Source organism: Streptomyces sp. NPDC030809 (assembly GCF_055572195.1).
Window position 1 is genome coordinate 1 of sequence record NZ_JBVIDV010000026.1, and the last position, 56,661, is coordinate 56,661.

Here is a 56,661-nt window from a genome sequence, read left to right on the forward strand (position 1 = left end):
TTCTTGCGTTTCCGACTCTATCAGATCTTTCCGATCCGATTTCCTCGGCGCTTTCCGGTTCCGGCGCTTTCGCGCTTTCCCCTTCCGGCGATTCCGACTCTATCAGCGTTTTTCCGGGCTCCGGACCACATGGTTCCGCAGGCATGCGGATGAGGTTCGGATCTGGATCGTGCTGAAGAATGGGTGCCCGCCGACCTGGTTGTTCACATGAAGTTCACGTGCCCGGTCAGGCAGGACTTACGACACTACAGGCCCCGTGGTGCACGGGCAAATCGAGGAAGGCGTATGGTTCAGTAGTGGTCTAGTCCACTCGTCCGGGTGCCTCATCGCGCATGGAACACACCGGTCGGAACCCGGACATTCCATGACTTACCCTTCACACGAGTACGCCGTCCAGCGACAGGCAGGGGCGGCGACACGTCATAGCCCCACCCCCTGGGAGGCCATCCATGACCACCGTGACGTCCCCGCTTGCCGGGCGTGCCATCGGACTCGCGGCAGTGCCCGATCCGGTGTTCTCCGGCGCAATGGTGGGACCCGGTACCGCCATCGACCCCGTGCGTGAGCCTTCGGTGGCAGTGGCTCCGGTCGGCGGTGTGGTCGTCTCTCTGCACCCGCACGCCTACGTCGTCGTGGACGACGAGGGCCACGGGGTGCTGACGCACCTCGGGATCGACACCGTTCAGCTCAACGGCGAGGGCTTCGAGCTCCTCGTGAACAAGGGCGACAAGGTGGTGCGCGGCCAGGAGATGATCCGCTGGAACCCGCAGGCCGTCGAAGCTGCCGGCAAGTCCCCCATCTGCCCGATCGTGGCCCTGGAGGCCACTGCGGACGCCCTCCACGACCTCGTGGACACCGAGGTCAAGGCCGGCGACGCGCTCTTCGGCTGGGCCTGACGCTCTTGCCGCGGCCGAGCCGCGGCGGCAGATCGAACATCCACAGCGGCGCCGCAACCGCCGCACTATCGGAGACGGGTGAAATGGAGACAACGCTGCGAGGCGTCGGCGTGAGCCACGGGGTGGCGATCGGCGAGGTCCGGCACATGGGCACCGCGGTTCTGGAGCCGCCGGCCAAGCAGATCGCCGCGGAGGAGGCGGAGCGCGAACAGGGGCGCGCCCGCCAGGCCGTCAAGGCTGTGGCAGCCGACCTGATCGCGCGTGGCCAGCTGGCCGGCGGCGAGGCACAGCACGTGCTGGAGGCCCAGGCCATGATCGCCGAGGACCCCGAGCTGATGGCGGACGTGGACCGCCGGATCGTGGTCGGCAGCACGGCGGAGCGCGCCGTGTACGACGCCTTCGCCGCCTACCGCGAGCTGCTGGCCGGGGCCGGCGAGTACATGGCCGGCCGGGTGGCCGACCTGGACGACGTACGGAACCGCATCGTGGCCCGGCTGCTCGGCGTGCCGATGCCCGGCGTGCCGGACAGCGACGAGCCGTACGTGCTGATCGCGCGGGACCTGGCTCCCGCCGACACCGCGCTGCTGGACCCGGCGCTCGTGCTGGGCTTCGTGACCGAGGAGGGCGGGCCGACCAGCCACAGCGCCATCCTGGCGCGGGCTCTCGGGGTGCCGGCGGTCGTGGCCCTTCCGGGTGCCGGCGAACTGGCCGAGGGCACGGTCGTGGCCGTGGACGGCAGCACGGGTGAGATCTTCGTGGACCCGAGCGAGGAGAAGCGGTCGGAGCTGCTGGCCGCCGCGGCCGAGCGGAAGGCCGCGCTGGCTGCCTCCTCCGGTCCGGGTGCCACCTCCGATGGCCACAAGGTGCCGCTGCTCGCGAACGTGGGCGGTCCGGCGGACGTGCCCGCGGCGGTCGAGGCGGGTGCCGAGGGCGTGGGCCTGTTCCGCACCGAGTTCCTGTTCCTGGACGACAGCAAGAAGGCGCCGTCCGAGGAGAAGCAGGTCGAGGCGTACCGCAAGGTGCTGGAGGCCTTCCCCGAGGGCCGGGTGGTGGTGCGCGTGCTCGACGCGGGTGCCGACAAGCCGCTCGACTTCCTGACCCCCGGCGACGAGCCCAACCCAGCGCTGGGTGTCCGTGGTCTGCGCACCCTCCTGGACCACCCGGAGGTGCTGCGCACCCAGCTGACCGCCCTGGCCCGGGCGGCCGAGGGGCTGCCGGTGTACCTGGAGGTCATGGCCCCGATGGTGGCCGACCGTACGGACGCCAAGGCCTTCGCCGACGCGTGCCGGGCGGCCGGGCTCCAGGCGAAGTTCGGCGCGATGGTGGAGATCCCCTCCGCCGCGCTGCGGGCCCGCTCGATCCTCCAGGAGGTCGAGTTCCTCTCGCTGGGCACGAACGACCTGGCGCAGTACGCCTTCGCCGCCGACCGCCAGGTCGGTGCCGTTTCGCGGCTGCAGGACCCGTGGCAGCCGGCGCTGCTCGACCTGATCGCCATGTCGGCCGAGGCGGCCCGGGCCGAGGGCAAGAGCTGCGGCGTCTGCGGTGAGGCCGCTTCGGACCCGCTGCTGGCGTGTGTCCTGACGGGTCTGGGCGTGACCAGCCTGTCGATGGGTTCCGCCTCGATCCCCTACGTCCGCGCGACGCTGGCGAAGTACACCCTCGCCCAGTGCGAGCGCGCGGCTGCCGCGGCGCGGGCCGCGGACAGCGCGGAGGAGGCCCGGGTGGCTGCCCAGGCGGTGCTCTCCGGGGAGTGACGCGGGGACGGCCGGCAGCCGGTGCGGCCGCCGGTGGTCCCGGTCCCGAGGGGTCCTTCGCCTTCAGTGGCGGAGGGCCCCTCGGCCGTTCCCGCGGCGGACCGCCGGCCCGGTTCCCGGGGAGCCGGGTCCGGCCCGGTCAGTGGTGCGGGCCGGGTGCGTCGACCGGGTAGCCGGGGCAGTACTCCACCCCCGGCTCCGGGGGGAGCAGGTCGCCGGTATCGGCATCGGTGCAGTAGGCGTTGAAGACCTCGGCCGCGGAGATGGGCAGCAGGGTGCCGCCGTCCAGGCGCCAGCCGTGCAGGCGGTCCGGCTCTCCCTCCGTGCACCGGCGCAGCACCACTCCCCCGGTCCGCTGGAGTGCGATCCCGGCGGCGAGGACGGTGACGAAGTCGAGCCGGGCCCGCTCGGGGGCGCCGGTGTGCAGGGCGGCCACCAGCTGTTCCGCGTCGGCGGGAACGCTGACGACCAGGTGGTGTTCGCCGGGTCCGGCGCCTTCGAGGAGTCCGTCCAGGATGCGGCCGGCCCGTTCGAACGCGCTGTGGCCGATGTCCGCCCCGCAGTCGGCGCAGGGTCCGAGGCCGGCGAGGAGGAGGGTGGCGTACTCCCAGGTGGCCTGGCGGACGGACTCGTCCACGAGGAGCGGTACGAGGGTCTCCATGGGCTGGCCCTCGTACGCCACGGCGGTGCCGGAGGCGGCGAGCTCGGCGGTGAAGCGGGTGCGCGCGCCGGGTGTGTCGGGGTCGAGGGCGTGTTCGGCGCAGTAGTCGGTGTAGTCCTCGGGGTCGAAGAGGGCGACGGTGGTGTGGATGCCCCGGACGGCGAGGGAGCGGAGCAGTCCGTGCATCTGGCGGAGGTATCCGTCGTGGCCGTCGGGGCCGTCGAAGGGGAAGCTCGCGTATCGGGTCATGGCGGTGAAGTCGGCGGGGTCGGTGAGGAGTCCGACGGTGCCGGGCACTTCGCGGCGGAGCGAGCGCCGCAGGCTCGCGGTGGTGTGGACGGGTCGTGCGGTGTAGGCCATGGTGTCCCCCCGGTGGCGTGCTGAACGGAGTGCGATCATTGCTCACTCAGCGTAACCGCGGGGACTGACAACGGGCCGCGGGCCGGCCCCCTGCGGACCAGGCGGTCCTGGCCGAGGCAGGTGAGGGCGAAGGCGCCGCCGAGGAGCACCCAGGCGAACGGGCCGGCGGCGACGGCGGCGGTCGCGGCGAGGGGGCCGAGGCTGCGCTGTCCGGCGGCGGCGAGGCCGTGCACGCCGAGGTAGGCGCCCTGGGCCTCTTCGGGGGCGAGGGCGAGCGAGAGTTCCCATGAGGCGACCGCGTGGACCATTTCCGCGAGGGTCAGGGCGGCGGCGCCGAGGACGAGGCAGCCGACGGCGGTCCAGGGGCCGCAGAGCGCAGAGGCGGCGAAGGCGAGGCAGCCCACCGCGAAGGCGGCGGCGAGCGGCCGCAGCAGCCGGCGGGCCGCCTCGGTGGTGGTGCCGAAGCGGGCCAGGGGGACCTGGCAGAAGACGACGAGCACGTTGTTGAGGACCATCAGCAGCGGGGCGAGTCCGTGCGGGGCATCGGTGGCGTGGATGATCCACAGCGGGATGCCGACCTTGAAGATCGCGTCGTCGAGGAAGAGCACGGTCTCGGTCAGGGTGAAGAGCAGGTACGTGCGGTCGCGCCACGGCGTGCGGGCGGGCGCGGCGGGGGCTCCGGCGGGCGTCCCGGCCGCGGCGACCACCTTGGAGGGTCCGGCGGGCTCGCTGCAGCGCAGGGTGAGCAGGGCCATGGCGAGGTAGGAGAGGGCGTCGCCGAGGAGCAGCGCCCGGTAGGCGCCTGCGGTGCCGACGGCGAGGGCCCCGGCCGCGACGAGCCCGCCGAGGCCGAATCCGATGTTCATGACCGTGCGGTTGAGGGCCTGGAAGCGGACCCGGTCGGGGCCGGCGATGCGGGCGGCGTAGAGCTTGGTGGTCACGTTCGCCCCGCGGTCGCCGAGGCTGCCGATGGCCGAGTAGCCGAGCAGGAGCCAGAAGTCCTGGGTGGTGAGGAGGGCGAGCGCGGCGGCGGCGCGCAGGAGGTGCAGCCAGACGGTGAGCCGGGTGACCGGGAAGCGGTCGGCGGCCCGGCCGGCGAGCGGGGCGCCGGCGATCCCGATGCCGCAGGAGGCGGCGATGAGGAGGCCGACCTGGGCGAGGCCGAGGCCGGCCACGGTGGAGAAGTAGAGGACGGAGGTGCCGGCCCACAGGCCGGTGCCGGTCTTGTCGACGAGTGAGATGACGAGGACCCGGCGGCCGTCGGGGCCGCCGGGGATGCGGGCGTGCAGGGCGGCCCTGCGGGTGCTTGCTGCTGGGGTGGTGCTGCGGGTGCTGGTGCTCACGGAATCCCCCCGTTGACGTGCACTTTGTATCGGTACATAATCATGTACGTGACAACACAATATTCCTTCGCCGGTACGACCGCCAGGGAGATCGCCGCCTCGGTCGAGCGCGGGGTCGCCGAGGGCGCCCTCGTGCCGGGCACCGCCCTGCCCCCGGTGCGCCGGCTCGCGGACGGGCTCGGGGTCAGTCCGGGCACCGTGGCGACCGCGTACAAGGAGCTGCGGTCCCGCGGGATCGTGGTGACGCGCGGGCGCGGCGGGACCGTGGTGGCGCACGCACCCGCGGTCGGGTCCCGGCGGCCGCCGCGGGTCCCCCACGGCGTGCGCGATCTCGCCGGCGGGCATCCCGATCCCGCCCTGCTGCCGGTGCTCGCTCCCCCGGCGGAGGTCTCCCCCGTCCACGGGTCGCACCGGGGCAGCCCCCGGCTCCCGCACCTGGAGGAGGCGGCCCGGGCGTGGTTCGACCGCGACGGGGTGCCGGACGGGCCGGTGACCTTCGCGCACGGCGCGCTGGACTGCATCGCACGGCTGCTGTCCGCGGAGCTGAAGCCGGGTGACGCCGTGGCCGTGGAGGATCCGGGCTTCCACCACCTGCTGGACCTGGTGCCGGCCCTGGGGCTGCGGATGCTGCCGGTGGCGGTGGACCAGGAGGGGATGCGGCCGGAGGAGCTGGGGCGGGCGCTGCGCGCCGGGGCGCGGGCGGTGGTGTGCAGCCCGCGCGCCCAGTGCCCCACCGGGGGACGGTTCACGGCGGGCCGCCGGGACGCACTCGTGGCGGTGCTGGCGGGCTTCCCGGAGGTGCTGGTGATCGAGGACGATCACAATGCCGACGTGGCGGGGGTTCCGCTGCACTCCCTCACCGCCGGCGGGATGCCCCGCTGGGCGCACGTGCGCACGGTCTCCAAGCACCTGGGCATCGACCTGCGGTGGGCGGCCCTGGCCGGTGATCCGACCACGCTGGCCCGGCACGACGGCCGGCTGCTGCTGACCTCGGGCTGGGTCAGCCACATCCTGCAGGAGACGGTGGCCCGGGTGATGGCGGACCCGGCGGCGCAGCTGCTGGTCGCGCGGGCGGAGGCGGCGTACGCGGAGCGGCGGGCGGCGCTGATCGGTGCGCTCGGGAGGTACGGGATCGCGGCGGTCGGGGCCAGCGGGCTCAACGTGTGGGTGCCGGTGCGGGACGAGTCGGCGGTGGTGAACGGGCTGCGCACGCACGGCTGGTGGGTGGCGGCGGGCCAGCGGTTCCGCATCGCCGGCCCGCCCGCGGTGCGGATCACGACGGCGGCGCTGGAGCCGGCCGACGCGCAGCGGCTGGCCTCGGACTTCGCCGGGGTGCTGGGCGAGTCCGAGGCCACGTACGGGGGTTGAGGCTCCCCGCGGGTCCGGGGCCCGGGCCGGGGTCTCCCCCCGCCCGGGCGGGCCGGGTCACTTGCGGGTGCGGGCCAGCTCCTCGTAGAAGCGCAGGAGTCCGGCGTCGTCCACGGAGCCCGGGTTGACGGCCTTCTCCAGGGCGGTGCCCTGGAGGAGGCGCTTGACGGGGACCTCCAGGCGCTTGCCGGTGAGGGTGTGCGGGATGGCGGGGACCTCGATGACCTCGTCCGGGACGTGCCGCGGGGAGAGTTCCTCGCGGATGGTCCGGCGGATCCGGTCGATCAGGTCCTCGTCGAGGGCGGCGCCGGGGGTGAGGTGGACGAACAGGGGCATCCAGTAGCCGCCGTTCGGCTCCTCCAGGCCGATGACGAGGGATTCCCTGATCTCGGGGAGGCGTTCCACGGCCTCGTAGATGTCGGCGGAGCCCATCCGCACGCCCTGGCGGTTGAGGGTGGAGTCGGAGCGGCCGTGGATGACGACCGAGCCGTGGTCGGTGAGGGTGATCCAGTCCCCGTGCCGCCAGACCCCGGGGAACATCTCGAAGTAGCTGTCGCGGTAGCGGCTGCCGTCCGGGTCGTTCCAGAAGCGGATCGGCATCGAGGGCATGGGGTTGGTGACGACGAGCTCGCCCACCTCGCCGGTGAGCGGCTTGCCGGCCGGGTCCCAGGACTGGAGGTCGGTGCCGAGGCAGGGGGCCTGGAGCTCGCCGATGTGCACCGGGAGGGTCGGGACGGCGCCGGCGAAGCAGCTGCACACGTCCGTGCCGCCGCTGACGGAGGCGATCCACAGGTCCTCGGCGACCTCGTCGTGCAGCCAGCGGAAGCCGTCGGGGGGCAGCGGGGAGCCGGTGGTCGCCACGCACTTGACGGCGGACAGGTCGAAGTCCCGGCCGGGGTGCACCTCGGCCTTGCGGCAGGCCATCACGTAGGCGGCGGAGGTGCCGTAGAGGGTGGCGCGGGTGCGCTCGGCGATCCGCCACTGGGCGCCGGTGTCCGGGAAGCCGGGGCTGCCGTCGTACAGGACCACGGTGGTGCCGGTGAGCAGGCCGGAGACGAGGAAGTTCCACATCATCCAGCCGGTGGAGGTGTACCAGAAGAAGCGGTCCTCGGGGCCCAGGTCGCAGTGCAGGCCGAGCTGCTTGAGGTGTTCGAGGAGGATGCCGCCCTGGGACTGGACGATGGCCTTGGGCAGGCCGGTGGTGCCGGAGGAGTAGAGGACCCACAGCGGGTGGTCGAAGGGGACGTGCTCGAAGACCGGCTCGGTGTCGGCGGCGGTGAGCGCCGACCATTCCAGGGTGCCTTCCGGGGCGGCGGTGCCGAGCAGCGGGATGTGCACGACGGCGCGCAGGGTGGGCAGTTCGCGGCGCAGTTCGGCCACGGTGTCGGTGCGGTCGTGCTGCTTGCCGCCGTAGCGGTAGCCGTCGACGGTGAAGAGGACGACCGGCTCGACCTGCTGGAAGCGGTCCAGGACGCTGCGGGCGCCGAAGTCGGGGGCGCAGGAGGTCCACACGCCGCCGACGGCGGCGGTGGCCAGGAGGGCGACGACGGCTTCGGGGATGTTGGGCAGGTATCCGCTGACCCGGTCGCCGGGCTGCACGCCGAGGGCGCGGAGCTCCGCGGCGAGGGAGCCGACCTGGCGGCGCAGTTCCGCCCAGCTGACCGGCACCGGCTCGTGGGTCTCGTCCACGCAGAGCAGGGCCGGGGCCTCGGCGCGGGCCGGGTCCTCGGCGGCGCGCAGGGCGTGCTCGGCGTAGTTGAGGGTGGCGCCGGGGAACCAGCGGGCGCCGGGCATGGAGCGGTCGCCGAGGACCTCTTCGTACGGGGTGGCGAAGCGGACGTCGAACCATGCGGCCACGGCCTGCCAGAAGGTGTCGAGCTCGTCGACGGACCAGCGGTGCAGGGCGTGGTAGCCGCCCTCGGCGGGGGCTCCGTAGCGTTCTGCGGCCCATTCCTGGAAGCGGGTCACCGCGGCGGCGGCGATCCGCTCGGGGCCCGGCGACCACAAGGGCTGGGACGTGGCTGAGGTCATGGGGTCGGCTCCCGGGGTCTGCGGCTCTGCGCTTCGTGTGCGTACGGTGCCACCGCGCGGTGGGTGGCGCGTGGAGGCTCACAGGGACGATGCCATGTGATCGTCTCCCGCACCAGAGCCATCAGCCATGGCCACAAGCGGTCCGAATGTGGGTGAACGACAGTTGAACGGACCCTCCTGGCCTGGGTGCGGATGGCAGGGTGAGCGCCATGGACGGTCGTGATCTTCTGCGTGCGGTGAAAGACCTCGGATCGGTGCGCGGGCGGAGTGCCTGGGGTGCCGCCTGGCGCCACCGGCGGGCCGATGCGGCCGCGCTGCCGGCGCGGGGTGCGGAGCGGGCGAGGGTGCCGGGGCCGCTGACGGGGGCGGACCCGCGGCCGGGCGGCGGGGTGCTGCATTTCGCACGGTCGCGGCTGACCGTGCGGGTCGCGGTGGGCGGGGCGGTGTTCTGGGGCTGGGACGGGGCCGGGCCCACCCCCTCGTACGGGCTGGCCGGGGACGGTCCGGAGGCGGACGGGCGGGCGGAGCTGGAGCCGGACACCGAGGGCGGCTGGCGGGTGGTCTCGGAGCGGGTGACGGTGGCGATCTCCCGGAACGGGGCCGTGGAGGTGCGCACCCCCGGCGGGGCGGTGCTCCGCCGGGAGCTGCCGCCGCGCTGGTGGGAGCCGGTGTCCGGGGAGGGGCCGGCGCGCTGGGTGCAGCGGTCCGAGGTGGCGCCGGACGCGAGGTTCTTCGGGCTGGGCGGGAGGGCGGCCGGGCCGCGGCTGCGGGACGGCTCGTACCGGCTGTGGAACACCGATCCGCGGGGCGGTTTCGGGCCCGGCGACGATCCGCTGTACCTGACGATGCCGGTGCAGCTGGTGGTCGCGGACGCGGGGACGCACCTGGTGTTCCACGACAACACGTGGGACGGCCGGGTGACCCTGCACGAGGGCGAGGAGGGGGCGGGTTCGGGCCAGGACCGGCCGGGCGGCTGCGAGCTGCGCATGGACGGCGGCCCGCTGCGCACCTGGGTGCTGGTCGGCACCCCGGCGCGGGTGCTGCAGGGCTGGGCGGGGCTCACCGGCGGGGCGGCGGTGCCGCCGTCGTGGGCGCTGGGGCACCAGCACGCGCGCTGGGGGTTCGGCAGCGCGGAGGAGGTGCGGCGGGTGGTGGCCGACTACCGCTCGCGGGGGCTGCCGCTGGCGGCGCTGCACCTGGACATCGACCACTACGACGGGCACCGGGTGTTCACGGTGGACGAGGAGCGCTTCCCCCGGCTGCCGGAGCTGGCCGCGGAGCTGCGGGAGCAGGGGGTGCGGCTGGTGTCGATCGTGGATCCGGCGGTGCCGGCGGAGCCCGGGAACCCGCTGTACGAGTCGGGCCGGGCGGCCGGTGCGTTCGTACGGGACGCGGAGGGCCGGGAGGTGCGGGGGGTGGTGTGGCCCGGAGCGTGCGCGTATCCGGACTTCACGCATCCGCCGGTGCGGGCCTGGTGGGGGGACCAGTACGCGGAGCGGCTGGCGCAGGGGTTCGCGGGGGTGTGGCACGACATGAACGAGCCGGTGTCGTTCACGCCGTTCGGCGACATGACCCTGCCGCGGTCGGCGCAGCACGCGCTGGACGGGAGTCCCGGGGACCACCGGGCGGCGCACAACGTGTACGGGCTGGCCATGGCGCGGGCCGGGTACGAGGGCCTGGTCCGGCTGCGTCCGGCGGAGCGGCCGTTCCTGTTCTCCCGGTCGGGGTGGGCCGGGCTGCAGCGGTACGGGGGGACCTGGTCGGGGGACGTGGAGAGCAGCTGGCCGGGGCTGCGGGCCTCGCTGGCGCTCGTGCTGGGGCTGGGGCTGTGCGGGATCCCGTACTCGGGTCCGGACGTGGGCGGGTTCGGCGGCTCGCCCTCTCCCGAGCTGTACCTGCGGTGGTTCCAGCTCGGGGCCTATCTGCCGCTGTTCCGCACGCATGCAGCGATCTGGGCGGGCCGGCGGGAGCCGTGGGAGTTCGGGCCGGAGGTGCTGGAGCATGCGCGGGCGGTGCTGGCGGAGCGGGAGCGGCTGCATCCGTATTTCGTGACCCTGTCGCACCTGGCGCGGCGGACCGGGGCGCCGTACGTGCGGCCGGTGTGGTGGCGGACCCCCGGGGACCGGGCGCTGCGGGACTGCGAGGACGCGTTCCTGCTCGGGGACGCGCTGCTGGTGGCGCCGGTGCTGGAGTGCGGGGCGGACCGGCGGGCGGTGCGGCTGCCCCGGGGCCGCTGGTACGACACGGCGACGGGGGCCGCGTACGAGGGGCCGGGGCAGGTGCTGGTGGACGCGCCGCCGGGCCGGATCCCGGTGCTGGCGCGGGCCGGTGCGGTGCTGCCGGTGCGGGGCGCGGACGGCGCCACGGAGCTGGAGGTGTGGGCCCCGGCGCTGGGGCGGACCGGGAACGGGCTGCTGGTGCGCGATCCGGGGGACGGGTGGGAGGTGCCGCCGGTGGAGCGGTTCGTGACGCGCTGGCGGGACGGGCAGGTGGAGGTGGAACGGGAGGACGGGCTGCCGGTGGGGATGGCGGTGCGGGTGCGGGGGGTCTGAGGGGTTTCCCCGGGGCGGGGCCGGGGTGCCCGGGGTGCCGGATGAGGGGGTCGGGGCTGCGGGCCGGGGTGAGGGGCGGGGCGGGGTGGAACGGCCGGTGGCCGGGGGCGGCGGACCGTTCAGCGGGCGGGGTAGGCGCCGGCGAACCAGCGGGCGGCGGCCAGGGTGTGGAGGGGGAAGGCGAGTTCCTCGGGCGCGTGCAGGACGTGCCGACCGGAGGTTTCGTCCGTGGGGGCCGAGGGCGGCAGGGCGGCGGCCGGGCGGGGCGGGAGGAGGCCGAAGACGAGCAGGTGGCCGGCCGGGGAGCTGAGGGCGTCGGCGAGCACCACGTCGGTGGCCGGGGCCTCGATGCCGGTCTCCTCGCGCAGTTCGCGCACGACCGCGTCCCGCCAGTCCTCGCCGTGGTCGATGAAACCGCCGGGAAGGGCGACGCCGCCGAGTGCGGGCTGGATGGTGCGGGTGATCACGGTGAGGCCGGTGCCGTGCTCGTCCTCCACGGGCAGGAGGGCCACGGCCACCGGCAGCGGGTTGCGGTAGGCGACCGAGCCGCAGGCGGGACAGGTGCGGGGCCACGCCGTCGAGGCGTGGGCGGCGCCGCAGCTGGAACAGTGCGAGTCCTTCACGGGTGCTGACACCCCGCGATGGTAGGGGAAAGGGCATGAGAATTCCGGTCGTTGCCGTGGCGGGCCTCGCGCTCGCCGCTCTGCTGGTGCCGCCCGCGGGGGCGCGGGGGTCTGCTGCCGGGCCGGGGAGGGAGGTGGGGCGGGAGCTGCCGTTCGCGGACCTGCGGGCGGTGGATCCGACGGTGCTTCAGGACATGCGGTACGCGACGGGGCGGAACTTCACCGGGCGGCCGGTGGACGGGTACGAGGAGCCGGTGTGCCTGCTGGCCCGGCCGGCGGCCCGGGCGCTGCGGCGGGCGCAGCGGGTCCTGCTGCGCCGCGGGTACTCGCTGAAGGTGTACGACTGCTACCGGCCGCAGCGGGCGGTGGACCGGTTCGTGCGCTGGGCGGCGGAGCCCGAGGATCCGGCGGTGCGGGCGGCGTTCCATCCGCGGGTGCCGAAGTCCCGCCTGTTCGCCGAGGGGTACATCGCCGCCCGGTCCGGGCACAGCCGCGGGAGCACGGTGGACGTGACGCTGGTGCGGCTGCCCGGCCGGGATCCGGGGCCCTGGACCGGGCCGGGGGCCTCAGCGGGTGCGGGGCCGTGCGCCGCCGGGGCCGGGCAGCGGGATCCCGACGGTTCGGTGGACATGGGCACCGGGTTCGACTGCTTCGACCCGCTCGCGCACACCGCGAACCCGCTGGTTGAGGGCGTACCGCGGGGGCACCGGGAGCTGCTGCGGCGGACCCTGGAGGAGCAGGGGTTCGTGAACCTGCCCGAGGAGTGGTGGCACTTCACCTTCCGGCCCGAGGCCTATCCGGAGACGTATTTCGACCTCCCGGTGCGTACCCGGCCGGCCCGCGGGTGAGTACGGTGCGGCCATGACGAAGAGCCGTGTTTTCGGATCGTACGAGGAGTTCTGGCCGTACTACGTCGCGATGCACGCGCGGGCCGCGACCCGCTGGGTGCACCTCGCGGGCACGCTGACCGGTCTCGCCGTGAGCGCGTACGGCCTGGTCCGGGGGCGGCGGCGGTACGCCCTGGCGCTGCCCCTGATCGGCTACGGCACGGCCTGGCCGGCGCACTTCCTGATCGAGGGGAACAACCCGGCCACGTTCGGGCATCCGGCCTGGTCGCTGCGCGGGGACGCGCAGATGATCCGGATGATGCTGGCGGGCCGGGACGCGGAACTGGCCGAGACCGCCGCCAAGTGGCTCGCCGAGAACGACCGCAACGTGGCAGACTTCTGACGTTCCGTCAGTTGACGTGACGTCAGGCGTCCGGTCCGCCGGGCGGTTCTGTCCGGGAGGGGTCTTGGCGCGCACACGCACACCGGTCGTGGCCGGCTGGTTCACCGAGGAGGCACCGGCCGAAGACGGTTCCGGCGGACGGGAGTTCAGGCTGCTGGGCACCAGGTGCACGGACTGCGGCTCGGTGTTCTTCCCGCGCGAGGACTCCTTCTGCCGCAATCCGCACTGCGCCGGGGAGGAGCTGGCGGAGGTCCCGCTCTCCCGGCGCGGCACGGTCTGGTCCTACACGGACGGCCGCTACCGCCCGCCCGCGCCCTACGTCTCCGACCCGGCGAAGCCCTGGGAGCCGTACACCCTGGTCGCGGTGGAGCTGGCGGCCGAGCGGATGGTGGTGCTCGGCCAGGCGGCGCCCGGGGTGACGGTCGCGGACCTGGCCGTGGGCATGGAGGTGGAGGTGGTGCCGGGCGTGCTCGACGAGGACTCCGGGGGCGTCCGCACCACCTGGCACTTCAGGCCCGTGGCGGGGGCGGCCCGGCCGCACGGCGTGCGGGAGGGCTCGTGAGCGGCGACGTGGCGGTCCTCGGGGCCGGGATGCACCCGTGGGGCAAGTGGGGGCGCAGCTTCGTGACGTACGGGACCGCCGCCGCGCGGGCCGCGCTCACCGACGCCGGGCTGGACTGGACGGACGTGCAGTCGGTGGTCGGCGCGGACACCGTGCGCGGCGGCTATCCCGGCTACGTCGCGGGGGCCACCTTCGCGCGGGCGCTCGGCTGGCAGGGGGCCCGGGTGACCAGCGTGTACGCGGCCTGCGCGAGCGGGGCGCAGGCAGTGGCCACGGCCCGCGCCCAGATCCTGGCCGGGCTGGCGGACGTGGTGCTGGTGGTGGGTGCGGACGCGGCGCCCAAGGGGTTCTTCGCCCCGGCGGGCGGGGAGCGGCCGGACGATCCGGACTGGCTGCGCTTCCGGGTGCTGGGGGCCACGAACCCGGCCTACTTCGGCCTGTACGCGCGCCGCCGGATGGCCCTGCACGGGGACAGCGAAGCGGACTTCGCGCTGGTCAAGGTGAAGAACGCGGCTGCCGGCGCGCTCAACCAGCACGCCCGCTACCGTACGCCGGTCTCGGCCGAGGAGGTGGCGGCCTCCCCGGTGGTCGCGGACCCGCTGCGCCTGCTCGACATCTGCGCGACCTCGGACGGGGCCGCGGCGCTGGTGCTGGCGAGCATGGACTTCGCGCGGGCGCGCGGGGTGGCCGACCCGGTGCGGATCCGGGCCGTCGCCACGGTCACCCCCTCCTACCCCCGGACCGAGCTGGACCTGCCGGACATCGCCACCGACTCCGCGGTCGCGGTGGACCCGGCCCCCGGAAGCCTCCGGTCCGCGCTGGCCCGCGCCGCGTACGAGGAGGCCGGGCTCGGGCCGGGCGACCTCTCGCTGGCCGAGGTGTACGACCTGTCCACCGCCCTGGAGCTGGAGTGGTACGAGGACATCGGGCTGTGCGGGGCGGGCGAGGGGGCGAAGCTGGTCCGGGAGGGGGCGACGGCGCTGGGCGGGCGGATCCCGGTCAACCCCAGCGGGGGGCTGGCCTCGTTCGGGGAGGCCGTGCCGGCCCAGGCGATCGCCCAGGTCTGCGAGCTGACCTGGCAGCTGCGCGGCACGGCGGGAGCCCGCCAGGTGCCCGGGGCGCGGGTGGGGATCTCCGCGAACCAGGGGCTGTTCGGGCACGGCTCGGCGGTCGTCGCGGTGCGGTGAGCCGGGGCCCGGCGGGGGGCCGGGCGCGGGGCCCGGTCGCGGGGCCCGGCCGAGGGGCCCGGCCGAGGGGCCCGGCCGCGGCGAGCGGAACGGCGTCGGGACCGCCGGGACCAGGCTCCTTCGTGCAGAAGGGAGTTCGGCGGCAGTCCGCGGGGAAACCCACCCGTGCCGGGGTCCTTGACGGCCCGTCACGGCAGGTGAACACTGCCTCCACAGTCCGCGTACCGGTCACGGGGCACGCGGGACTGCGACCCCCCACGAGAGCAGCGGCCCGTACCCCAGTCGGCGGGGGTACGGGCCGCCCCGTGTGCGTACGGGCCGTGCGCTGTCAGATGCCGGCGGTGTGGCGGCGGGTGCGGGCCATTGACATCGCGTGTTCCACCACCCCGACGAGCACCTCCTTGACGGAGTCCCGGGAGCGGGCGTCGCACAGCACCAGCGGCACGTGCGGGTCGAGGTCGAGGGCCGCGCGGACCGTCTCCACCGGGTGCCGCTGCGCGCCGTCGAAGCAGTTGACGGCGACCAGGAAGGGGATGCCGCGCCGCTCGAAGTAGTCGACCGCGGCGAAGCAGTCCTCCAGGCGGCGGGTGTCGGCGAGCACCACGGCCCCCAGGGCGCCCTGGGCCAGCTCGTCCCACAGGAACCAGAAGCGGTCCTGGCCGGGGGTCCCGAACAGGTAGAGGACGAGGTCCTCGCGCAGGGTGATCCGGCCGAAGTCCATGGCCACGGTGGTGGTGTGCTTGCCGGGGATCCCGTCGGTGTCGTCCACCGGCCGGCCCGCCTCGGAGAGCCGCTCCTCGGTGCGCAGGGGGCGGATCTCGCTGACCGCGCCGACGAGGGTGGTCTTGCCCACGCCGAAGCCGCCCGCGACGAGGATCTTGAGGGTCAGCGGTTCGACCGCGGGGGCGGGGGTGCCGGTACCGCGGACGGCGGTCAGCCGGCTAGAGCGCCCGAAGGCCATCGATCACCTCACGCAGAACGGATTCGTCGGGCAGTTCGGCCGGGGGCACCGGCCGGGTCACGTGGACCAGTGCGTCCTCGACCAGGTCGCCGATCAGGACCCGGACCACCCCGATGGGGAGGTCGAGTTCGGCCGCGAGCTCGGCGACCGACTGGGGCCTGATCATGCAGAGGCCGAGGATGTCCGCGTGCTCCGGGGACAGGGTCTGGTCCCAGACCGGGTCGTGCGCGGCTTCCTCGGCGACCACCAGGGCGATCAGGTCCAGGCGGTGCTGGCCCACGCTGCTGGTGCGGCCGCGGGTCATCGCGTACGGGCGGACGACCGGTCCGGCCTCGTCGTCGAACCAGTGGCCGTCGTCGGGGTCGGGGTCGGGGGCCGTTTCAGGGTCCGGTTCCGGGGCGGTTTCCGAGGCGGGGTCCGTTTCCGGGTCCGCGTACGGGTCCGGGTACCCGTCCGGGTCCCGGTCCGCCGGGGAGCCGGCGTCCGCGGCCGGGCGGCCGTCCGGGGTCCGGGGGTCGTGCGGGGCCGGGGCCGGGGAGGCGTACGGGGCTCCGGAGTCGTCGGCGGGGTCCTTGCGGACCCCGTCCTGACCAGTTGCACTCATGCGGTCCGACTCACCCGCCGGCGGGCAGTCCGGTGCGCGGCGCGGTCGCCAGGTGGTCGCCCACTCGCTTGACCATGAGGGTCATCTCGTACGCGACCTGGCCCACGTCGGAGTCCGCGTCGGCCAGCACGGCCAGGCAGCTGCCGTCACCGGCGGCCGTGACGAAGAGGAACGCGTCCTCCAGCTCGACCACGGTCTGGCGGACCTTGCCTGCCTCGAAGTGGCGGCCGACCCCCTTGGCCAGGCTGTGGAATCCGGAGGCCACGGCCGCCAGGTGCTCGCTGTCCTCGCGGGTCAGCGCCTTGGAGCTGCCGGTGGCCAGGCCGTCGCCGGAGAGGACCACCGCCTTGCGTATGCTGCCCACCCGGTCGACCAGCTCGTCGAGGAGCCAGTTCAGGCGGCCGGCCTCGCGGTTCGCGGACTCGTGCGCTGCGGTCTTCGGTTCGGTCATCGACCGTCCCCCTCCGGTGTGTTCCGTCGTGCGTCGTGGCCGTCACGCTGATGGCCATCGTGGTGCGGGACGCCGGTTTCGCGGTCCGCGGTTGCGCGACCTGCGGTTTTCCCGTCCCGGCTGTCCTCGCGGGCCTCGCTGCCGCCCTGGTCGGGGCGCTCGCTGCGGCCTTCGTTCCGGCCTTCGTTCCGGTCGGCGTCCGGGCGGTCGCCGCTCCGGGCTCCGCTCCGGGCCTCGTCCTGCCCTTCGTCCTGGTCCTCCCGGCCCTCGTTCTGGCGGCGGGCGGCGGTCCAGCCGCGCTGGAGCGCGGCCATCCGGCTGCGCACCTGCTCGGCGTCGCGGTCCTCGGCCGGGCCGGGGTCCACCGGGCGGGCGGGGGTGTCCTTGAGCTGCGGGGCGAGGCTGGCCTGCCGGATCCGGCGGGGCAGTCCGCCCGCTGCGGGCCCGGGCTCGCCGCCCGGGCCGCGGCCGGCGCCGGCCGCGCTGCCGCGCCCGTTGCCGCTGCCGAGTCCGTTGTCGGTCCCCCCGTCGAGGCCGATGCCGTCGCCTACGCCGTTCCCGCTGCGGATGCCGTTGCCGACGCCGTTGCCGACGCCGTTGTCGATGCCGTTGCCCTTGCGCGGGCCGGGGAGCGAGCCAGCGTCCGCCCCCGAGGGCTGCCGGACCACGGACACCGGCCGGGTGGTCACCCGGCGGCCGTGCTCGGCCACCAGCGTCGGGGGACGCCGGCGCCGCGGCAGCGGGACCGGCCCGTCCGCCGCCGACCCGGTCCCGTCGGGGTCCGGGACCTCGTGCCGGGCGCTCTCCAGCCGGACGGGGCCGGTCGGGCGGCGCGGACCCGGCTCGCGCGATGTCTCCCGTACGGAATCCCGTAGGGAATCGCGCACGACCTCGCGGCCGTTGCCGAGCAGGCCGCCGCGCGGGCCGCCGGCGGTGTCGAGCCCGGGCACCGGGCCCAGGATGCCGGCCTCCTCCAGGCCCTCAAGGCCGAGGGAGCCGATCGGGGCCTCCAGCTCCACCGGCCCGTTGACCGGTCCCTCCAGGACCACGGCCGGGCCGGGCAGCTCCTGGGAGGGCACGCCGGCGAGGCCCGGCCGGCCGGCCGCGGGTCCGGCGGCCGGGCCGATGACCTTGGGGGCCGTCCGGCCGGCGCTGCCGATGCCGGGCGAGGCGCTGCGGGCGCTGCGGTCCGGCCCGTCGAGGCGGAAGCCGACGCCGTTGGTGTCGGGGGCCTCGGTGAGCAGCGCGGCCGGCAGGAAGACCACCGCGGTGGTGCCCCCGTACGGAGAGGGCTGGAGGGAGACGCGTATGGAGTGGCGCTGGGCGAGCCGGCTGACGACGAACAGGCCGAGCCGGTCGGTGTCGGACAGCTCGAACTCGGGGGTCTCGGCGAGCCGGAGGTTCGCGTCGAGGAGGGCCTCGCTGTTCATGCCGAGGCCGCGGTCGTGGATCTCCAGGGTGAAGCCGTTGGCCACGCGCTCGCCGTGCACGTGGACGGCGGTGTGCGGGGGCGAGAACACCGTGGCGTTCTCCAGCAGTTCGGCCACCAGGTGGGTGACGTCGGCGACGGCGGGCCCGGTGATGCCGAGCCTCGGCAGTCGGCGCACCTCGATCCGCTCGTAGTCCTCCACCTCGGCGACGGCGGCGCGGACCACGTCCATGAGCTGGACCGGCTTGCGCCACTGCCGGGAGGGCGCGGAGCCGGAGAGGATCACCAGGCCCTCGGCGTGCCGGCGCATGCGGGTGGTCATGTGGTCGAGGCGGAAGAGGTCGGCGAGTTCCTCGGTGTCCTCCGTGCGCCGCTCCATGGCGTCGAGGAGCGTGAGCTGGCGGTGCAGCAGCACCTGGTTGCGGCGCGCGAGGTTGACGAAGACCTCGGCGACCCCGCGGCGCATCTCGGCCTGCTTGACGGCGGCTTCGACGGCTGCGCGCTGGAGGGTGTTGAGGGCCTGGCCGACCTGGCCGACCTCGTCCTTCTCGTATTCGAGGCGCGGGGCCTCGGTCTCGACGTCGACCATCTCGCCGGCGGCGAGCCGCCGCATCACGCTGGGCAGACGCACCCCGGAGACCTCGTGGGCCTCCTTGCGCAGCCGGGACAGGTCCCGGACCAGCTCGCGGCCGATGCGTATGGAGAGGAAGACGGACAGGCCGAGGGCGAGGAAGCCGAGCACTCCGGCGACGGCGGCCTGGACGAGGACGCCGACGGCCACGGGCTCGACGCGCGCCTGGTAGCGGTCTCCGGCGGCGGTTCCCATCTCGGCGAGGTCGTGGAGGACCTTCTCGGACATGGTGTCCCAGGCCGTTTCTTCCACGGCGCGCGGATGCCGGGTGGCGCCCTGGGCGAGGAGCTTCTCCTCGGCGTCGCGCAGCGGCTGGGTGACCGGGCCGCGCCAGTACTGCTCGAACTCCTGGCGGTCCTCGGCGGGGAGGATGGCGAGGTTGGTCTCGTAGAGCAGGTTGCGGTTGGCGATGGCGTCGGAGACCAGGCGGGCGTCCTGGGTGCTGACGCTGCGGGCCGCGAGGGCGGCGGCGATCACGGCGTCCTCGCGGGAGAGGGTCTCGCGGGCGCGGGTGATGCCGACGAGGGCGCGGCCCTGCTTGTCCATCTCCACGTTCTCCAGGGCGTGGAGGTTCATGAGGAAGGCGTAGCAGGGGTCCACGAGGCGGTTGTAGAGCTCCAGGGCCTGGGCGGGCTCGACCTGGGTGCGGTCCACCGAGTTGCGGAGGGCTTCGATGCCCTCGAAGGCGTCCATGATCGAGCGGAGGCGCTGGGCGGCGGCCGGGGAGAGCTCCTCGGCGACCTCGGGGTCGAGGGCGTCGGCGCGGATGTCGGCTATTTCGCGGTCCGTTGCGGCGCGGCGGCGCTGGAGCTCGGCGGCGGCCTCGGAGGAGCGGGGGTCGCCGAGGAGGACGAGGGTCTGGCGGCGCTCCTTCTGGATGACGCGTACGACGTCCTCGATGGGGTAGCCGACCTTACCGATGACATACGCGACATCGAGGAGTTGGGCTGCCTCGCGGCCCGTGATCACGGTGGCGAAACCCCAGAGGGCGCTGAGGGACACGAGCGGCACGACCAGCAGCGCCACGATCTTCCGGCGGATGGACTTCCCGCGAAAGCGCATGGCCTCCCCCAGCTCAACCCCCTTGTGCGGGGTCGGTGTTCCGTCAATAAACGGCGTGAGCCTACTACTGCGCCACAGACAACTCGAAGGCGTGTCCGGACGTTTTCAGCCGGGCGCCCGGATGAAGATCACCACTTGTCCGATACTTCCCGTCAGGAGCGGCCCGAAATGTGGCACATGACACCTGGTGAGGCGTCAGTTCACCCGATCGGGTGGATGGCCGGAAGTCTTCGCTTTGCGGGAATCCCGCGGGGCCGTCGTACGTCTTCCTCTACAGAACGGGCAGAGCGGCACGGGGAGCCGCAGGGTGGGGAGTGAGCGGAGCATGGGCCTGGAGAAGCGGTACGCGACGGGGGCAGGGGCCGGGGCGGGGATCGGGGGCGGGAAGAAGGCCGGGGACGGGAGGGACACCGGGGCGGGGAAGAAGGCCGGGGGCGTCGGCCCGGGGCGGGACGCGGAGGGGTACGGGTACCGCTCGGGGGTCTCGTTCGGGTACGGGTTCCGGGACGCGCAGGAGCGGCCGCAGGCCGGGTCGGGGCCGCGGCCGCTGTGGGTCGAGTCCCCGGTGGGGGTGCGGCGGATGCCGGATCCGGTGCGGGAGGCGGCGGTGCGGGCGGTGCTGCTGGTGTCGGTGATGCTGATACAGGGGTCGGTCACCTTCTTCCTGACGGTCACCGGGTCCTGGCTGGCGTTTCCGATGGTCGTGGGCTCGGTCGCGGCGACGATCGTGGCGACCTGGGGGGTGCTGGACGTGTGGGTGACCCGGCAGATGTGGCACCAGCGCAACGGGGTGGTGTCGGAGCCGAGCAGCACGGCGCGGCGGCTGCGGCGGGAGCGCCGCCGGGCCCGCCGCGCCGCGCGAATACGGCAACGCGGGGGCCGGCTGAGCCGGGCCTGAGCGGGGCGGCGGGCGGAAGGCGCGACGGGCAGGGAGGCGCGACGGGCGGGACGGCGGACGCGCAACCGGCCTGAGCTCGGCGGCGGGCAGGCGAGCGGGCGCGGCGGGCCGGGCCTGGACGAGGTGTCCGGGCCCGGGGCCGGGGCAGGCGGCGGATCAGGCCTGGGCGGGGGCCGGGGTCTGGCTGCGGCGGAACATGCGGGTCGCGGTGATCTCGCCGTGGACCGTCTCCGCAGCCTCCGGGTCCTGCTGGGGCAGGCCGGGGCGCAGGTGTTCCTCCACGCTGATGTACTTCAGGCCGGCCCGCAGGTCCGCGTCGTTGCGGAGGCGGATGACCAGGGGGAACTCCGCCAGGGCGGTCGTGTCGAACAGGCCCGTGGTGTAGAGGAGCTGCACGCCGAGCGCGTCCGAGACGGCCCGCTGGAGTTCCAGCAGGTAGGTCGCGTTGGCGCGGCCGATGGGGTTGTCGAGGAACAGGGTGCCTGCGTGCCGGTGCCGGTCCCGGCCGCGGTCGTTGCTGCGCAGGGCGGCCATCGTGCAGTAGAGGGCGATGGCGGCGGTGAGCAGCTGGCCGCCGGAGAAGACGTCGCCCATCTGGCCCACCGGCACCCGCTCGGCCCGCAGCACGGCGTCCGGCTTGAGGATCTCGACGGAGATGCCGCGGGGCTGGAGGGCCGCCTGCACCCCGCGCAGGAGCAGGGACATGCCGTCGCGGCGGCCTTCGCCGAAGGAGGCGTTCTTCTTCACCGCCGAGCGGGTGGCCTCGTCGATGACCTCGCCGAGGCGCTCGGTCAGGGTGGCCTGGTCGGGCTCCTCGAAGCGGATGCGCAGGAACTCCTGGCCCGACCACTCCCCCAGTCCTTCGGGGAGCTGGGAGAGCCGCTGGGCGGAGCGGAGGGTGGCCAGGGCCGACTCGACCAGGCCGCGCAGCCGGTCGACGATGCTGTCGCGGTTGCGTTCCAGCTGCTCCAGCTCGTCGGTGAGGACCCGCAGGCGGGGGGCGAAGGCCGCAGCCCAGGCGGCCGCGTGCTCGGGGAGCGCGACGGCCGGGAGCTCGCGGATCTGCTGGCGGGCCGGGGTGCGGACCTGCTCGTAGCGGTTGGCGTTCGCGTGGCGGACGAGCACGTCGCTCGCGTCGCGGACGGCGGCCTCGGCGGCGGACAGGTCGGCGGCGCAGCCGCGCAGGGAGCGGCGGGCCTCGGCGGCGGACTGCCGGGCCTCCTCCAGGCTGCCCGGGTACGGGCCGGTCTCCGGCTCCTCCTCGTCCTGCTGGTGGTTCTCACGGAGCAGGTCGCGCAGCAGGGCCGCGGTTTCGTCGAAGCCGCCGGCCCCGTCCTCGGCGGTCCGGTGGGCGCGCAGCAGTTCCGCGTGGGCCGCCTTGGCGCTCTCGACGGCGCTGCTGTGGGCGGCGAGCTGGGCCGAGGCGGCGCGCAGCAGGGCCTGGGCCTGCTCGGCGTCCTCGGGGACCCGGTCCTCGGGGAGGTCGTCGGTGTGGGCCTCGCCCTCGGCGGGGGCCAGCCGTTCGGCCTCGCCGCGGAGCCGGCCGAGCTGCTCGCTCGCCGCGGTGGTGCGCGACTCCAGCATCTGGACGAGGGACTCGGCGCGGGCCGCGGCGGCCTGGCGGGATGGGCCGTCGGCGCCGTCGGTGCCCTCGAGGAGCTGGGCGGCGCGGGTGCGGACCTTGTTGGTGAGGCGGTCGAGTTCGGCGGTGGCGGCGCTCTCGTCGCTTTCGGCGCGGGCCTGCTCGGCACGCAGGTCGGCGCCGACGCCGACCTTCTCGTACAGCTGGGAGGCCGCGCGGTAGGCCTCGCGGAGGGCGGGCAGGGAGGCCTTCGGTGCCGGGCCGGTGCTCTCGGGGAGCGGTTCGGGGGCGCCGGCGATCTCGGCGCGCTCGGCGCGCAGGGCGCGTGCGGTGCGGCGGGCGTCGTCGGCGGCGCGCTGGGCGGCGCGGCGGTCCTCGTCGGCGGCGCGGGCGCGGTCGATGCAGGCCTCGGCTCGGGCTTCGGACTCGGCGGCCTCGTCGGCGAGTTCCCGCAGCCGGGACTGCCAGCCGGCGCGTTCGCGCAGCCGGAAGGCGAGTCCGGCGAGGGCGTCGGCGGCGCGGCGGGCGCGCTGGGCGGCGTCCTGGCGCTCGTCGCGGACCCGGGCGGTGTCGGCGGCTGCTTCGTCGGCCTCGGCGCGGGCGGTACGGGCTTCGGCGAGCTCGGCCTCGGCCTCCTGGGCGAACGCGCGGGCGGCGTGGGCGGCTGCGGCGAGTTCGGCGAGGCGGCCGGGCGGGCAGCCGGTGCGCCAGGAGCCGAGCCGGGCGGCGAGGGCCCGGTCGCCGGCGAGGCGGGCGGCGAGCTCGCGGATCTCCGTGTCGCGGGCGGTGGCGCGGCTGCGCAGGGCCTGGCGTTCCTCGTCGGCGGCGTGCTCGTCGTGCATGGCCGGGTTCGGCGGGACGAGGAAGACCCCGGTGTCGGCGGCGTCGGCGGCGGGGACGGGGGCGAGGAGGGCGGCGGCGGTGCCGACGGCCACGGCGGAGCGTGGCAGCAGGGCGGCGCCGGCCAGCACCTCCCGGGCCCGGCTGTGGGAGTCGGGGTCGGTGATGACCACGCCGTCGACGAGTTCGGGGCGGGCGGCGAGGACGGCGGCGTGGTCGGCGGGGGCGACGGACTGGGCGAGGTAGCGCCAGCCGGGCAGGGCCGGGATGCCGTGTTCGCCGAGGTACTCGACGGTTGCGAGGACGTCGGGGCCGGGCGGCAGCAGGCCGCCGTCGCCGAGGGCGCCGAGGATGCGGGCGTCGTCGGCGGCCGCGGTGCGCAGGTCGAACAGCTGGCGTTCGGCGGCGGTGACCGCGGAGTCGAGCAGTTCCCTGAGGTCCTCGGCGTTGCGGTCGAGGTCCTCGGCGGTCAGCGGACCTGCGGCGGGCGCGGCGGCCGCGGCTCCGCTGTCGGCGCTGGTGCGGGGGTGCGGCAGGGGCACGTCCGGGAGGACGGGCAGGCCGAGAAGTTCGGCGAGCCGGGGGGCCTCGGCGAGGGACCCGGCGGCTCGGTGTTCGGCCTGGTGGGCGGCTTCGGCGGCGTCCGCGGCATCGGCGGCGCGGGCCGCGGTGAGCTCGGCGCGGGACTCGGCCGCGGCGGCCTCGCGGGCGGTGTCGGCGGCCCGGCGGGCGGCCTCGCGGGCCTCGTCCCAGGCGGCGACGGCGGTCTTCTCGGCGTCGCTGGCGGCGAGTGCGGCGCGGGCCGGGTCGGCGTCGGGTGCGGAGTCGTCGAGCCAGCCGGCGCGCACGGCCTCGGCGGTCTCCTGCTCGACCTCGGCCAGGCGCTGGCGCAGGTGCTCGGCTTCGCTGCGGGCGCGCTGGGCGGCGGTCGCGGCGGCGGTGGCATCGCGGTGGGAGGCCTCGGCGGCCTCCTGGAGGCCGGCGGAGCGTTCCTCTTCCTCGTTGGCGAGGCGTTCGCCCTCCTCGGCAGCGGTGTGGAGGGCGCGTACGAGTTCGGCGGCGGCGGTGGCGCGGGCGGCCAGGGCGGGGGCGGCGTCGCGCTCGGCCTCGCGGATCGCGGCGGCGACCCGGGCGGAGCGGTCGGCGGCGGCGCGGTGGCGCAGCACGGCCTCGGCGGCCTGCCAGGCCGCGTAGAGGGTGCGGGCGTCGGCGAGTTCGCGCTTCTGGGCGGCGGCGGCCTTCTCGGCCGCGCGGAGGGCCAGGGAGGCGTGCCGGTAGGCGAGTTCGGCGGCGATGAGGGAGCTGCGGCCGCGGGCGGACTCGGCTTCGGTGACCTGGTGGGCGGCGGCGGTGACCTGCTGGGCGAGGTCGGCGGCGCGGCCCCGCTCCTCGGCGGCGCGGGCGGACAGCCGGCGGGCCAGGCTGCGGGTGCGGCGTTCGGCGGCGGCGTGCACGTCGCGGGCGCGGGCGCGGGTGTGTGCCGACTCGACGATGCGGCCGAGGAGGTCCACCGAGCCGGCGGTGAAGTCGCGTTCGGCCATGAGCTCGGAGCGGCGGCCGAGTTTGTTGCCGAAGCCGTGGACGAGGTCGGCGAGGCCGTCGGTGTCGCGGGTGTCGGTGACGGCGCGCAGCAGCAGGTCGGTGAAGTCGGAGTCCTTCTTCACCGCGAAGAGGCCTGCAGCCTCGCCTTCGTCGGCGTTCATCTCGCGCTGGTAGCGGAAGAGTTCGGGGTCGAGGCCGAGGTCGCCGAGGTGCTCGTTCCAGCGGTCGTGGATCTCTTCCCAGTACACGTCGAGGTGCGGGTAGAACTTCCCGGCCTCGGTGACGGCGTCGCGGAAGCCCTTCATGGTGCGGCGGCGGCCCTGGGCGCCGGAGGTGCCCTCCGCGGCGGGGCGCACGGAGGTGGCCTCGGCGACGGGGAGGGAGTCCAGGCTCAGGCCGGGGCCGGGCCGGAAGGAGTACCAGGCCTCGGCGAACTTGCGGGGGTCGTTGGAGACCTGGCGGCCGCGCCATTCGCTGACCTTGCCGACGACCACGCACTCGCCGGTCTGGGTGTGCTGCCACTCCAGGGCGACGTGTCCGCAGTCGTCGGCGAGGAGGAACTTGCGCAGGACGCCGGAACTGGCGCCGCCGAGGGTGTTGCGGTGGCCGGGGAGCATGACGGAGAAGATCAGCTTGAGCAGGACGGACTTGCCGCCGCCGTTCTCCAGGAAGAGCACGCCGGCGGGGGCCGGGCGGCGCAGCGGCCCGGTCGGCTCCTCCTCGAAGAACTCCGCCTGGGCGGGCGCCGGATGGGGCACCGGCGCGCCGACCCCGCGCAGGTCGAGCACGGTGTCGGCGTAGCGGGCACCGGCGGGACCGATGGAGTAGAGGCGGATCCGGGACAGCTCGTACATGGCGGCGGACTCTCGTGGTGTCTTCGGGAACGGCGTGGGGCGCGGCGGGAGCGGGGGCGGGAGCGCGGGGTCAGGCGTGGAACGGGAGGCCGGCGTCGGCGGCCAGTTCCAGGTCGTCGCCCTCGGGGGGCGGCAGCAGGCTCGCCGTGCCGTCGGTCACGGGGACCACGCCGAGTTCGAGGAGTTCGGCCATCGCGGCGCTGCCGGCCATGTCGCGGACCTGGAGCTGGTAGCGGGCGGTGGTGCGGTAGGTGCCGCCGGAGTCGTCGCCGGTGCGCTGCAGGAAGCCGGATTCGGTGAGGAAGGCGGCGGCCTTGCCGACGATGCCGGTGGTGGAGCCGGCGAGGCGGCGGGCGTCCTTGGTGGCGCCGGTGGCGCTGCGGCGGGCGTAGACCCGCCAGGCGGCTTCCAGGCCGGGGGCGTCGGAGGCGGGGTCGGTGTTCTCGCCCTGCTCGGCGGCGCGCTCTTCGAGGCGGCGGCAGGTCTGGCGGACGAAGGCGTCCACCCCGTTCACGGTGATGCGGCCGATGTAGCCGTCGTCGGCGAGGTCTTCGGGGCGCGGGAAGGCCAGGGCGGCCACGGCGAGGTGGGCGAGGCCGTGCAGGAAGCGGTCGCCCGAGTCGGCGGTGGTGCGGCGGGCGTAGTCGCCCATGCGGACGGCGAACACGGAGTCCTCGCCGGCGGCGACGGCCATACCGGCGCGCGGGGAGACCTCCAGGACGACCAGGCCGAGACCGGTGGCCACGGCGTCGGTGACGCGGGCGAAGGCGGAGTCCTCGCGGTAGCGGCGCAGGAGTTCGGCGTACTCGGCGTCGCGGGCGGGCGGCAGCTTGGGCTGGAGCCCGAAGGCGACGAGCCGGGCCGCGTCGGCGGCGTCGGCGGGCGTGACGGTCCCGGCCGCGGCTGCGGGCCCGGCCGACGCGGCCGGGGCCGGCGCCTCGGGCTCGCTCCACGCGGCGTACTCGGCGTGGTGGTCGCTCACGGCTGGGACTCCTTGGCAGTGCGGGTGGTGAGGGGTGCGGAGGGGGTCCGCGGACCCCGGGGTGCGGGCCGGCCGGGCGCGGGTGGCGCGGCGGTTCCGGCGGTCTCGGCGGGTACGGCCGTTGCGGCGGCCGTTGCGGCGTACGGGCCGCGGGCGGGTCCCGTCACGCCGCCTCCGTACGGTCCGCGGCCATGCCGGCCGCGTCGAGGAGGGCCGTGCCGACGATCAGGTCGGCGCCGCCGAACTCCGGGTCGTCCAGCTCGGTGCCGTCGTCCACGGCGAAGAGCAGGCGCTCCTCGCCCTGGCGGTACGCGGTGCCGACGGCGGGACTGGCCGCGTGCACGGCGAGCAGGGCCACCAGGTACGGCAGGTCGGGGTCGCGGCGGCGGGCGTCGGTCAGCAGCCCGGACAGGCGGCGCGGCGCGTCGTGCGGCAGGTCCAGCAGCTCCATGGCGGCGGCGAGCTGCTCCTCGCTGAAGCGGCTGTCGTCCGGGGTGGCGACGAGGTCGGGCTCGGGCATCTCGGCGCCGAGGTGCTCGCGCTCCAGGGGCGGGGTGAGGAGTATCTCGACGAGGTCGGCGACGCGCACCGAGACCGGGGTGCGCAGGCCGGTGCCGGCCGCGAAGAAGGCGTCGGTGACCCGGGTGGCCTGCTCCAGGGGCAGCGGCAGCAGGGGCGCGACGAGCTGCCCGTACAGGTCGATGCCGGCGCGGGCGGCGGGGGCGGCGAAGGCCTGCCGGTCCTGCTCGGCGCGGAACAGCGGGCCGGCCTCCAGCAGCCGCGACTGGAGCTGGGTGTGGCGGCGGATGCAGTCCTTGACGATGTCGACGAGCTCGGCGGCGCGCCGCTTGTGCTCGGGGTCCTCCGCCTCGTCGCGGGCCCTGCGGATGTTGGTGAGGATCGCGTTCTCGTGGCGGTAGCGGTCCGCCACGTGGTCCAGGGCCTCCGCGATCATGTCGGGCACGGTCTGGAGCCAGTCCACCGCGCGCACGTTGCGCCGGGTGGCGTCGAGGGTCTTGCGGAGGGTCTCGGCGTACTGGACGGTCCGGTAGCGGGCCTGTTCGGCGGCGAGCTGGGCGTCGGCGAGCCGGCCCCGGCTGATGAGGACCTCCAGCTTGACCTCGGCGGCGATCTGGGCGCTGGTGACGTCGGTGTCGAGGGCGCCGACGAGCACGTTGACGGCCTCGTCGGTGGTGCGCAGGTAGACCGCGCCGCCGTGGCCGGGCACCTCTTCGATGAGCTTGAAGTCGTAGTCGCGGCGCACGTAGACCCCGTCGGGGCCGAAGGTGCCGTAGATGGCGCGGAAGCCGCGGTCCACGCTGCCCACGTTGACCAGGTTCTCCAGCACCCAGCGGGCGACCCGCTCGTGCTCGGAGGCGGGGCGGGCGGGGGCCTGGGCGGCGACGCGCGGCAGCAGCCGGGCGATCATCTGCTCGTGGTCGGCGCCGGTGTCGAAGTCCATGTTGAGCGTGACCAGGTCGATGGCGGCGAGGGCCACCTCGGCCATGGCGTACACGGAGTACTCCCCGGCGAGGTTGGCCTTGCGCACGTCGAGGTCGTGCAGCGGGGCGGTGCAGGCCAGGGCACGCAGCCGGCGGGCCAGGCCCTCGTCGGCGGCCGGGCCCGGCGCCGGGGACGGAGCGGTTTTCGCCGGGGCAGGAAGGGTCACACGGAAAGATTAGGCGGTCGCACGGACAACGACCCAAACGCCGGGTTCGTCCTGGGCCTCAGCGGCCCCGGCCGGGCCGCGGCGGGGCCCGCGGCGGCCGCGGCGCCGGGCGCTGCCCTACCCTCACGGCATGGCACCCGTGATCGATCTCAATGCCGACCTGGGCGAGGGCTTCGGCCGCTGGACGCTCACCGACGACGAGGCCCTGCTGTCCGTGGTCACCAGCGCCAACGTGGCCTGCGGCTTCCATGCCGGCGACCCGTCCACGATGCGCCGGGTGTGCGAGCTGGCGGCGGAGCGCGGGGTGCGGATCGGGGCGCAGGTCTCCTACCGGGACCTGGCGGGCTTCGGGCGGCGGGCGATGGACGTGCCCGCGCGGGAGCTGGCGGACGAGGTGGCGTACCAGATCGGCGCCCTGGAGGTGTTCGCGCGGGCCGCGGGCTCGCGGGTGTCGTACGTGAAGCCGCACGGCGCGCTCTACAACCGGACCGTGCACGACGCCGGGCAGGCCGGGGCGGTGGTGGCGGGGATCCGGCTGGCCTGCGCCGGGGCCCTGCCGGTGCTGGGCCTGCCGGGTTCGCAGTTGCTGGCGGCCGCCGCGGAGGCGGGCCTGACCCCGGTGCCGGAAGCGTTCGCGGACCGGGCGTACACGGCGGCGGGCACGCTGGTGCCGCGCGGGGAGCCGGGGGCGGTGCTGCTGGACCCGGAAGAGGTGCTGGCGCAGGCCCTGTCGCTGGCGGGGACGGGCACCGTGGCGGCCGCGGGGGGCGGCCGGGTCAGCGTCCCGGGCCGGTCCCTGTGCCTGCACGGGGACACCCCCGGGGCCGCCGTGCTGGCCGCACGGGTCCGCCGCGGGCTGACCGAGGCCGGGGTGCGGCTGGAGGCCTTCGCGTGAGCGTGCGGGTGCTGCGGGCGGGGGCGCACGGCCTGCTGCTGGAGCTGGATTCGGGTGCGGAGGCCGAGGCCTGGCACGCGGAGCTGCTGCGCCGCCGGGAAGCGGGCGACCTGGGTTCCGTACGGGAGCTGGTGCCGGCGGCGCGGACCGTGCTGCTGGACGGGGTGGCCGATCCGGCCGGGCTGGCCGCGCGGCTGGCGCGCTGGGAGGTGCCCGCCCTTGCGGAATCCTCGGGTCCGCTCCTGACGGTGCCGGTGCGCTACGACGGGCCGGACCTGGCGGAGGTGGCCGGGCTGTGGGGGGTCGCGGAGCCGGAGGTGGGCCGGATCGTGTCCGGCACCGTCTTCCGGGTCGCCTTCTGCGGGTTCGCCCCGGGCTTCGGCTACCTGACGGGCCTGCCGGAGCGGCTGCACGTACCCCGCCGGGCCACTCCCCGTACGGCGGTCCCGGCGGGGTCGCTGGCGCTGGCCGGCGCGTACGCGGGCGTGTACCCGCGCTCCTCCCCCGGCGGCTGGCAGCTGATCGGCTCCACGGAGGCGGTGCTGTGGGATCCGGACCGGGAGCCGGCGGCGCTGTTCGCGCCGGGCACGCGGGTGCGGTTCGCGGAGGAGGCGTGACGGCCCTGAAGGTGGTGCGCCCGGGGGCGCTCACCACCGTCCAGGACCTCGGGCGGCCCGGCCGTGCCCATCTGGGGGTGCCGCACTCCGGTGCGCTGGACCTGCCGGCGCACCGGCTCGCGAACCGGCTGGCGGGCAACCCCGGATCGGCCGCGACGCTGGAGACCACGATGGACGGGGTGGCGCTGCGGGCCGCGGGCGGGGCGGTGACGGCGGTGGTCACGGGCGCTCCCTGCCCGGTGCGGGTCGCGGGCCGGCCGGCGGCCTGGGGCGCGCCGGTACGGGTCCCGGCCGGGGCGGTGCTGGAGGTGGGCCGGGCCGCGGCGGGGCTGCGCAGCTACGTGGCGGTGCGCGGCGGTTTCGACGTACCGGCGGTGCTGGGGAGCCGGTCCGCCGACCTGCTGTCCGGGCTGGGGCCGGCGCCGCTGACGGTGGGGGCGGTGCTGCCGGTGGGCGTGCCGGCGGGGCCCGCGGTGGGCGCGGACGCCCTGCCGGTGCCCGCGCCGCCCGCCGAACTGCTGCTGCCGCTGCTGCCGGGGCCGCGGGCGGACTGGTTCGCGCCGGACGCGCTGGGATCGCTGGCGCGGGCGGTGTACCGGGTCTCCCCGGCGAGCAACCGCATCGGCCTGCGGACGGAGGGTCCGCCGCTGCGCCGGGCGCGGTCCGGGGAACTGCCGAGCGAGGGCATGGTCCTGGGCTCGGTCCAGGTCCCCCCGGACGGCCTGCCGGTGGTGTTCCTGGCCGACCACCCGGTCACGGGCGGCTACCCGGTCATCGGCGTGGTCCCGGCCCCGGCCCTCGCCGCCGCGGCCCAGTCCCGCCCGGGCACCCCCCTGCGCTTCCTCCTCACGACCAGGCCCCGCTGAACGACGCCCGAAGCCGCCCCGCCTGTCCCGCGGACGGGACACCGGACGCGCCGGGCACCGCGCAGGGCCCCGTCCGGTCCTTCCCGAAAGGGGCGGGCGTGCGAGCGGCAGCCCCCTTCCGGGCCGGACCGCGCCCCGGGAGGCGGAGGCCGCCCGCACGGACCCGGGTCCCGGGGCGGGACGGGCACCGGTCGGCCTGAGTCCCCCGGGTGCGCACGGGCTCGCCCGAGCCCCCGGTACGCGGCGGCAGGCGGGCCGCCCCGGGGGCGCCCCGGGCACGCGGTTGCGGACCGGGGGCGGGGGTTGCGGCCCGGGGCGGGCCTCGCGGGTCCGCCCCCGGGGGGTTACATCGGTTGGGGGTCCGGGGTGATGCGGCTGCGGACCGCCGACTGGACGTCCTCTTCCTCGGCCGGGTCGGCGGCGAGGCGGCGGAGGCGGTCGACCACGCGGACGTCTCCCGTGGCGGCGTGGCGGGCGGCCACCTCGCGGGTGGCCTCCTCGCAGTCCCACAGGCACTCCACCGCCAGGCCCGCCGCGAAGGAGGGATCGGTGGCGGCGAGGGCGCGGGCCGTGCGGCCGCGCAGGTGGGAGGAGGAGGTCTCGCGGTAGACGTGGCGCAGGACGGGGGCCGCGCAGCCGATCGAGAGCCGGCAGGCGCCGTCCACGAGGGCGTACAGGCCGGCCGCGTCGGGGCCTTCGCCCCGGACGGATTCGCGCAGGGCGCCGAGCACCAGGGGGGCGTCCGCCGCCCCGCCGCGGGTGGCCAGGACCCGGCCGGCGGCGGCGCCGAGGGGGTCGGGGCGGTGGATCCACGCCCGGGCCCGGTCGAGTGCGGCCTCGCCGCACATCCGCTCGTAGGCGGCCACCACCGCTTCGTCGTCGGCGGCGGCCTCGATGAGGTCGAGCACGGCCGGGTTCTCCGGTTCGGCCACGACCAGGTGGTGCAGTGCGGTGGCCCGGGCGGCCTGTCCGGCGGCGCCGGCGGCCGCGGCGAGGATCTCGCCCCGGTCCTCGGGGCCGGCCACGGCGGCCAGGCAGCGGGCGGCGGGCACGTGCAGGGGCGCGCCCCGGCGCAGTCCGTCCTCGGCCCACTCGAACACGGCCTGGACCCCCCAGCCCGGCCGCGGGCCGGACGGGGTCATCTGGCGCTGCCAGCGGTCGAAGGAGCCCTGCTCGCGGGCGGCCCGGAGGCGCGCACCGTGGGCAGGGGTCTCCTCCCACAGGCGCCAGGGGCGCGGCTCGTACGCGTCGCGCACGGCGGCTGCCAGCTGCGCCTCGCCCTCGGGGGTGGCGGGGAAGCGGCCGAGCACAGGTCCGGCGAGCTCGCGCAGGCCGGCGTCGTCGTCGCGCAGCGCGAGCTCGTCGAGGGCCCAGGCCCAGTTGGAGCCGGCGGCGGCGTAGCGGCGCAGCAGCAGGAGGGCGTCCTCGCGTCCGTAGGCGGCGAGGTGCCCGAGCACGGACAGGGCGAGCCCGGTCCGCGTGTCCGACTCGTCGAGCAGGTCGTCCGCGCAGAACAGGTGCGCCTCGATGGCGCTGAGGTCGCCCGCGAGGTCGAGGTAGAGGCGGGCGTAGTACAGCGAGCGGCTCTCGACCTGCCAGTCGCGGCGGGGGTCGCTGAGGACGCACTGGTTCAGCGCTTCGAGCGCTTCGGCGCGGGGCGCCGCGAGTGCGTGCAGCGTGCCGTCGCCGCGGCCTCTCTGCAGGAGGCCGAGCAGGGTGCCGCTCGGCGCTATGACTGGTTCGAACATGGGAATGGCCTCAAATCAAGCTGGGGACGCAACCGGGAATCGGGATTCACGTGGCCGCGTAACAGCATGTCGGGGCGCCCGCCGTCGTCTTCCGCTCGATGTAGACCATTGTCTTCTCTCTTTCGTCGGGTGACCGGAGCTCCCCCGTACCCCGTACTTCGGGGTGCTCTCCGGATCCGTCGCCATGATGACCCAGCCGGTTTGCGCGCCGCGACCAGATTTACGCCCTCGCCTGCGGCGGAGCGTCCCGGGCGGGGCTCAGCGGGCCCCGAAGAGCTCCAGCAGATCGGCCTTGCCGAACATCCGGGCGGTGTCCACGGCGGAGGGCGTGCCCGCCTCCGGGTCGGCGCCGCCGTCGAGGAGGGCGCGGATCACGGCCTGCTCGCCCTTGAAGACGGCTCCGGCCAGCGGGGTCTGCCCGCGGTCGTTGGCGCGGTCGGCCTCGGCGCCCCGGGCCAGCAGGGCGGTGACGGCCTCGGCATGGCCGTGGTAGGCGGCGAGCATGACGAGGGTGTCCCCGCGGTCGTTGGTGAGGTTGGCCGGGACGCCCGCGTCGAGGTACGCGGCGAGGGTCTCGGCGTCACCCTGCCGGGCGAGGTCGAAGATCTTGGTGGCCAGCTCCACCACGTCCGCGTCGGGACCCTCGGACCCCGGGGTCTGCGGTGCGTGCTGCTCACTCATGGGACGTGCCGCCTTTCGCCTCTGTCGCGCCTGTGTCGGATCTCCCCAGGCCGGGCGGGCATGGGGCGGTACGGCACTGGGTCCGTACGGGTGAATCGACAGGGTACTGCCCGTCAGGGGACATGCCAGGCCCGGTCCGCGGTAAAGATCAGGCCTGATCACCCGTCCGCCCGCCGCGCCACTCCTGCTGAGCCGGTCAAGTGAAATCGACCCGGATTCACCCGTATGCACCTTTTATCGCATTGATACTTGCTGTGAGCCTGGAAGAACTCATGGTGACTGTCCCCACCAACCAGGAGATCTTCTGATGATCCTCAACATCTCGGGCGTGGTGCTCCTCGGCATCATCTGCTTCCTCTTCTTCCGCAAGGACGGGATGAAGCTGTCCCACGCGTTCGTCTCCGCCCTGTTCGGCTTCTTCCTCGCGGGCTCTGCGATCGCACCGAGCATCACGGCCAGCACCGCGAGCATCGCCTCGCTCCTCGGCGGCATCAAGCTCTGATCCCGCCCGCTCGACCCGACAACTCCAGGAGACGCCCGTGGCCCGGCGACCACTCCCCCGCATCCTCACCAGCGGCACCGTTTCGCTGGCCCGGGGCCGCGAGTTCGCGCGCACAGCGGCCGACAGCGCCACGGACGTCATCCATCCGCTCCTGACCATCGGGCGCGGCCTGCGCAGGCTGGCCGCGGCCGGACGCCGGACCTGGTCGGCCACGCCCAAGGACCGGCGCGGTCCCGCACTCTTCCTCGCGGCGGCGGCCGTCCTGGTCCTCGCCGTCATCCCGTACGGCCCGGCCCTGGCCCTGGCCGCGCTGATGGCGGCGGCCGCATGGCAGGGCCGCGACCGCACCCCGGCGCGCACCGGCCCCGGCGAGGCCGAGACCGAGCGGCTCGCCGCGCTGTACGAGGCCCTGGTGCCCTACTTCTCCCTCGCCGAGGACCCCAGTCCGCTCTACTCCCACGGCGGCGAGTGGGAGAAGGCCCTCGTGGACCACGACTTCGACGAGGCGGGACGCATCCGCCGGCTGCGCATCCGCTATCCCGCGTACTTCACCGACGGCGAACCCGGCGCCCGGGCCCGGATCGAGCAGCTGCTGCACGCCAAGGCGGGCCGCGGCCGGGAGTACCTGTTCCGGTGGCACGAGGAGGCGAACCACCTCGACCTGAGCGTGCTGCCGGCCCTGCCGACGGGCATCGCCGCGCAGCGCTTCGTCACCGCCCCGGGCGAGACCGTGCTCGGCTTCACCGACCCCAGCGGGGTGCAGCGCACCCTGCCCGTAGTGGACGGGGAAGAGACCCGGGACCTGCCGCCGGTGCTGTGGCGCACCGGCGCCCGGTCCACCGAGCCGCACCTGCTCGCCGTCGGCCAGCCGGGCAGCGGCACCTCCACCCTGCTGCGCTCGCTGGCCCTGCAGGCCCTGCGCCACGGCGACGTGCTGGTGGTGGAGGGCGGCGGGCACGGCGAGTACGCCTGCCTGACCGGCCGCGCCGGGGTGCTCGCGGTGGAGTGCGGGCTGACGGGGGCGCTCGCGACCCTGGAGTGGGCCGCGCACGAGACCGAGCGGCGGCTGATCGCCGCCAACCGGGCCCGGCAGACGGGCCACCCGCCGCCGGAGGACACCCGGCGGCCGCTGTGGATCCTGCTCGACCGGCCGGGTGTGCTGGGCCACCTGGCGGCGGCCGACGGCCGGCCCGGCCCGCTCTCGCTGCTCCAGGTCGCCCTGCGGCACGGCCGCGCGGCGAACGTCACCGTGGTCGTGGCGGAGCAGTTCGATCACCTGGAACTCCTCGGCGACGCCGTCTTCGCCCACACCCGGGCCCGGGTGGTGCTCGGCCCGGCGTCCTTCGCGCAGATCGCGGCCGTGCTCGGCGAGTCCCCGCACACCACGCCCGCCGCGGAGACCCCGCCCGGCCGCGGGTACGCACGGCTCGGCGCGGGCCCGGTGCACCGGCTCCAGGTGCCCGCGACCCCGGACCCGTACGACGACACGGCGAGCGCCCCGCAGCGGCAGGCCGTGCTCGCCCTGCTGCCGGAGCGGCTGGTGCCGGCGGGACTCCGGGAGCAGGGTCGGCAGGTGCCGGAGCCGGGCGCCCCGGGGGACGGGCCGGGCGCGAAGGCGATCGCCCCGACCGCGGACACCGCGGAGATCCCCGAGGTGGGCGCCGAGAACGCGCACTGAGCCGCCGCAGCCGGCGCCGGACCGCGCTTTGGCCGGTCCGGCGGCCCGCGCCGGTCAGGCCACGAAGGTGCGCGGCGGCTCCGCCCCGGCCCCGGCGCCCGTGGCCACCAGCCGGGCGGCCGTCGCGAGCCGGACCGCGGCCTCGTCGGCCACCGGGCCGCCCACGGTGAACGGCAGCCGGACGTAGCCCTCGAAGGCGCCGTCCACGCCGAACCGCGGACCGGACGGGACCCGCACCCCGACCCGCTCGCCCACCTCGGCCAGCCGGGACCCGGAGAGCCCCCCGGCCCGCGCCCACAGGGTCAGACCGCCCCGGGGCACCTCGAACTCCCAGTCCGGCAGCTCCCGGCGGACCGCGGCCACCAGCGCGTCCCGGTTCTCCCGGGCCTGGGTCCGGCGCAGTTCCGCGGCCTGCTCCCAGCCCCCCGTGCTCATCAGCCAGTTCACGGCCAGCTGCTCCACGACGGGCGTGCCCAGGTCGGCGTACGCACGGGCGGCGACCAGGCTGCGGATCACGTCGGGGGCGGCCCGGACCCAGCCGATCCGCATGCCCGCCCAGAAGGCCTTGCTGGCCGAGCCCACCGTGATCACGCTGCTGCCGGCCGGGTCGAAGGAGCACACCGGGCGGGGCATTTCGAGGCCGGGCTCCAGCCACAGTTCCGACATCGTCTCGTCCACCACGAGCACGGTGCCCGCCGAGCGGGCGGCCTCGACCAGGGCCCGGCGCTGCTCCTCGTCGGCCAGGGCCCCGGTCGGGTTGTGGAAGTCGGCCACGACGTACGCCAGCCGCGGGGCCGCCTCGCGCAGCACCTGCCGCCAGGCGGGCAGGTCCCACCCGCCCAGCGCGTCGGCCATCCCCACCGGCACCAGCCGGGCCCCGGCCGCGCGCATCAGCTGGAGGATGTTGGCGTACGAGGGGGACTCGACGGCGATCCGCTCGCCGCGGCCCGCGAAGAGGTGGCAGATGGCGTCGATCGCACCCATCGCCCCCGTGGTGACCATGATCTGCTCGGGCATCGTCGGAATGCCCTGCGCGGTGTAGCGGTCGGCGAGCATCCGGCGCAGCACCTGGAGTCCGGCGGGGTAGTCCCCGTGCGTGTGCGCGTACGGCGGCAGCTCCTCCAGCGCGCCCTGCACGGCCCGGGTGAGCCAGGGCTCGGGGGCCGGGAGGGCCGCGCAGCCGAGGTCGATCATCGAGCCGAGGGCCTCGGGCGGCAGGGGCTCCAGCCCGCGGGCCGGCAGCGGGTTGCCCGCCGGTACGGAGGTCCAGCTGCCGGCGCCCCGGCGGGATTCGAGGAAGCCCTCGGTGCGCAGGGCCTCGTACGCGGCGGCCACCGTGGTGCGGCTGATCTCCAGCGCGAGGGCGAGCTCGCGCTCGGCGGGCAGCCGGGCCGCGACCGGGACCCGCCCTTCGAGCACCAGCAGCCGGATGCCGTCGGCCAGCGAGCGGTAGGCGGGCGGCTTGCGGGCGCCGGGGAGTGCGGGCCGGGGCTGCTGGGAGGTGATCAGCCGGGCGAGCTGGGCCGCACCGACGGCCGAGGTCCACTGAGCCATGATGACGGTCCACCTTCGCAAGATTGGCCTGGGTCCTACCGCCATTGGATCGCGGTGGACGGCTTCAGGGTGTCACGGCAGGGTCCACCTCCACCAGAGGGGCCCCCGGCCGGGCCGAACCGGCCACGGAACGGCCATCGCGCGGCCGCCGCCCGGCCACCGCGCGCGCCGCGGGGCGGTGCATACTGCCGCCGTGACGCATGCACGCCCCCGCCACCCCTATCTCGACCACGCCGGTCCCCTCGCCTTCGCCCACCGCGGCGGGGCGGCCGACGGCCTGGAGAACACCGCCACGGCCTTCCGCCGGGCCGCGGACGCCGGCTACCGGTACTTCGAGACCGATGTGCACGCCACGGCCGACGGGAAGCTGGTCGCCTTCCACGACTCCACCCTCGACCGGGTCACGGACTCCGCCGGCCGGATCGCGGACCTGCCGTGGAAGCAGGTGCGGCAGGCCCTGGTCGGGGGCAAGGAGCCGCTGCCGCTGTTCGAGGAGCTCCTGGAGGAGTTCCCGCAGGCCCGGTGGAACGTGGACGTGAAGGCCGAGTCCGCCCTGCACCCGCTGCTCGGCCTGATCGCCCGCACCGGTTCCTGGGACCGGGTCTGCGTGGGCTCGTTCTCCGAGGGGCGGGTGGCCCGCGCGCAGCGCCTCGCCGGGCCGCGCCTGGCCACCTCGTACGGGGTCCGCGGGGTGCTCGGACTGCGGCTCCGCTCGCTGTCGGTGCCGGCGGCGCTGCGGGTGGGCGCGGTCGCGGCCCAGGTGCCGGAGGTGCAGTCGGGGATCCGCGTGGTGGACCGCAGGTTCGTGCGGACCGCGCACGCGCGGGGGCTCCAGGTCCACGTCTGGACCGTGAACGAACCGCAACGTATGGAAGCTCTTCTCGACCTGGGTGTCGATGGCATCATGACCGACCGGATCGACATCTTGCGCACGGTGCTGGAGCAGCGCGGGGCCTGGGCCTGACGCGCCCTGCGGACCCCCGGCGGCGGCCGCGCCGCGCGCGCAACGGGGACCAGCAAGGGGGCACCGGTGAGTGCTGAGAACACGGAGCCCGCGGGCGCGGCGGCGGCCCAGGAGGGGACCGCGGACGGGGCCGCGGCCGCCGGGCGGCGCCGGGAGCAGACCGGCTGGTACTTCTACGACTTCGCCTGCTCGGTCTACTCGACCAGCGTGCTGACGGTGTTCCTCGGCCCCTACCTGACGGCGGTCGCCAAGCACGCCGCGGACGGCGCGGGATACGTGCACCCGCTGGGCCTGCCGGTGCGCGCCGGCTCCTTCTTCGCGTACTCCGTCTCGGCCTCGGTGATCCTCGCGGTGCTGGTGATGCCGCTGGTGGGCGCCGTGGCGGACCGTACGGGCCGCAAGAAGCCGCTGCTGGCGGCGGCCGCGTACACGGGGGCGGCGGCGACCACGGGGATGTTCTTCCTGGGCGGGGACCGCTACCTGCTGGGCGGCCTGCTGCTGATCGTGGCCAATGCCTCGCTGGCGGTCTCGATGGTGCTCTACAACGCCTATCTGCCGCAGATCGCGGAACCGGACGAGCGGGACACGGTCTCCTCGCGGGGCTGGGCCTTCGGCTACACCTCCGGGGCCTTCGTCCTGGTCCTGAACCTGGTGCTGTTCCAGGGGCACGAGTCCTTCGGCCTGTCCGAGGGCGCGGCGGTGCGGATCTGCCTGGCCTCGGCGGGCCTGTGGTGGGGGGCGTTCGCGATCGTGCCCCTGCGGCGGCTGCGGGACCGGGCGGCGGTGCGCGGCGGGGCGGCGGCCGAGCGGGTGGGCACGGGCTGGAAGCAGTTGGTCGCCACGCTGAAGGACATGCGGCGGCACCCGCTGACCCTGGCGTTCCTGCTGGCGTACCTGGTCTACAACGACGGCGTGCAGACGGTGATCTCGCAGGCCTCGGTGTACGGCTCGGAGGAGCTGGAGCTGGAGCAGTCCACGCTGATCACGGCGGTGCTGCTGGTGCAGGTGCTGGCGGTGGCGGGGGCGCTGGGGATGGGCCGGCTGGCGCGGACCCACGGCGCGAAGCGGACCATCCTGGGCTCGCTCGCCGCGTGGACGGTGACCCTGGGCGCCGGGTACTTCCTGCCCGCCCGGGAGCCCGCGGCCTTCTTCGTGCTGGCCGCGATGATCGGTCTGGTGCTGGGCGGCAGCCAGGCCCTGTCCCGCTCGCTCTTCTCGCACCTGGTGCCGCGCGGGAAGGAGGCCGAGTACTTCTCGGCGTACGAGATCAGCGACCGCGGGGTCAGCTGGGTGGGGCCGCTTGTGTTCGGTCTCACATATCAGCTGACCGGCAGCTACCGGGACGCCATCATCTCGCTGGTGGCCTTCTTCGCACTGGGTTTCGTGCTGCTCGCACGGGTGCCCGTACGGCAGGCGATCGCGGCGGCCGGAAACCCGGTCCCCGACCGGATTTAGACGCCGAACTGAAAGGCCGGTAGTGTACGCCTTTGGCCTGCCAGGCGGACCGTTACTGCGTGCTGATGAAGTGAAAACGTTGGGTGACATCTGCTGCCAGATGTGACAAAACGGGCATTGGTGGGTACAACAAGGGGCGGCACGACGGGCGACGCACGACTGGGAGCGGGAATCTATACCGCCGACCGGACGTTGACCGGATGACGACGACAGCGACACCTGTCCTGTGGGCGACAAGCCCGGGAGGCACGATTCATGAGTGAGCGAGCTCTCCGCGGTACGCGCCTCGTGGTTACCAGCTACGAGACGGACCGCGGCATCGATCTGGCCCCGCGCCAGGCGGTGGAGTACGCATGCCAGAACGGACATCGATTTGAGATGCCGTTCTCGGTTGAGGCGGAGATTCCGCCGGAGTGGGAGTGCAAGGCGTGTGGCGCCCAGGCACTCCTGGTGGACGGCGACGGGCCCGAGGAGAAGAAGGGCAAGCCCGCGCGAACGCACTGGGACATGCTCATGGAGCGGCGCACCCGCGAAGAGCTGGAAGAGGTGCTGGCCGAGCGGCTGGCGGTCCTTCGTTCCGGCGCCATGAACATTGCCGTGCACCCGCGGGACAGCCGCAAGTCCGCCTAGCGCGGGGGCGCACAGCGCACCAGAGCCGCGGGGCTCCGCCCACCACTTGTGGTGGTGGGGCCCCGCGGCTCTTCGGCGTACCCGCGGGCGGGTCGGCGTTCCGCCGGCCTCCCGCTCCCGGGGACCCGGGAGCACGAGCATGCAGGAAGGCCCCTGCGGAGCGTTCGCGCTCCGCAGGGGCCTTCCGTGCGTCTTCAGTGGGTCAGCGGCGGCCTGGCGGCGCCCCGGCCCGGCTCCGGGCTGCCGGGGCGGTCCTCCCGGATCACCTCGCCCTGGACGACCTTGCCGTCCGGGAAGTGGATGCGGGCCTGCTGGTACGCCTGGCCGAAGCCGCCCGGCGCCGCCGCGGACATCCGGCGCTCCAGGAGGCGGCTGCCGCGCTTGGCGAGGAAGGAGCGGACCGGCGGCAGCAGCAGGAGCAGGCCCGCCAGGTCCGAGAGCAGTCCCGGCATGATCAGCAGCAGGCCCGCCAGCATGGCCGGGCCGCTGCCCGCGCCCTTGTCGGCCGGGGCGGCCGCCGGGCCGCCCTGGGCCTGCCGGAACGTTTCCTGGAGGTTCCGGAAGGCCCGCCTGCCCGCCCGCTTGATGACCACGACGCCCAGCGCGCCGCCGCCCGCCAGCAGGGCGAACACGCCCAGGGCGCCGATCTGCCCGCCGACCAGGGTCAGCAGCCAGATCTCCAGGACCAGCCAGGCGGCGACCGCGAGCGGGAGGAAGGTGCGGGCGCGCGAGCGCCGGGGGGCCGTCGGAGTGGGTGCGCCGGTCGTCATGCATCCAGTGTGCCCGGCCCGCCGTAAAACCGGCTTCAACACCTTTCCGGACCCCCTGCCGGGCCGGTCGGGGCGGTCAGGAGCGTCGGGAGGCCGCCGCCTTCGCCTTGCCGGCCAGCTGGGCCGCGCGGGTGCCGAGGCCCCAGCCGGTGACCCGCCAGAGCGCCTCGACCACGATGTCCCTGCTCATCTTGCTGTCGCCGAACTCGCGCTCCACGAACGTGATCGGAACCTCGACCACGTGGAAGCCCGCCTCCACGGCCCGCCGGGCCAGGTCGACCTGGAAGCAGTAGCCCTGGGAGGCCACCGCGTCCAGCCCCAGCCCCTCCAGGGTCTCCTTGCGGAAGGCCCGGAAGCCGCCCGTGATGTCCCGGATCGGCACGTCCAGCATGATGCGCGAGTAGGTGCTGCCGCCCCGCGAGAGGAACTGGCGGTGCCAGGGCCAGTTGACCACCCGGCCGCCGGGCACCCACCGGGAGCCGAGCACCAGGTCGGCCCCGGCCAGCGCGGTCAGCAGCCGGGGCAGCTCCTCGGGCTGGTGGGAGCCGTCGGCGTCCATCTCGACCAGGACCCCGTAGCCGTTCTCGATGCCCCAGCGGAAGCCGGCCAGGTAGGCGGCGCCGAGGCCCTCCTTGCCCTTGCGGTGCAGCACCTGGACCCGGTCGTCCTCGGCGGCGATGTCGTCGGCGATCTTGCCGGTGCCGTCCGGGCTGTTGTCGTCGGCCACGAGGATGTGCGCCTCGGGCACCGCGGCGCGCACCCGGGAGACGATCGGCCCGATGTTCTCCGCCTCGTTGTAGGTCGGAATGATCACCAGGGCCGTGCCGAGCGGTCCGTACCGCCGCTCACCGCCGTCGCTCACTGAATCCCCTTTGCACGTCCGTTCACAGACACCCACCTTAGCGAGCGCCTCCGGGCGGCTTCGCGCCGACGCAGGTTCGGGGCCTCCGCCAGGGCGTGGGGCGGTGGGCCGGGAGCAACGGAACCAGGCGCTCCGGGGCCCTGGATCCCTGCGGATCGGGGCCCGGCGTCCTTCGGGCCGCCCGGTCCGCCCACTGGCTGCGGGCGGTTCCGGCCGTTGTCTACGGGACGTCCGGGCCCCACCCGGTTCACAACCCTGCCCGGCCGGGGCCGGGCAGGGCGGACGGCCGGGTGGCGAAACCTTCCCCCGCCCCCGGGGCGCGGGTGCGCAGAAGGTGCGGGTCCGCCGGTACCGGACGTCCTGCGGTGGACGCGGCAGAACCTACCCGGATCCCGCGGCCCGCTGTCAACACCGCCGCGACCAGGGGCTCTGCCCGAAAGTGCCAGGTCAGTGCGGAGCCGCGGAGCGGGCGGTCCGGGGCCCGCGCACGTCGATCGGCGCAACCGGCCCGGCTCCGCTCACCCCTGTGGCCGTACGAAGACCTCGCGGCCCCCGACGTACGTGCCCAGGCAGAGCGGCAGCTCTCGGCCGGGGGTGAGGTCGGGCAGTCCCGGAGTGCCGGAGCGCGGGTCGGTGGACCAGCGCGCCACCCGGTCGTCGGGTGCCTGCACCACCAGCTCCTCGGTGCGCCAGACCGCGTAGTCCGCCGGGGCCCCGGGGACCAGCACCCCGGCGTCGTCCCGGCCCAGGGCCCGCCAGCCGCCGCGGGTGTGGGCGGTGAAGGCGGCGCGCACCGAGATGCGGTGCTCGGGCGTGCGGTGGAAGGCGGCGGCCCGGACGGTGCCCCACGGGTCGAGGGGGGTCACCGGCGCGTCGGAGCCGAAGGCGAGGGGCACCCCGGCGCGCAGCATGGCCGCGTACGGGTTGAGAGTGCGGGCCCGCTCGGCACCGAGGCGTTCGGCGTACATGCCGTCCTCGCCGCCCCAGGCCGCGTCGAAGGCGGGCTGGACGGAGGCGGTCAGGCCCAGCTCGGCGAAGGCGGCGATGCCCTGCTCGTCGAGCATCTCGGCGTGCTCGACGCGGTGCCGGGCGGCCCGGATGCGGGCGATGCCCACCTTCTCCGCGGCGGCCCGCACCCCCTCGACCACGGCGGTCAGGGCGGCGTCGCCGATGGCGTGGAACCCGGCCTGGACCCCGGCCTCGGTGCAGGCTGCCACGTGGGCGGCCACGTCCCCGGCGTCGAGGTAGGCGGTGCCGGTGTGGGCGGCGTCACGGTACGGGGCGTGCAGGCAGGCCGTGTGGGAGCCGAGGGCCCCGTCCGCGAAGAGGTCCCCGCCGGCGCCGACGGCGCCGAGCGCCACGGCCCGGGCCACGTCCTGCTCGGCCCAGTAGCCGAAGACCCGCGGGCCGAGCTCGCGGCGGGCGAGGTCCAGCAGGCCGGTGAAGTCCTCGGCGGAGGAGATGTCGGGCCCGCCGCACTCGTGCAGGGAGCCGATGCCGAGGGAGGCGGCGTGGCGCAGCGCGGCCCGCTGGGCCTCTTCGCGCTGGGCGGGGCCCACGGCGCCGAGCGCGGCGCCGCGTACGGCGTGGTGGGCCTCGCGGGTCAGCGGTTCGCCGTCGCGGAAGCCGGGCAGCTCGCGCACCCCGCCGACCAGGTCGAGGAGGGCGGTGGTGACGACGGCGGAGTGCACGTCGATGCGGCTGAGGTACAGGGGCCGGCCGGCGGCGGCCTCGTCGAGCTCGGCGCGGTGCGGCGCGCGCTTCTCGGGCCAGCGGGCGGCGTCCCAGCCGTGCCCGAGCAGGACCCGGTCCGCGGGCCGGCCGGCGGCGTGGGCGCGTACGAGGTCCAGGGCCTCGGCCAGGGAGCGGGCGCCCGAGAGGTCCAGTCCGGTCAGGGCCAGGCCGGTGGCGGTGGTGTGCACGTGGGCGTCGGTGAAGGCGGGGGTGACCAGGGCGCCGTCCAGGTCCACGACCTCGTCCACGCCGTCCGCGAAGGCGTCCGCGGCGCCTTCGGACCCGACCCAGGCGACGTGCCCGCGCTCGACGACCATCGCGGTGGCGAAGGGATCGGCGGGGCTGTGGACCTCGCCCCGGCGGAGCAGGACGGTGCGGTGCGGTGCGGCGGCGGCTCCGGCGCCTTCGGCGGAGCCCGTGGGGATCTCGGTCATGCGCAACAGTCTCGCGCCTGGCGGGGCGGGCCCGGGCACGGGGTGGCCGGAAACGTCCGGCGGCGGGAGTCGGGGCGTGCGGGGTCCGGCGCCCGGCGGGGAGGTACGGGAACGCCGGGCCACGGGGTCGGTCGGTCGGTGAGGGGACGGCCCGGGGGCCGCCGGGTGCGGGTCAGATGCGGGGCGGCCGGGCCTCGTACGGGGTGGACAGGACCACGGTGGTACGGGTGGACACCCCGGCGAGGGCGCGCAGCCGGCCGAGCAGGTCCTCCAGTTCCAGCGGGGTGGCCACCCGCACCTTCAGGATGTAGTTCTCGTCTCCGGCCACGCTGTGGCAGGCCTCGATCTCGGGGACTCCGGCGAGCCGCTCGGCGATGTCGTCGGGCGCGCTCAGGTCGAAGGGCTTGACCGAGATGAACGCCGTCAGGGGCAGGCCGACGGCCTCCGGGTCGACCACGGCCGCGTACCCGCGGATCACCCCGCGCTGCTCCAGGCGGCGTACTCGTTGATGGACCGCCGACGTGGACAGGCCGGTGGCCTTGCCCAGGTCCGTGTAGCTCATGCGTCCGTCGCGGACGAGGAGATCCACGATCTGCCGGTCCAGTTCCTCCATTGCGCTCATAGCCGCTCAACCTATTGCCCCGGGGCGGGTCCGGCACAGTGGCGACGGCCCGGAAGCGGCACCTGCGGCAGGCATGTGACGAAGGCCACAAGGGTAAGTAGGTCCAGGCCGGAGTGTTGTGGTTACTCGTGCCGCACGGCGGGAAGTGCTTGCTGTGGCCGAGGCCCGTTCCAGCCGCCCGGCCCAGCCAAGGGGGAGTACATCCATGCCGAACAACAAGCGCGCCGGTCGCACCGAACCGGAGCCCCTCGATCTCGCCGACCCCGTCGAGGACGAGGATCCCGAGGAACTCTGGACCGCCGAGTCCTTCGAGGTCCACCACGCCACCTGCCCCGACTGCTCCCAGTCGATCGCCCTCGTCGCGGACGAGGAGTTCCTGCCGGAGCACGCGCTCTGCCTGACGCCGTGGAACCCGTTCGGGCTCACGGTCTGCCCGGGCACCGGGCGCCCGGCCGCGCCGGCGCCGGAGGCGGACGCCGCCGCGGACCGCGAGCTGGAGCCCGTGGTGCTGCTGACGCTCCCCCAGGGCCTCGACTGGCGGACGCAGCCCTTCTCGCACGTCGGCGGTCCGGGCTCGCTCCCGCGCAGACTGCCGCAGCCGGTCCAGGGCCAGCACGCACAGGCCGCCTGAGCCGCTCACGTCACCAGTAGGTGCCCTGCACCATGGCGGCGAGGCTGGCATGGTGCAGGATCAGGCCGTCCGGGTCCTCCGGTACGGCCACCTCGCCGAAGTACGCCTGGCGGTAGGCGATGCGCAGCATGACGATCGCGTGCCGCAGCGCCGCGTACAGGGTGTGGAACTCCATGTCGCGCGGGGTGTGCCCGGTGAGTTCGGCGTAGCGTCCCTCGACGGCCTCGCGGCGCAGGAAGCCGGGCAGTCCGGGCTGGCCGAAGCCCACGGTCAGGTCCTGGAAGAAGCGGTGCAGGTAGACCATCCACCCGAGGTCCACCTCGCGGGGGGCCAGGGCGGCCATCTCCCAGTCGAGTACGGCCGCCGGCTCGAAGCCCTCGTAGACGACGTTGCCGATGCGGGCGTCGCCCCAGTTGAGGACGGCGGGGCCCTCGTGGGCGGGCCAGAGTTCCTCCAGCCGGTCGAAGGCTTGCTCGATGAGCGGTGACCGGGCGAGACCCTTCACCACCCAGGCGTAGTAGTCGCGTTGGGCGGCCACGTGCCGGCGCAGCGGGCTGCCGCTGCCGGGGGGCAGCAGGAACGCGGCCCGCTCGGCGGGGAACTGGTCGTGCAGGCGGGCGAGGAGGGAGACGCTCGCCTCCTCCAGTCGGGCGCGTTCGGCGTCGGTGGCGGCGTGCAGCCAGTTGCCCTCGTAGGTGTAGGGCATGACGTCCGGGGGGACCCGGCCCTCGGCGCGGGCCATCACGAAGAACGGCGCCCCGAGCGGCTCGGGGTCGGTTTCCAGCCACTGCACCCGCGGTACGGGCAGGTCGGTGTGCTCGGCCACGAGGCTCATCACGCGGTGCTGGCGGGGCATGTCGTACGTGGGGAAGACGCTGTAGGCGGCCGGATCGGCGGCCAGGCGCAGGGCGCAGGCGCGCAGCGGGGTGCCGGGGTGCTCGATGTCGAAGAGCAGGGTCTCGCTGGACATCCCGTTGGAGCCGGGGACGGTGATCCCGGTGACGCGGGCGCCCGGCAGCCGGCGGTCCAGCCAGGCGGTGAGCCGGCGGCCGAGTTCCTCGGGCTCGCGGGTGGAGGTGCGGGGACGGGGCGCTGTTGCCATGCGGTGCTCCTGTCCGCTGCGGGCGGGTGGGGTGTGGCCGGATGCGGTGCGGCGGGGCGCGATGCGGCCGGGTGCCGCGTGCGGCCTGGTGCGCCGCGGCCGAGGCGGCGCCTTTCGGCGGTGCCGCCGGGTGGTCAGGGGGCGACGGATCCGTAGTCCGCGAAGCCGCTGGGATCGTGGCGGCCGAAGCTGCCGTGCTCGAAGATGCCGTGGCCGATGCGGCCGTCGAGGGTGAAGCGGGCCGAGTGGTCGGTGACCCCGAAGGCGGCCGCGGGGTGGGCCGCGGGATCGGACAGGTCGTACGTGCGGCGGTCGGTCCAGCCGCGCCCCTGCCAGCTGCCGTGCTGCCAGTCGGCGGCGGGCGGGTAGCCGGCGCCGACGGCGAGCGGGGAGGAGGCGAGGATCTCCACGCCGAGTTCGAGGGGTTTGCGGGCGGGGTCGGTGAGGTGGACCACCGCGCTCTCCGGGTGGCGGGTGCCGGGGCGGTAGCGGATCTCGGTGTGCGGCCAGCCGAGCTGTACGTCGGGCCGGCCGCTGCCTTCGGGGAAGACCTGGAGGGCCTCGTTGAGGGTGCGGTGGCCGTCGGCGTCCTCCTGGGCGATGACCATGAGGAAGCGGTCCTCGAAGCGGACCGGGATCCAGAGCCAGTGGAAGCCCTCGGGGCGCAGCTCGGCCGCGGCCCGGCCGCCGTCCTCGCCGGGGATCGGGCGGACCCCCCAGCTGCGGTCGCGGGTGCCGGTCCACTCCCCCTCGGTCAGCCGCATCCGCTCGCCGCGGGCCGTGAGGGTGCCGGTGACGGTGCCGGCCTGCACGAAGCGGCGGCCCTCCAGCATGAGCCGGTCCCCGCGCCGCTGGACGTGGTGGGGTTCCCAGACGGCGGGGAAGGCGGCGGTCCAGGTGAGGTCGCAGGACAGTCCGTCCGGGTCGGCGGGATCCGGGTCGCAGTGCAGGCCGAGCCGGCGCAGCGGGGTGTCCACGGTGATGCGCAGGGGGCCGACGGACAGGTTCATGCGGTCCTCGCCCAGGGCGTCGGAGGCGCGTACGGCGAGGAGTTCGTCGCCCAGGCGGAGGGTCGCGTAGGCGTCGATCACCCCGGCGTTGGGGTAGACCCCGAGGCCGAGGATGAGCACGGCCCGGCCTGCGTGGTCGAACACGTGGAAGATGCAGCGGTCGTAGGCGTTGCGGTCGCCGGTGGCGACGTGCTTCATCGACAACGGGGCCTGGTGGATGGGGTATTCGTCGAGGGCGACGGGGCGGTCCGCGGGCACGGCAAGCCTCCTGGGCGCGGCTGGGCGGGTTCCGGGCGGAGATGACGGTACGTCAGAAACCGCCGCCTGGACCAGAGTTCTGTCATCCACTGACACAAAAGGGTGTCGGGGAACCGTCGAACGGATCCCCGACACCCTTTTGCGATTACCTGCACGTGCGGCCCCGCGTTGGCCGTATGTGACCATGCTTCAGACGCAGCCGGGGCGGCGGCGCCGCCCGGCTCCCCCGGCCTTCGAAGAATCGGTTCAGCAACCCGCCGACCCGCCCATCTACCGTGCGCTGCTGGCCCGCTGGAGCAGCGACGGACGCACCCTTCCGGGCCTGCGGGATCCCGAGTGGACCCGGCTGACCTCCACGCCCGTGTGGCCCTCCGGCGGCCTGTATCCGCGCGACCCGACCCGGCCGGACCTGGCCTGAGCCGGGGGCCGGGACCGGGGCCGGGGCCGCCGCCGTCAGCGGGACTCGGGGCCCAGCAGGTGGCGCCCGATCACCATGCGCTGGATCTGGTTGGTGCCCTCGACGATCTGCAGCACCTTGGCCTCGCGCATCAGGCGCTCCGCCGGGAAGTCCGCCGTGTAGCCGTAGCCGCCGAGCACCTGCACGGCGTCCGTGGTGACCGCCATCGCGGCGTCCGTGCAGAACAGCTTCGCCATGGCCGCCTGCCGGGAGAACGGCTTGCCCGCGTCCCGCAGCCGGGCCGCCGCCAGGTACAGGGACCGGCCGGCCTCGATCCGGGTCGCCATGTCGGCGAGCATGAAGCGCAGCCCCTGGAAGTCCGCGATCGGGCGGCCGAACTGCTTGCGGCCGGCCGCGTACGCCAGGGCCTCGTCGAGCGCCGCCTGCGCCACGCCGATCGCGCAGGCCGCGATGCCGAGGCGGCCCGAGTCCAGCGCGGACAGCGCCAGGGTGAAGCCCTGGCCCTCCTCGCCCAGCCGGCGGTGGTCGGAGACGCGCACCCCGTCGAGGTGGATCTGGGCGGTGGGCGAGCCCTTCATGCCCATCTTCTTCTCGGGCAGGGCCGCGCTCAGACCGGGGGCGTCCCCGGGCACCAGGAAGGCGGTGATCCCGCGCGGCCCCTCGGCTCCGCTGCGCGCCAGGACGGTGTAGAAGTCGGCCACCCCGCCGTGGGTGATCCAGGCCTTGGTGCCGGTGAGCACCCAGTCCTCGCCGTCCCGGACGGCCTTGGTGGTCAGGGAGGCCGCGTCAGAGCCCGAGGAGGGCTCGGAGAGGCAGTACGCGCCCAGCAGGCCGCCGCCGAGCATGGCCGGCAGGAACTCGTCCTGCTGCTCCTTGGTGCCGAAGCCGGCGAGTCCGTGGCAGGCGAGGGAGTGCACGCTGACGCCGAGGCCGACGGTCAGCCGCGCCGCGGCCAGCTCCTCCAGGACCTGGAGGTACACCTCGTACGGCTGGTCGCCGCCGCCGTGCTCGGACCCGTACGGCAGGCCCAGCAGGCCGGACTCCGACAGCAGGGCGAAGAGCTCGCGGGGGAAGTGGCCGGCCTCCTCCTGCTCCGCGGCGTGCGGCCGGATCTCCCGCTCGGCGATGTCGCGTACCAGCGCGAGGAGGTCACGGGACTCCTCGGTGGGCAGCTCTCGTTCCACCGGCTGCAGGGCGCGGTCGGTCATGGCGGCGCTCTCCTCCCTCGTTGGGACGGTCCGGTGACGCGCGCCGGGTGAGCACGCGCCTCCGAAGTAGATGATCTCGCAACCGAATGCTGCCCTCCCGGATCACGGAAGAGGCGACGGTGCGGCTGCGGCGGGGCCGAGTATGCCCGATCTCGGCGGTCCCGTCACGGGTTCGATATCGGGAACCTGCCGGTCAGGGGGGTGTCAGACGGCCGCGGCCGGCAGCGGAGCCGGGCATTCCGGAACGAATTCCCCGATCACCGTGAGGGTCGCGCGCAGCATCCGCACCAGCATCGCGCCGAGCTGTGCGCGGTCCGGCACCTCTTCGGACCGCCCCTCGGGCACGTCCCCGGACGGACCGGCCGCGGCGGGCAGTCCGATCCACTGGAGCGTGATGTCCTCCACCGCGCCCAGCCAGCCCACGAGGGCGAGCCGGGCCAGCGGGGGCACGGTCCGGCGGCCGTACGCGCCCTCGGCGATGGTGGCGGCGAGCTCCTCGCGGACCGCGTCGCGGATGGCCAGCACCTCGGCGTCGGAGCCGATCCCGCCGGTGACGATCGTGCGGTAGGCGGCCTGGTGGTGCTGGGCGTAGTGCAGGTAGCCGTCGACGGTGCGGCGCAGCCGCTGGGCGGCGGGCAGCCCGGTCCCGGAGCCCGCCTTCGCGAGCAGTTCGGCCACCGAGTCCTCGACGATGGCGAGGTAGTACCCGCGCTTGCTCTTGAAGTAGTAGTAGATGAGCCCCTTGGCGACCCCGGCCTGCCGGGCGATGTCGTCCACGGAGAGGGCGTCGTAGGCGGTGTCGGCGAACAGCCTGCGCCCGGTGGCTATGAGTTCGGCCCGCCGGACCTGGGACCGTCCCGACGTGTCGTGTTGCCCACTGCTGTTCAATGCCGCCCCAGCCTCGCACCGCCAAAGGATGCCCCGCAGTATGGCAGCCGCCGGCCCGCGGGCCGGCGGGTCCCGTCACATCAGGCCGGTCTGGGTGACGAACATCGCGAGGACGACGACGAGGGTCCAGCCGAGCACGTGCTCCAGCCACGCGGCCCCGCCCTCGGGGCCGCCGGTACGGGCGGCGGAGCCGGGCTCGGAGCCCTCGGGGGCGGGAGCGGGCTTGCGGAGCCGGGAGAGGGCTGCACTGGTCGCGGTCATGGCGTCTCGCATCGGTTCGTCTGGCAGTGGACGTCCCCCCGGTGTGCCGTCCAATGTGCCAGGGAACCGCCCCGCCGCGGTAGGCCGCCGGGCCCGCGGTGACGCTCTTCACAGCGCGGGCCGCGCGGCGCCGGGCCCCGGCACGACGGCCGGGGCCCGGCGGTTCCGCCCGCGCACGGGCGGCTTGCGGGTTCAGGTCCTCCTGCGGTCGGCCAGGGACATCGCCAGGCCGAGCAGCAGCGCGACGGCGCCGGTGATGACGTTGCTCACCACACTGCGGGTGGTGTCCATCTCACCGGTGACGACCCACGGGGACACGATCGTCCACGCGCCGATGGCCATGCCGGCCCATGCAATGGAGTGGGTGCGCTCGTAGGCGGAGCCCAGGCCGCCCATGAACAGGCAGTACGCGGCGCCGGTGATCAGGTTGCATATGGCCAGCGGCGCGAGGGCGCTGAACCCCGCGATCCACGGCGAGGCCGCGAGGTAGAGGCCGGTGACGACGGCCAGGGTCTCGACGGCCTGCGCTGCCGGGGTCGCGGTCGCCCGCTCGAACCGGGAACGCATCTCGGCGAGGTCGGGGTGGTGCTCGATGGTCGGGTGTAGGGACATGTCGGGCCGCCTCCTGTGAAGCACTTATCTGCCCTTTATCCCCTATGTAACTCTTGTCCCCACCCCTTGGTCAACGGCCTCCGCCGACCGGATCCCACGGGCTTGCCGGGGCCTGCGCGGCCCCGGCACGGGAGCCGTTCAGAGCAGCCCGACGGCCGCCAGCGCCGCGATCTGGGAGGCCGAGGGGAGGGCGGGCACGTAGACGTAGCAGATCCCGCCGGAGCCGCCCACCACCTTGCCCGCGGCGTTGTGGCGCTTGGTGCGCAGCCAGACGTTCTCGAACTCGCGGCGCCGGTAGACCCGCCGTACGGCCGCGTTGGTCGGCGCGTGCGGGTCGTTGGCGACCACGTCCCCCGCGGCGGTGAAGCCGACGACGGTCATCAGGTGCCCGGCGGTGCCGTAGCCCGCGCCGGTGAGCTCCTCGGCCCGGAAGGACTGCGAGGTGATCACCGGGATCCCGGCCCTGACCAGGCGTTCCGCGTCCGTGAGCGAGCCGAGCCGGGTCACCACCGCGGCCAGGTCCGGGTAGGTGGCGGCGTAGGCGGCGTTGAAGGGCCAGTTCCCGCAGCCCTGGTACTGGTGGTCGTACGTGCTCCGGGCCGCGTGGCAGACCTGCGGGTCGGGGTAGCTGCGGTCCACCCAGGCGAGGTCCGCCGGGCGGGGCCGGCGCCCCCAGTACTCGATGGCCATCTGCGAGGAGCTGGGGCTGCACCAGGCCTCCCCGCCGTTGTCGTACTGCGGGTACCGGCCCCTGTGGACCTCCTGGGAGTAGCGGGGCACCGCCAGTTCCCGGCCGGCCCCCGGCGCCGAGGCGGGCACCGTGAACCGGTCCGGCACGGCCGAGGCCATCGCACCGGCCAGGAAGACCACCGGGCTCCCGCCGCCGCCCGGGGCCCGGTGGAGCGTCAGCCGCAGCTGCCAGGCGGTGAACCGCAGCCCGCCCGCGGGTGCGTCCACGGACAGGGTGTCGGTGCCGACGCTGCTCTTCCCGTCCCCCTGCCCGTCCACCGAGGTGCGCCGGATGTCGGCGTCCCCGGCGGCCCAGCGGGCCATGACGTACCAGGGGCTGCGGGTGCCGTCGCCGTAGGTGCCGCGCAGCTCCACCTGGAGCCAGGTGCCCGCCGGGGTGTGCGCGTTCCAGGAGGCGACCACCTCGGTCGCGGGCACCGCCGTGCGGTGCTCCGGGGAGACCCAGCGGGCGTACTCCCAGGCCGCGGTCCGGCCGGTGTGCGGGTCGGTGTAGTCGGTGCGGCCGGCGGCCGCCGCGATCCGCAGCGAGGGCCGCGTCCCCCCGACGGCCGCGGTCCCCTCGTGGGTCCCGGCGCGCCAGTGGCCGTACGAGAACCAGAAGCGGTTGTCGACGGTGCGGCCCGGGCCCCCGGCCCGCGCTCCGGCGGCGGCCGCCCCCGGGGCCGGTGCGGCGGCGGCGGTGGCGACGGCGAGGGCGGCGGCCAGAACGGCCCGGCGCGGCGTGGAAGCGGTCATCGGCGGGGAACCCCCAGTCGGATCCGGACGGCTTTGCCGCCACCTTCGCAGCCCGCGGCCGCCCGCTGCCAGGCCCGCGGGCCGTGTCCCGGCTCAGTACGCTGGCCGGGTGACACCTCTGGAGACCCTCGCCCGCGAACTGCGCGCCCTGCCGCCCTCCTGCGGGCCGGTGCGGCTCGTGGCGGTGGACGGGCACGCGGGCTCGGGCAAGAGCACCTTCGCCGGGCTGCTCGCGCAGGCGCTGGGCGGGGCTCCGGTGCTCCACCTCGACGACGTGGCCTCGCATGCGGAGCCCTTCGGCTGGACCGGCCGGTTCCGGGAGCAGGTGCTGACCCCGCTGGCGGCGGGGCGGGCCGCGCACTGGGAGCCGTACGACTGGACCGCGCGGCGGTTCGGGCCGCCGCGGGTGCAGGAGCCGGTCCCGCTGCTCCTGATCGAGGGCGTGGGCACCGGGCGGCGGGCGCTGCGCCCCCACCTGGCGCGGCTGCTGTGGATGGAGACGCCGCGGGAGGTGTCCTGGGGGCGCGGGCGCCGGCGTGACGGGCGCGCGCTGACCGCCTTCTGGGACGGATGGGAGCGCGCCGAGGCCGCGCACTTCGCGGATGATCCTTCGCGCCCCTTCGCCGACACCCTGGTACGGCAGTGCGGTACGGGATACGAGTGGTCTTCGGGTGCGGGTGCGACGGCGGAGGCACCCCGTTCCGTGACCGAGGGTGACGGCCTGCCCCCGGTTTGAGCGGCGCTCAAGCCGGGCCGCCGGGGCGGGTCCCGAGGCGCTTGACCGGAGCACCGCAGCGGCCTTACGTTCTCAATGTGCGGCCCTTGCTGGCCGGCACGGACGCGAAGCCCCCGATTGTTCCCCCGTGATCGGGGGCTTCGTTCTGCCCCGGCCCGGCCCCTGCGGGCCGCCGACCCTCCACCGCACCTTCACCCTCCGTCACCGCAACGGCCTCGCCGGCCGGTTGCCCGAGTGCCCGACGCCCCCTGCGGCAGGGGCGTAACCGCAGGTACGATGCGAGTCTGATCCGGCGGAGCGGCCTGCGTAACTCCCGTCCATGACGCGGAGGTTGGGGGATGCGATGGATTTCGGCACGCAGGGCGGCAGCCACCACGCCCCGGCCGAACTCGCCTGGCTGCGCGGGGTGGACGCCTACACGATGGGCGCCTACCCGCAGGCCGAGGAGGAGTTCAGAGCCGCCGTCCGGCTGGACCCCTCGATGGCCGATGCCTGGCTGGGCCTGCACGCGCTGCGGGTGGACACCACCAGCGCCCTGCTGCGCATGTACGCGCACCGGGACCGCTTCGGCGAGCAGCGCGCCCGCCACCGGCGGACCCTGAACTCCTGGTACTGGCTGGGCTGGTGGGTGCAGCCGGTGCTGGAGAGCCGCCGGGACCTGCTGCTCGCGCACGCCTCGCACTGGCTGGACGGCCGCCACGTGCCCGAACTCGACCAGGCCCTGGCGGGGCTGCCGCCGGTGGACGCCGACCCGCAGGTCCGCTTCCTGCACGCCTGCCGCGCGTACCTGGTCAAGGACTGGGACCAGCTGGTCCGGCACACCGAACCGCTGGTGGACGATCCGCTGCTGGGCATCGAGTCGGGGCTCTTCGGCGGGATGGCCCGGGTGCGGCTGGAGATGTACGGGCAGGCCGAGCCGCTGCTCTCGGCGGCCCTGATGCGCTGCCGCAGCGAGCAGCCGCAGCGCAAGGAACTGCGCTACTGGCTGGCCCGGGCCCACGAGGGCACCGGCCGCAGCGCGGCCGCCCTGCCGCTGTACCGGGCCGTGCACCGGGTGGATCCGGCTTTCATGGACACCGCCGCCCGGCTCACCGCGATCGCCGAGGCCGACGGGCTCGACGGGCCGGACGGCCTGGACTACGAGCCGGTGGGGCCGGGCGGGGACTACGCGGCCGTGGCACTGGCCGGGGGCCTCGGCCAGGACGCCGCCGAGGGCTTCGCGGAGGGCTTCACCGATCCGGACCCGCTCGGACCGGCCCCCGAGCAGCCCGAGGGCCGCTACGGTCCGCCCCCGAGCCCCGGCCGCCCGGACGGGCCGCCGGGGGGCGCGGCGGGCGGGCCGGCCGCGGGCCCGGCCCCGGAGCCAGTGCGCCGCAAGGCCCCGGTGCCGGCCCAGCCCGGGCCGCCCGCGCTGCCCGCCGGGCCCGCGGACCCGGCGCTGCTCGCCGAGGCGCTGGCGGAGCTGGAGCACATGGTCGGGCTGGAGCCGGTGAAACGGCAGGTCAAAGCCCTGTCGGCGCAGCTGCACATGGCCCGGCTGCGGGCCGGGCAGGGGCTCCCGGTGCAGCCGCCCAAGCGCCACTTCGTCTTCTCCGGGCCCTCGGGCACCGGCAAGACCACCGTGGCCCGGATCCTGGGCCGGGTGTTCTACGCCCTCGGCCTGCTGGGCGGCGACCACCTGGTGGAGGCCCAACGCGCCGACCTCGTCGGGGAGTTCCTCGGCCAGACCGCTGTGAAGGCCAACGAGCTGATCGACTCGGCGATCGGCGGGGTGCTGTTCGTGGACGAGGCGTACAGCCTGTCCAACTCCGGCTACAGCAAGGGCGACGCGTACGGGGACGAGGCCCTCCAGGTGCTGCTGAAGCGCGCCGAGGACAACCGGGACCAGCTGGTGGTCATCCTGGCCGGCTATCCGGCGGGCATGGACCGGCTGCTGGCGACCAACCCCGGTCTCTCCTCCCGCTTCACCACCCGCGTGGACTTCCCCAGCTACCGCCCGCTGGAACTGACCGCGATCGGCGGGGTGCTGGCCGCCGCGAACGGCGACCGCTGGGACGACGAGGCCCTCGACGAGCTGCGGAGCATCAGCGGCCACGTCGTGGACCAGGGCTGGATCGACGAGCTCGGCAACGGCCGTTTCCTGCGCACCCTCTACGAGAAGAGCTGCGCCTACCGGGACCTGCGCCTGGCCGGCTACCCGGGCGTGCCCGGCCGCGAGGACCTGGCCACGCTCCGGCTGCCCGACCTGATGCAGGCGTACGGCGAGGTGCTCTCCGGCCGCGGCCCGCAGGACCGCGGCCGGCAGGAGCCGCCGCCGCTCTGAGCGGCGGCGGCCCGGGTTCCCGCCGTACGGCGGGCCCTACTGCGCGAACGCCGCCGGGGCCGGGATGCCCGCGGGGGCCGGGGTCCGGCGCCGGTGCGCCGGGTCGCGGACCTCGCCCACCAGCATTTCGAGCACGTCCTCCAGCGCGACCAGTCCGAGCACCCGGCCGGACGGGTCCGCGACCTGCGCCAGGTGGGTGGCGTCGCGGCGCATGACGCTGAGGGCGTCGTCGAGCGGGAGGGTGGCGCAGAGGGTGGTCATGCGGCGCCACACGTGCTGGGGCACCGCCCGCTCGCGGTCCTCCAGGTCCAGGACGTCCTTGACGTGGACGTAGCCCATGAAGGCCCCGCCCTCGGAGCGGACCGGGAAGCGCGAGTAGCCCGTGCGCACGGTCAGCGCCTCGATCTGCCGGGGCGTGGCCGAGGGGCCGACCGTGACCAGCTGGGACCGGTCGAGCAGGACGTCGGTGACCGGGCGGCTGCCCAGTTCGAGGGCGTCCTCCAGGCGCTCCTGCTCCCCGGGCTCCAGGAGCCCGGCCTGGCGCGAGTCCTCGACCAGCCGGCCCAGCTGGGCGCTGGTGTAGACGGCCTCGACCTCGTCCTTGGGCTCGACCCCGAAGAGCCTCAGCACCAGCCCGGCGCAGGCGCCGAGGGCCGTGGTGACCGGGCCGCACAGCCGGGCGAAGCCGACCAGTCCGGGGCTGAGCCACAGGGCGGTCCGCTCGGGGGCGGCCATGGCCAGGTTCTTCGGCACCATCTCGCCGATGACCAGGTGCAGGAAGACCACCGCGGCCAGGGCGACGGCGTAGCCGAGGGGGTGGATCAGGCCTGCCGGCACCCGTAGCGCGTGGAACACGGGTTCCAGGAGGCGGGCGACGGTGGGCTCGGCGACGGCGCCTAGGGTCAGCGAGCACACGGTGATGCCGAACTGGGCGGCGGCCATCATCCGGGGCAGGTTCTCCAGCCCGTACAGGGTCTGGCGGGCCCGCTTGGAGGTGGCGGCCAGCGGTTCGATCTGGCTGCGCCGGACCGAGACGAGGGCGAACTCCGCGCCGACGAAGAATCCGTTGGCGAGGACCAGCAGGACGGCGAGCACCAGTTGGAGCGCGTTCACCGGCCCACCGCCTGGAGTTCGGGCTCCGCCGGGGCCGGCGCCGTGCGCACCAGGCGCACCCGCTCGGCGCGGTAGCGGCCGACCTGGCGGACGGACAGCTTCCAGCCGGGGAGTTCGGCGCGGTCCCCGGGTGCGGGGATCCGGCCGAGGAGGTCCGCGACCAGCCCGGCGACGGTCTCGTACGGCCCTTCGGGCACGTCGAGGCCTATCCGGCGCAGGGTGTGCACCCGGCAGGAGCCGTCGGCGTCCCAGGCGGGGCGGCCGTCCTCGGCGGGCACGGTGGCCAGCTCGGGGGTCTCCTCCTCGGCCCGGTCGTGCTCGTCGCGGACCTCGCCGACGAGCTCCTCCACGATGTCCTCGAGGGTGACCACGCCCGCGGTGCCGCCGTACTCGTCGACCACGACGGCCATCGGCTGCTCCTTGCGCAGCCGCTCCAGCAGCAACTGGACGGGCAGGGTCTCGGGCACGAGCAGCGGGGGCACGGCGATCCGGCCGACTGCGGTGGAGGTCCGCTGGGCCTCGACCACGGCGA

Annotated in this window: 47 protein-coding genes and 1 pseudogene (1 of these 48 only partly in view); 21 read left to right on the forward strand and 27 right to left on the reverse strand. The window is 75.2% G+C overall.

The window, feature by feature from the left end; all coding sequences use genetic code 11:
* Positions 1-449 precede the first annotated feature (449 nt).
* Both ACZ407_RS28775 and ptsP read left to right on the forward strand, forming a co-directional pair.
* Positions 450-896 carry a PTS sugar transporter subunit IIA gene (locus ACZ407_RS28775; protein ID WP_468133284.1) on the forward strand — a complete coding sequence of 149 codons (447 nt, stop codon included), beginning with the start codon at positions 450-452 and terminating at the stop codon, positions 894-896.
* A gap of 83 nt (positions 897-979) precedes the next feature.
* Positions 980-2,650, forward strand: a complete 1,671-nt coding sequence (gene ptsP / locus ACZ407_RS28780; RefSeq protein ID WP_468133286.1) for a phosphoenolpyruvate--protein phosphotransferase — start codon at positions 980-982, stop codon at positions 2,648-2,650.
* Between the two features lie 139 nt (positions 2,651-2,789).
* On the opposite strand, the gene ACZ407_RS28785 is transcribed toward ptsP, so the two are convergent.
* A complete protein-coding gene (locus ACZ407_RS28785) occupies positions 2,790-3,671 on the reverse strand; it encodes a hypothetical protein (protein WP_468133288.1) in 882 nt (293 codons plus the stop codon).
* A 35-nt stretch (positions 3,672-3,706) separates the two neighbouring features.
* Positions 3,707-5,014 (reverse strand): MFS transporter, encoded by a 1,308-nt coding sequence (locus ACZ407_RS28790; protein WP_468133290.1) that lies wholly within the window; start codon positions 5,012-5,014, stop codon positions 3,707-3,709.
* A gap of 48 nt (positions 5,015-5,062) precedes the next feature.
* On the opposite strand from ACZ407_RS28790, the gene ACZ407_RS28795 reads away from it, so the two are divergent.
* Positions 5,063-6,382 carry an aminotransferase class I/II-fold pyridoxal phosphate-dependent enzyme gene (locus ACZ407_RS28795; RefSeq protein ID WP_468133292.1) on the forward strand — a complete coding sequence of 440 codons (1,320 nt, stop codon included), beginning with the start codon at positions 5,063-5,065 and terminating at the stop codon, positions 6,380-6,382.
* Between the two features lie 57 nt (positions 6,383-6,439).
* On the opposite strand, the gene ACZ407_RS28800 is transcribed toward ACZ407_RS28795, so the two are convergent.
* Entirely contained in the window at positions 6,440-8,413 is a 1,974-nt protein-coding gene (locus ACZ407_RS28800) for an acetoacetate--CoA ligase (protein ID WP_468133294.1), read from the reverse strand.
* A 209-nt stretch (positions 8,414-8,622) separates the two neighbouring features.
* On the opposite strand from ACZ407_RS28800, the gene ACZ407_RS28805 reads away from it, so the two are divergent.
* Entirely contained in the window at positions 8,623-10,965 is a 2,343-nt protein-coding gene (locus ACZ407_RS28805) for a glycoside hydrolase family 31 protein (protein ID WP_468133296.1), read from the forward strand.
* 119 nt (positions 10,966-11,084) lie between these two features.
* Here ACZ407_RS28805 and ACZ407_RS28810 read toward each other — a convergent pair whose 3' ends face one another.
* The gene (locus tag ACZ407_RS28810; RefSeq protein WP_468133298.1) at positions 11,085-11,600 is read right to left on the reverse strand and encodes an NUDIX domain-containing protein; all 516 of its coding nucleotides are present in this window, start codon (positions 11,598-11,600) and stop codon (positions 11,085-11,087) included.
* Between the two features lie 23 nt (positions 11,601-11,623).
* On the opposite strand from ACZ407_RS28810, the gene ACZ407_RS28815 reads away from it, so the two are divergent.
* The 4 genes from ACZ407_RS28815 (at position 11,624) to ACZ407_RS28830 (ending at position 14,567) form a co-directional block, all read left to right on the forward strand.
* Entirely contained in the window at positions 11,624-12,436 is an 813-nt protein-coding gene (locus tag ACZ407_RS28815; RefSeq protein WP_468133300.1) for a M15 family metallopeptidase, read from the forward strand.
* A 13-nt stretch (positions 12,437-12,449) separates the two neighbouring features.
* Entirely contained in the window at positions 12,450-12,818 is a 369-nt protein-coding gene (locus ACZ407_RS28820; protein ID WP_468133302.1) for an Mpo1-like protein, read from the forward strand.
* Positions 12,819-12,882: 64 nt separating this feature from the next.
* Complete coding sequence (locus ACZ407_RS28825; RefSeq protein ID WP_468133304.1) at positions 12,883-13,380, forward strand: Zn-ribbon domain-containing OB-fold protein; 498 nt, start codon at positions 12,883-12,885, stop codon at positions 13,378-13,380.
* A complete protein-coding gene (locus tag ACZ407_RS28830) occupies positions 13,377-14,567 on the forward strand; it encodes a lipid-transfer protein (RefSeq protein ID WP_468133306.1) in 1,191 nt (396 codons plus the stop codon). Before ACZ407_RS28825 ends, ACZ407_RS28830 begins: the two co-directional genes overlap by 4 nt.
* A gap of 328 nt (positions 14,568-14,895) precedes the next feature.
* Here the strand turns inward: ACZ407_RS28830 and ACZ407_RS28835 are convergent, their stop codons facing one another.
* From ACZ407_RS28835 to ACZ407_RS28850, 4 genes and pseudogenes are all read right to left on the reverse strand, one after another.
* A complete protein-coding gene (locus ACZ407_RS28835) occupies positions 14,896-15,528 on the reverse strand; it encodes a GTP-binding protein (RefSeq protein WP_468133308.1) in 633 nt (210 codons plus the stop codon).
* Positions 15,509-15,937, reverse strand: a pseudogene (locus ACZ407_RS28840) (DUF742 domain-containing protein); the annotation flags it as partial. The gene ACZ407_RS28835 and the pseudogene ACZ407_RS28840, both read right to left, overlap by 20 nt.
* Before the next feature lie 205 nt (positions 15,938-16,142).
* Positions 16,143-16,583 carry a roadblock/LC7 domain-containing protein gene (locus ACZ407_RS28845; RefSeq protein ID WP_468133310.1) on the reverse strand — a complete coding sequence of 147 codons (441 nt, stop codon included), beginning with the start codon at positions 16,581-16,583 and terminating at the stop codon, positions 16,143-16,145.
* Entirely contained in the window at positions 16,580-19,705 is a 3,126-nt protein-coding gene (locus ACZ407_RS28850; RefSeq protein ID WP_468133312.1) for a sensor histidine kinase, read from the reverse strand. The genes ACZ407_RS28845 and ACZ407_RS28850 overlap by 4 nt, the downstream gene beginning before the upstream one ends.
* Positions 19,706-20,012: 307 nt before the next feature.
* On the opposite strand from ACZ407_RS28850, the gene ACZ407_RS28855 reads away from it, so the two are divergent.
* Positions 20,013-20,603 (forward strand): hypothetical protein, encoded by a 591-nt coding sequence (locus tag ACZ407_RS28855; protein WP_468133313.1) that lies wholly within the window; start codon positions 20,013-20,015, stop codon positions 20,601-20,603.
* Between the two features lie 156 nt (positions 20,604-20,759).
* Here ACZ407_RS28855 and ACZ407_RS28860 read toward each other — a convergent pair whose 3' ends face one another.
* The 3 genes from ACZ407_RS28860 to ACZ407_RS28870 all read right to left on the reverse strand — a co-directional run bounded on the left by ACZ407_RS28860 (position 20,760) and on the right by ACZ407_RS28870 (position 28,072).
* Complete coding sequence (locus ACZ407_RS28860) at positions 20,760-25,421, reverse strand: hypothetical protein (protein WP_468133314.1); 4,662 nt, start codon at positions 25,419-25,421, stop codon at positions 20,760-20,762.
* A 70-nt stretch (positions 25,422-25,491) separates the two neighbouring features.
* Positions 25,492-26,403, reverse strand: coding sequence for a hypothetical protein (locus ACZ407_RS28865; protein ID WP_468133316.1), 912 nt, complete (start codon positions 26,401-26,403; stop codon positions 25,492-25,494).
* Positions 26,404-26,566: 163 nt separating this feature from the next.
* Positions 26,567-28,072, reverse strand: coding sequence for a hypothetical protein (locus tag ACZ407_RS28870; protein ID WP_468133318.1), 1,506 nt, complete (start codon positions 28,070-28,072; stop codon positions 26,567-26,569).
* A gap of 139 nt (positions 28,073-28,211) precedes the next feature.
* Here ACZ407_RS28870 and ACZ407_RS28875 point away from each other — a divergent pair, with 139 nt between their 5' ends.
* Genes ACZ407_RS28875 through ACZ407_RS28885 form a run of 3 tightly spaced genes read left to right on the forward strand, consistent with a single transcriptional unit; the run spans position 28,212 to position 30,450 of the window.
* The gene (locus ACZ407_RS28875; protein ID WP_468133440.1) at positions 28,212-28,967 is read left to right on the forward strand and encodes a LamB/YcsF family protein; all 756 of its coding nucleotides are present in this window, start codon (positions 28,212-28,214) and stop codon (positions 28,965-28,967) included.
* A 2-nt stretch (positions 28,968-28,969) separates the two neighbouring features.
* Positions 28,970-29,584, forward strand: a complete 615-nt coding sequence (locus tag ACZ407_RS28880; protein ID WP_468133442.1) for a 5-oxoprolinase subunit B family protein — start codon at positions 28,970-28,972, stop codon at positions 29,582-29,584.
* Entirely contained in the window at positions 29,581-30,450 is an 870-nt protein-coding gene (locus ACZ407_RS28885; RefSeq protein WP_468133320.1) for a 5-oxoprolinase subunit C family protein, read from the forward strand. The genes ACZ407_RS28880 and ACZ407_RS28885 overlap by 4 nt, the downstream gene beginning before the upstream one ends.
* 344 nt (positions 30,451-30,794) lie before the next feature.
* Here ACZ407_RS28885 and ACZ407_RS28890 read toward each other — a convergent pair whose 3' ends face one another.
* Together ACZ407_RS28890 and ACZ407_RS28895 are read right to left on the reverse strand one after the other, a co-directional pair.
* Positions 30,795-32,198, reverse strand: a complete 1,404-nt coding sequence (locus tag ACZ407_RS28890; protein ID WP_468133322.1) for a HEAT repeat domain-containing protein — start codon at positions 32,196-32,198, stop codon at positions 30,795-30,797.
* A 258-nt stretch (positions 32,199-32,456) separates the two neighbouring features.
* Positions 32,457-32,879 carry an ankyrin repeat domain-containing protein gene (locus ACZ407_RS28895; RefSeq protein ID WP_468133324.1) on the reverse strand — a complete coding sequence of 141 codons (423 nt, stop codon included), beginning with the start codon at positions 32,877-32,879 and terminating at the stop codon, positions 32,457-32,459.
* Between the two features lie 307 nt (positions 32,880-33,186).
* On the opposite strand from ACZ407_RS28895, the gene ACZ407_RS28900 reads away from it, so the two are divergent.
* On the forward strand, positions 33,187-33,381 hold the full coding sequence (locus ACZ407_RS28900) for a hypothetical protein (protein ID WP_468133326.1): 195 nt from the start codon (positions 33,187-33,189) through the stop codon (positions 33,379-33,381).
* Positions 33,382-33,418: 37 nt separating this feature from the next.
* Positions 33,419-35,059 (forward strand): hypothetical protein, encoded by a 1,641-nt coding sequence (locus tag ACZ407_RS28905; RefSeq protein WP_468133328.1) that lies wholly within the window; start codon positions 33,419-33,421, stop codon positions 35,057-35,059.
* A gap of 54 nt (positions 35,060-35,113) precedes the next feature.
* Here the strand turns inward: ACZ407_RS28905 and ACZ407_RS28910 are convergent, their stop codons facing one another.
* Positions 35,114-36,613 (reverse strand): SCO1417 family PLP biosynthesis transcription factor, encoded by a 1,500-nt coding sequence (locus tag ACZ407_RS28910; protein WP_468133330.1) that lies wholly within the window; start codon positions 36,611-36,613, stop codon positions 35,114-35,116.
* 193 nt (positions 36,614-36,806) lie between these two features.
* On the opposite strand from ACZ407_RS28910, the gene ACZ407_RS28915 reads away from it, so the two are divergent.
* The 3 genes from ACZ407_RS28915 to ACZ407_RS28925 all read left to right on the forward strand — a co-directional run bounded on the left by ACZ407_RS28915 (position 36,807) and on the right by ACZ407_RS28925 (position 39,662).
* The gene (locus ACZ407_RS28915; protein ID WP_468133332.1) at positions 36,807-37,577 is read left to right on the forward strand and encodes a glycerophosphodiester phosphodiesterase; all 771 of its coding nucleotides are present in this window, start codon (positions 36,807-36,809) and stop codon (positions 37,575-37,577) included.
* Between the two features lie 66 nt (positions 37,578-37,643).
* Positions 37,644-39,032 (forward strand): MFS transporter, encoded by a 1,389-nt coding sequence (locus ACZ407_RS28920; RefSeq protein ID WP_468133334.1) that lies wholly within the window; start codon positions 37,644-37,646, stop codon positions 39,030-39,032.
* 255 nt (positions 39,033-39,287) lie between these two features.
* Entirely contained in the window at positions 39,288-39,662 is a 375-nt protein-coding gene (locus ACZ407_RS28925) for an RNA polymerase-binding protein RbpA (RefSeq protein WP_003959706.1), read from the forward strand.
* 194 nt (positions 39,663-39,856) lie between these two features.
* On the opposite strand, the gene fxsA is transcribed toward ACZ407_RS28925, so the two are convergent.
* From fxsA to ACZ407_RS28945, 4 genes are all read right to left on the reverse strand, one after another.
* Complete coding sequence (gene fxsA / locus ACZ407_RS28930; RefSeq protein WP_468133336.1) at positions 39,857-40,432, reverse strand: FxsA family membrane protein; 576 nt, start codon at positions 40,430-40,432, stop codon at positions 39,857-39,859.
* Between the two features lie 76 nt (positions 40,433-40,508).
* Complete coding sequence (locus ACZ407_RS28935) at positions 40,509-41,294, reverse strand: polyprenol monophosphomannose synthase (protein ID WP_468133338.1); 786 nt, start codon at positions 41,292-41,294, stop codon at positions 40,509-40,511.
* A 518-nt stretch (positions 41,295-41,812) separates the two neighbouring features.
* Entirely contained in the window at positions 41,813-43,462 is a 1,650-nt protein-coding gene (locus tag ACZ407_RS28940; protein ID WP_468133340.1) for an amidohydrolase, read from the reverse strand.
* A gap of 172 nt (positions 43,463-43,634) precedes the next feature.
* Positions 43,635-44,075 carry an Lrp/AsnC family transcriptional regulator gene (locus ACZ407_RS28945; RefSeq protein ID WP_226733531.1) on the reverse strand — a complete coding sequence of 147 codons (441 nt, stop codon included), beginning with the start codon at positions 44,073-44,075 and terminating at the stop codon, positions 43,635-43,637.
* 214 nt (positions 44,076-44,289) lie between these two features.
* Between ACZ407_RS28945 and ACZ407_RS28950 the strand changes: the two genes are divergently transcribed.
* A complete protein-coding gene (locus tag ACZ407_RS28950) occupies positions 44,290-44,715 on the forward strand; it encodes a hypothetical protein (RefSeq protein WP_468133342.1) in 426 nt (141 codons plus the stop codon).
* Between the two features lie 10 nt (positions 44,716-44,725).
* On the opposite strand, the gene ACZ407_RS28955 is transcribed toward ACZ407_RS28950, so the two are convergent.
* Together ACZ407_RS28955 and ACZ407_RS28960 are read right to left on the reverse strand one after the other, a co-directional pair.
* Entirely contained in the window at positions 44,726-45,817 is a 1,092-nt protein-coding gene (locus ACZ407_RS28955) for a phosphotransferase family protein (RefSeq protein ID WP_468133344.1), read from the reverse strand.
* Between the two features lie 134 nt (positions 45,818-45,951).
* Positions 45,952-47,085, reverse strand: coding sequence for an Rv3169 family protein (locus tag ACZ407_RS28960; RefSeq protein ID WP_468133346.1), 1,134 nt, complete (start codon positions 47,083-47,085; stop codon positions 45,952-45,954).
* A 184-nt stretch (positions 47,086-47,269) separates the two neighbouring features.
* On the opposite strand from ACZ407_RS28960, the gene ACZ407_RS28965 reads away from it, so the two are divergent.
* Positions 47,270-47,503 carry a hypothetical protein gene (locus ACZ407_RS28965; protein WP_468133348.1) on the forward strand — a complete coding sequence of 78 codons (234 nt, stop codon included), beginning with the start codon at positions 47,270-47,272 and terminating at the stop codon, positions 47,501-47,503.
* A gap of 35 nt (positions 47,504-47,538) precedes the next feature.
* Here the strand turns inward: ACZ407_RS28965 and ACZ407_RS28970 are convergent, their stop codons facing one another.
* From ACZ407_RS28970 to ACZ407_RS28990, 5 genes are all read right to left on the reverse strand, one after another.
* Positions 47,539-48,711, reverse strand: a complete 1,173-nt coding sequence (locus tag ACZ407_RS28970) for an acyl-CoA dehydrogenase family protein (protein WP_468133350.1) — start codon at positions 48,709-48,711, stop codon at positions 47,539-47,541.
* Between the two features lie 204 nt (positions 48,712-48,915).
* Positions 48,916-49,599 (reverse strand): TetR/AcrR family transcriptional regulator, encoded by a 684-nt coding sequence (locus ACZ407_RS28975; RefSeq protein ID WP_468133352.1) that lies wholly within the window; start codon positions 49,597-49,599, stop codon positions 48,916-48,918.
* A 75-nt stretch (positions 49,600-49,674) separates the two neighbouring features.
* Positions 49,675-49,860 (reverse strand): SCO1431 family membrane protein, encoded by a 186-nt coding sequence (locus ACZ407_RS28980; RefSeq protein WP_468133354.1) that lies wholly within the window; start codon positions 49,858-49,860, stop codon positions 49,675-49,677.
* A 192-nt stretch (positions 49,861-50,052) separates the two neighbouring features.
* The gene (locus ACZ407_RS28985) at positions 50,053-50,472 is read right to left on the reverse strand and encodes an SPW repeat protein (protein ID WP_468133356.1); all 420 of its coding nucleotides are present in this window, start codon (positions 50,470-50,472) and stop codon (positions 50,053-50,055) included.
* Positions 50,473-50,610: 138 nt separating this feature from the next.
* The gene (locus ACZ407_RS28990; protein WP_468133358.1) at positions 50,611-51,957 is read right to left on the reverse strand and encodes a C39 family peptidase; all 1,347 of its coding nucleotides are present in this window, start codon (positions 51,955-51,957) and stop codon (positions 50,611-50,613) included.
* 118 nt (positions 51,958-52,075) lie between these two features.
* Here ACZ407_RS28990 and ACZ407_RS28995 point away from each other — a divergent pair, with 118 nt between their 5' ends.
* Both ACZ407_RS28995 and ACZ407_RS29000 read left to right on the forward strand, forming a co-directional pair.
* The gene (locus ACZ407_RS28995; RefSeq protein WP_468133444.1) at positions 52,076-52,693 is read left to right on the forward strand and encodes a uridine kinase family protein; all 618 of its coding nucleotides are present in this window, start codon (positions 52,076-52,078) and stop codon (positions 52,691-52,693) included.
* Between the two features lie 343 nt (positions 52,694-53,036).
* Positions 53,037-55,016 (forward strand): AAA family ATPase, encoded by a 1,980-nt coding sequence (locus ACZ407_RS29000; protein WP_468133360.1) that lies wholly within the window; start codon positions 53,037-53,039, stop codon positions 55,014-55,016.
* A 36-nt stretch (positions 55,017-55,052) separates the two neighbouring features.
* Here ACZ407_RS29000 and ACZ407_RS29005 read toward each other — a convergent pair whose 3' ends face one another.
* Together ACZ407_RS29005 and ACZ407_RS29010 are read right to left on the reverse strand one after the other, a co-directional pair.
* Positions 55,053-56,129 (reverse strand): hemolysin family protein, encoded by a 1,077-nt coding sequence (locus tag ACZ407_RS29005; protein ID WP_468133362.1) that lies wholly within the window; start codon positions 56,127-56,129, stop codon positions 55,053-55,055.
* Positions 56,126-56,661, reverse strand: the final stretch of a protein-coding gene (locus tag ACZ407_RS29010) for a hemolysin family protein (RefSeq protein WP_468133364.1). 814 nt of this gene lie beyond the right edge of the window; 536 of the gene's 1,350 nt are visible here — the last part of the coding sequence; its start codon lies off the right edge, out of view; the stop codon is at positions 56,126-56,128. Before ACZ407_RS29010 ends, ACZ407_RS29005 begins: the two co-directional genes overlap by 4 nt.

What these genes read in the sequence shown, in the direction of transcription:
- ACZ407_RS28775 (WP_468133284.1), top strand. Translation starts at nt 450, where the DNA reads ATGACCACCGTGACGTCCCCGCTTGCCGGGCGTGCCATCGGACTCGCG.
- ptsP (WP_468133286.1), top strand. Translation starts at nt 980, where the DNA reads ATGGAGACAACGCTGCGAGGCGTCGGCGTGAGCCACGGGGTGGCGATC.
- ACZ407_RS28785 (WP_468133288.1), bottom strand. Translation starts at nt 3,671, where the DNA reads ATGGCCTACACCGCACGACCCGTCCACACCACCGCGAGCCTGCGGCGC.
- ACZ407_RS28800 (WP_468133294.1), bottom strand. Translation starts at nt 8,413, where the DNA reads ATGACCTCAGCCACGTCCCAGCCCTTGTGGTCGCCGGGCCCCGAGCGG.
- ACZ407_RS28805 (WP_468133296.1), top strand. Translation starts at nt 8,623, where the DNA reads ATGGACGGTCGTGATCTTCTGCGTGCGGTGAAAGACCTCGGATCGGTG.
- ACZ407_RS28815 (WP_468133300.1), top strand. Translation starts at nt 11,624, where the DNA reads ATGAGAATTCCGGTCGTTGCCGTGGCGGGCCTCGCGCTCGCCGCTCTG.
- ACZ407_RS28820 (WP_468133302.1), top strand. Translation starts at nt 12,450, where the DNA reads ATGACGAAGAGCCGTGTTTTCGGATCGTACGAGGAGTTCTGGCCGTAC.
- ACZ407_RS28835 (WP_468133308.1), bottom strand. Translation starts at nt 15,528, where the DNA reads ATGGCCTTCGGGCGCTCTAGCCGGCTGACCGCCGTCCGCGGTACCGGC.
- ACZ407_RS28845 (WP_468133310.1), bottom strand. Translation starts at nt 16,583, where the DNA reads ATGACCGAACCGAAGACCGCAGCGCACGAGTCCGCGAACCGCGAGGCC.
- ACZ407_RS28850 (WP_468133312.1), bottom strand. Translation starts at nt 19,705, where the DNA reads ATGCGCTTTCGCGGGAAGTCCATCCGCCGGAAGATCGTGGCGCTGCTG.
- ACZ407_RS28860 (WP_468133314.1), bottom strand. Translation starts at nt 25,421, where the DNA reads ATGTACGAGCTGTCCCGGATCCGCCTCTACTCCATCGGTCCCGCCGGT.
- ACZ407_RS28890 (WP_468133322.1), bottom strand. Translation starts at nt 32,198, where the DNA reads ATGTTCGAACCAGTCATAGCGCCGAGCGGCACCCTGCTCGGCCTCCTG.
- ACZ407_RS28895 (WP_468133324.1), bottom strand. Translation starts at nt 32,879, where the DNA reads ATGAGTGAGCAGCACGCACCGCAGACCCCGGGGTCCGAGGGTCCCGAC.
- ACZ407_RS28900 (WP_468133326.1), top strand. Translation starts at nt 33,187, where the DNA reads ATGATCCTCAACATCTCGGGCGTGGTGCTCCTCGGCATCATCTGCTTC.
- ACZ407_RS28910 (WP_468133330.1), bottom strand. Translation starts at nt 36,613, where the DNA reads ATGGCTCAGTGGACCTCGGCCGTCGGTGCGGCCCAGCTCGCCCGGCTG.
- ACZ407_RS28925 (WP_003959706.1), top strand. Translation starts at nt 39,288, where the DNA reads ATGAGTGAGCGAGCTCTCCGCGGTACGCGCCTCGTGGTTACCAGCTAC.
- fxsA (WP_468133336.1), bottom strand. Translation starts at nt 40,432, where the DNA reads ATGACGACCGGCGCACCCACTCCGACGGCCCCCCGGCGCTCGCGCGCC.
- ACZ407_RS28940 (WP_468133340.1), bottom strand. Translation starts at nt 43,462, where the DNA reads ATGACCGAGATCCCCACGGGCTCCGCCGAAGGCGCCGGAGCCGCCGCC.
- ACZ407_RS28945 (WP_226733531.1), bottom strand. Translation starts at nt 44,075, where the DNA reads ATGGAGGAACTGGACCGGCAGATCGTGGATCTCCTCGTCCGCGACGGA.
- ACZ407_RS28950 (WP_468133342.1), top strand. Translation starts at nt 44,290, where the DNA reads ATGCCGAACAACAAGCGCGCCGGTCGCACCGAACCGGAGCCCCTCGAT.
- ACZ407_RS28955 (WP_468133344.1), bottom strand. Translation starts at nt 45,817, where the DNA reads ATGGCAACAGCGCCCCGTCCCCGCACCTCCACCCGCGAGCCCGAGGAA.
- ACZ407_RS28965 (WP_468133348.1), top strand. Translation starts at nt 47,270, where the DNA reads ATGCTTCAGACGCAGCCGGGGCGGCGGCGCCGCCCGGCTCCCCCGGCC.
- ACZ407_RS28970 (WP_468133350.1), bottom strand. Translation starts at nt 48,711, where the DNA reads ATGACCGACCGCGCCCTGCAGCCGGTGGAACGAGAGCTGCCCACCGAG.
- ACZ407_RS28980 (WP_468133354.1), bottom strand. Translation starts at nt 49,860, where the DNA reads ATGACCGCGACCAGTGCAGCCCTCTCCCGGCTCCGCAAGCCCGCTCCC.
- ACZ407_RS28985 (WP_468133356.1), bottom strand. Translation starts at nt 50,472, where the DNA reads ATGTCCCTACACCCGACCATCGAGCACCACCCCGACCTCGCCGAGATG.
- ACZ407_RS28990 (WP_468133358.1), bottom strand. Translation starts at nt 51,957, where the DNA reads ATGACCGCTTCCACGCCGCGCCGGGCCGTTCTGGCCGCCGCCCTCGCC.
- ACZ407_RS29000 (WP_468133360.1), top strand. Translation starts at nt 53,037, where the DNA reads ATGGATTTCGGCACGCAGGGCGGCAGCCACCACGCCCCGGCCGAACTC.